45 protein-coding genes (1 of these 45 running past the window's edge) are annotated in these 57671 nt (G+C 72.8%); 17 read left to right on the plus strand and 28 right to left on the minus strand.

Going from position 1 to position 57671, the window contains the following annotated elements; all coding sequences use genetic code 11:
• Positions 1–734: DNA alkylation repair protein (locus tag ACE3QY_RS06825; RefSeq protein WP_374455254.1), on the minus strand; the 734-nt coding region annotated here is incomplete at its 3' end.
• Between the two features lie 43 nt (positions 735–777).
• The gene (locus tag ACE3QY_RS06830) at positions 778–1878 is read right to left on the minus strand and encodes a class I SAM-dependent methyltransferase (RefSeq protein ID WP_374455255.1); all 1101 of its coding nucleotides are present in this window, start codon (positions 1876–1878) and stop codon (positions 778–780) included.
• Positions 1879–1992: 114 nt separating this feature from the next.
• Here ACE3QY_RS06830 and ACE3QY_RS06835 point away from each other — a divergent pair, with 114 nt between their 5' ends.
• Positions 1993–4104 (plus strand): alpha/beta fold hydrolase, encoded by a 2112-nt coding sequence (locus ACE3QY_RS06835; protein WP_374455256.1) that lies wholly within the window; start codon positions 1993–1995, stop codon positions 4102–4104.
• Here the strand turns inward: ACE3QY_RS06835 and ACE3QY_RS06840 are convergent.
• The 20 genes from ACE3QY_RS06840 to ACE3QY_RS06935 form a co-directional block, all read right to left on the minus strand.
• Positions 4041–7241, minus strand: a complete 3201-nt coding sequence (locus ACE3QY_RS06840) for an AAA family ATPase (RefSeq protein ID WP_374455257.1) — start codon at positions 7239–7241, stop codon at positions 4041–4043. The genes ACE3QY_RS06835 and ACE3QY_RS06840 overlap by 64 nt on opposite strands.
• Positions 7242–7288: 47 nt before the next feature.
• Complete coding sequence (locus ACE3QY_RS06845) at positions 7289–7672, minus strand: DUF3037 domain-containing protein (RefSeq protein ID WP_374455258.1); 384 nt, start codon at positions 7670–7672, stop codon at positions 7289–7291.
• Entirely contained in the window at positions 7669–8457 is a 789-nt protein-coding gene (locus ACE3QY_RS06850) for a HipA family kinase (RefSeq protein WP_374455259.1), read from the minus strand. Before ACE3QY_RS06850 ends, ACE3QY_RS06845 begins: the two co-directional genes overlap by 4 nt.
• Entirely contained in the window at positions 8457–9317 is an 861-nt protein-coding gene (locus ACE3QY_RS06855) for a polyphosphate kinase 2 family protein (protein WP_374455260.1), read from the minus strand. The genes ACE3QY_RS06850 and ACE3QY_RS06855 overlap by 1 nt, the downstream gene beginning before the upstream one ends.
• Positions 9318–9324: 7 nt before the next feature.
• Positions 9325–10074 (minus strand): GNAT family N-acetyltransferase, encoded by a 750-nt coding sequence (locus ACE3QY_RS06860; protein ID WP_374455261.1) that lies wholly within the window; start codon positions 10072–10074, stop codon positions 9325–9327.
• A 5-nt stretch (positions 10075–10079) separates the two neighbouring features.
• Entirely contained in the window at positions 10080–10571 is a 492-nt protein-coding gene (locus ACE3QY_RS06865) for a phosphoribosyltransferase (RefSeq protein ID WP_374455262.1), read from the minus strand.
• A gap of 134 nt (positions 10572–10705) precedes the next feature.
• Entirely contained in the window at positions 10706–11449 is a 744-nt protein-coding gene (locus tag ACE3QY_RS06870) for a regulatory protein RecX (protein ID WP_374455263.1), read from the minus strand.
• Positions 11439–12491, minus strand: a complete 1053-nt coding sequence (recA, locus tag ACE3QY_RS06875) for a recombinase RecA (RefSeq protein ID WP_310254059.1) — start codon at positions 12489–12491, stop codon at positions 11439–11441. Before recA ends, ACE3QY_RS06870 begins: the two co-directional genes overlap by 11 nt.
• A 204-nt stretch (positions 12492–12695) precedes the next feature.
• Positions 12696–13961, minus strand: coding sequence for an MFS transporter (locus ACE3QY_RS06880; protein ID WP_374455264.1), 1266 nt, complete (start codon positions 13959–13961; stop codon positions 12696–12698).
• The gene (locus tag ACE3QY_RS06885) at positions 13958–14152 is read right to left on the minus strand and encodes a DUF3046 domain-containing protein (protein WP_374455265.1); all 195 of its coding nucleotides are present in this window, start codon (positions 14150–14152) and stop codon (positions 13958–13960) included. Before ACE3QY_RS06885 ends, ACE3QY_RS06880 begins: the two co-directional genes overlap by 4 nt.
• Complete coding sequence (locus ACE3QY_RS06890; RefSeq protein WP_374455266.1) at positions 14149–14766, minus strand: class I SAM-dependent methyltransferase; 618 nt, start codon at positions 14764–14766, stop codon at positions 14149–14151. The genes ACE3QY_RS06885 and ACE3QY_RS06890 overlap by 4 nt, the downstream gene beginning before the upstream one ends.
• A complete protein-coding gene (locus tag ACE3QY_RS06895) occupies positions 14763–15305 on the minus strand; it encodes a DinB family protein (RefSeq protein WP_374455267.1) in 543 nt (180 codons plus the stop codon). The genes ACE3QY_RS06890 and ACE3QY_RS06895 overlap by 4 nt, the downstream gene beginning before the upstream one ends.
• A gap of 91 nt (positions 15306–15396) precedes the next feature.
• Positions 15397–17013 (minus strand): AMP-binding protein, encoded by a 1617-nt coding sequence (locus ACE3QY_RS06900; protein ID WP_374455268.1) that lies wholly within the window; start codon positions 17011–17013, stop codon positions 15397–15399.
• Between the two features lie 402 nt (positions 17014–17415).
• Complete coding sequence (locus tag ACE3QY_RS06905; RefSeq protein WP_374455269.1) at positions 17416–18222, minus strand: ABC transporter permease; 807 nt, start codon at positions 18220–18222, stop codon at positions 17416–17418.
• 1 nt (position 18223) lies between these two features.
• Entirely contained in the window at positions 18224–19030 is an 807-nt protein-coding gene (locus ACE3QY_RS06910; RefSeq protein WP_374455270.1) for an ABC transporter permease, read from the minus strand.
• Complete coding sequence (locus tag ACE3QY_RS06915) at positions 19030–19944, minus strand: ABC transporter ATP-binding protein (protein ID WP_374455551.1); 915 nt, start codon at positions 19942–19944, stop codon at positions 19030–19032. Before ACE3QY_RS06915 ends, ACE3QY_RS06910 begins: the two co-directional genes overlap by 1 nt.
• 42 nt (positions 19945–19986) lie before the next feature.
• Complete coding sequence (locus tag ACE3QY_RS06920) at positions 19987–20814, minus strand: hypothetical protein (protein WP_374455271.1); 828 nt, start codon at positions 20812–20814, stop codon at positions 19987–19989.
• Positions 20815–20839: 25 nt separating this feature from the next.
• The gene (locus tag ACE3QY_RS06925; RefSeq protein ID WP_374455272.1) at positions 20840–22261 is read right to left on the minus strand and encodes a hypothetical protein; all 1422 of its coding nucleotides are present in this window, start codon (positions 22259–22261) and stop codon (positions 20840–20842) included.
• Positions 22258–23223: a hypothetical protein gene (locus tag ACE3QY_RS06930; protein WP_374455273.1), complete on the minus strand. Its 966-nt coding sequence runs from the start codon at positions 23221–23223 to the stop codon at positions 22258–22260. Before ACE3QY_RS06930 ends, ACE3QY_RS06925 begins: the two co-directional genes overlap by 4 nt.
• Positions 23220–23675: a WXG100 family type VII secretion target gene (locus ACE3QY_RS06935; RefSeq protein WP_374455274.1), complete on the minus strand. Its 456-nt coding sequence runs from the start codon at positions 23673–23675 to the stop codon at positions 23220–23222. Before ACE3QY_RS06935 ends, ACE3QY_RS06930 begins: the two co-directional genes overlap by 4 nt.
• 217 nt (positions 23676–23892) lie before the next feature.
• On the opposite strand from ACE3QY_RS06935, the gene ACE3QY_RS06940 reads away from it, so the two are divergent.
• The 7 genes from ACE3QY_RS06940 to ACE3QY_RS06970 all read left to right on the plus strand — a co-directional run bounded on the left by ACE3QY_RS06940 (position 23893) and on the right by ACE3QY_RS06970 (position 31318).
• Complete coding sequence (locus ACE3QY_RS06940; protein WP_374455275.1) at positions 23893–24567, plus strand: hypothetical protein; 675 nt, start codon at positions 23893–23895, stop codon at positions 24565–24567.
• 115 nt (positions 24568–24682) lie between these two features.
• Positions 24683–25045: a YciI family protein gene (locus ACE3QY_RS06945; protein ID WP_374455276.1), complete on the plus strand. Its 363-nt coding sequence runs from the start codon at positions 24683–24685 to the stop codon at positions 25043–25045.
• Positions 25046–25068: 23 nt separating this feature from the next.
• Positions 25069–26358 carry an RNA polymerase sigma factor gene (locus ACE3QY_RS06950; RefSeq protein ID WP_374455277.1) on the plus strand — a complete coding sequence of 430 codons (1290 nt, stop codon included), beginning with the start codon at positions 25069–25071 and terminating at the stop codon, positions 26356–26358.
• Positions 26355–29399, plus strand: coding sequence for an FtsX-like permease family protein (locus tag ACE3QY_RS06955; RefSeq protein WP_374455278.1), 3045 nt, complete (start codon positions 26355–26357; stop codon positions 29397–29399). The genes ACE3QY_RS06950 and ACE3QY_RS06955 overlap by 4 nt, the downstream gene beginning before the upstream one ends.
• A complete protein-coding gene (locus ACE3QY_RS06960) occupies positions 29399–30226 on the plus strand; it encodes an ABC transporter ATP-binding protein (RefSeq protein ID WP_374455279.1) in 828 nt (275 codons plus the stop codon). The genes ACE3QY_RS06955 and ACE3QY_RS06960 overlap by 1 nt, the downstream gene beginning before the upstream one ends.
• Positions 30223–30894 (plus strand): ABC transporter ATP-binding protein, encoded by a 672-nt coding sequence (locus ACE3QY_RS06965; RefSeq protein ID WP_374455280.1) that lies wholly within the window; start codon positions 30223–30225, stop codon positions 30892–30894. Before ACE3QY_RS06960 ends, ACE3QY_RS06965 begins: the two co-directional genes overlap by 4 nt.
• Before the next feature lie 220 nt (positions 30895–31114).
• A complete protein-coding gene (locus ACE3QY_RS06970) occupies positions 31115–31318 on the plus strand; it encodes a cold-shock protein (protein ID WP_374455281.1) in 204 nt (67 codons plus the stop codon).
• Between the two features lie 144 nt (positions 31319–31462).
• On the opposite strand, the gene ACE3QY_RS06975 is transcribed toward ACE3QY_RS06970, so the two are convergent.
• Positions 31463–32017, minus strand: coding sequence for a CGNR zinc finger domain-containing protein (locus ACE3QY_RS06975; RefSeq protein WP_374455282.1), 555 nt, complete (start codon positions 32015–32017; stop codon positions 31463–31465).
• 79 nt (positions 32018–32096) lie between these two features.
• Here ACE3QY_RS06975 and ACE3QY_RS06980 point away from each other — a divergent pair, with 79 nt between their 5' ends.
• Positions 32097–33122 (plus strand): BTAD domain-containing putative transcriptional regulator, encoded by a 1026-nt coding sequence (locus ACE3QY_RS06980; RefSeq protein WP_374455283.1) that lies wholly within the window; start codon positions 32097–32099, stop codon positions 33120–33122.
• Between the two features lie 58 nt (positions 33123–33180).
• Positions 33181–34953 carry an ABC transporter substrate-binding protein gene (locus ACE3QY_RS06985; RefSeq protein WP_374455284.1) on the plus strand — a complete coding sequence of 591 codons (1773 nt, stop codon included), beginning with the start codon at positions 33181–33183 and terminating at the stop codon, positions 34951–34953.
• A 54-nt stretch (positions 34954–35007) separates the two neighbouring features.
• Here ACE3QY_RS06985 and ACE3QY_RS06990 read toward each other — a convergent pair whose 3' ends face one another.
• Positions 35008–35769 (minus strand): aspartate/glutamate racemase family protein, encoded by a 762-nt coding sequence (locus ACE3QY_RS06990; protein ID WP_374455285.1) that lies wholly within the window; start codon positions 35767–35769, stop codon positions 35008–35010.
• Between the two features lie 91 nt (positions 35770–35860).
• Between ACE3QY_RS06990 and ACE3QY_RS06995 the strand changes: the two genes are divergently transcribed.
• From ACE3QY_RS06995 to ACE3QY_RS07005, 3 genes are all read left to right on the plus strand, one after another.
• The gene (locus ACE3QY_RS06995) at positions 35861–36997 is read left to right on the plus strand and encodes a CDP-glycerol glycerophosphotransferase family protein (protein ID WP_374455286.1); all 1137 of its coding nucleotides are present in this window, start codon (positions 35861–35863) and stop codon (positions 36995–36997) included.
• Between the two features lie 228 nt (positions 36998–37225).
• Entirely contained in the window at positions 37226–44455 is a 7230-nt protein-coding gene (locus ACE3QY_RS07000) for an IPT/TIG domain-containing protein (protein WP_374455287.1), read from the plus strand.
• Complete coding sequence (locus ACE3QY_RS07005) at positions 44452–44748, plus strand: hypothetical protein (protein WP_374455288.1); 297 nt, start codon at positions 44452–44454, stop codon at positions 44746–44748. Before ACE3QY_RS07000 ends, ACE3QY_RS07005 begins: the two co-directional genes overlap by 4 nt.
• Before the next feature lie 44 nt (positions 44749–44792).
• On the opposite strand, the gene ACE3QY_RS07010 is transcribed toward ACE3QY_RS07005, so the two are convergent.
• A complete protein-coding gene (locus ACE3QY_RS07010) occupies positions 44793–45926 on the minus strand; it encodes a glycosyltransferase (RefSeq protein WP_374455289.1) in 1134 nt (377 codons plus the stop codon).
• 89 nt (positions 45927–46015) lie between these two features.
• Between ACE3QY_RS07010 and ACE3QY_RS07015 the strand changes: the two genes are divergently transcribed.
• From ACE3QY_RS07015 to ACE3QY_RS07025, 3 genes are all read left to right on the plus strand, one after another.
• On the plus strand, positions 46016–47275 hold the full coding sequence (locus ACE3QY_RS07015) for a sulfatase (RefSeq protein ID WP_374455290.1): 1260 nt from the start codon (positions 46016–46018) through the stop codon (positions 47273–47275).
• 86 nt (positions 47276–47361) lie between these two features.
• Entirely contained in the window at positions 47362–51879 is a 4518-nt protein-coding gene (locus tag ACE3QY_RS07020) for an ATP-dependent helicase (RefSeq protein WP_374455291.1), read from the plus strand.
• On the plus strand, positions 51872–52666 hold the full coding sequence (locus ACE3QY_RS07025) for a DNA-formamidopyrimidine glycosylase family protein (RefSeq protein ID WP_374455292.1): 795 nt from the start codon (positions 51872–51874) through the stop codon (positions 52664–52666). Before ACE3QY_RS07020 ends, ACE3QY_RS07025 begins: the two co-directional genes overlap by 8 nt.
• A gap of 190 nt (positions 52667–52856) precedes the next feature.
• Here the strand turns inward: ACE3QY_RS07025 and ACE3QY_RS07030 are convergent, their stop codons facing one another.
• Together ACE3QY_RS07030 and ACE3QY_RS07035 are read right to left on the minus strand one after the other, a co-directional pair.
• Positions 52857–53168, minus strand: coding sequence for a helix-turn-helix domain-containing protein (locus ACE3QY_RS07030; RefSeq protein ID WP_374455293.1), 312 nt, complete (start codon positions 53166–53168; stop codon positions 52857–52859).
• Positions 53169–53213: 45 nt separating this feature from the next.
• The gene (locus ACE3QY_RS07035; RefSeq protein WP_374455294.1) at positions 53214–53750 is read right to left on the minus strand and encodes a CinA family protein; all 537 of its coding nucleotides are present in this window, start codon (positions 53748–53750) and stop codon (positions 53214–53216) included.
• Positions 53751–53768: 18 nt separating this feature from the next.
• Here ACE3QY_RS07035 and ACE3QY_RS07040 point away from each other — a divergent pair, with 18 nt between their 5' ends.
• Complete coding sequence (locus ACE3QY_RS07040; RefSeq protein WP_374455295.1) at positions 53769–55544, plus strand: glycoside hydrolase family 15 protein; 1776 nt, start codon at positions 53769–53771, stop codon at positions 55542–55544.
• Positions 55545–55625: 81 nt separating this feature from the next.
• On the opposite strand, the gene ACE3QY_RS07045 is transcribed toward ACE3QY_RS07040, so the two are convergent.
• Positions 55626–57671, minus strand: partial view of a bifunctional UDP-sugar hydrolase/5'-nucleotidase gene (locus tag ACE3QY_RS07045; RefSeq protein ID WP_374455296.1) — the 3' portion only. Its footprint extends 309 nt past the window's final position; 2046 of the gene's 2355 nt are visible here — the last part of the coding sequence; its start codon lies beyond the right edge, outside the window; it ends in the stop codon at positions 55626–55628.

A 57671-nucleotide genomic window follows, 5' to 3' on the forward strand; every position in this document is an offset into this window, starting at 1 on the left:
CCCCCCCCCCCCCCACGGCCTCGCGCTGATTCTCGTCGGCGGGGGCCGCCCGGCCCGCCCCCCCGGGCCCCCCGCGGGGCGGGGGGCGGCCCGCCCCCCCCCCCCCCCCCCCCCCCCCACGCCGCGTCGGTGCGGGCGTGCTGGCGCAGGGCCCACCCCAGCGCCTTGCGGACGAAGAAGTCGCGGCCGAACGCGGTGTCGTCGAGGTTGGCCACCAGCACCCGCTCGAGCAGGTCGGTGTCGGTCCGCTCCTGGTGGTGGAGCTGGGCGATCATTGCCGTACGCCGGATCCAGAGGCTGTCGCCGTCGACCGACCAGGCGTCCATCGTCGGGGTGACGTCGTCGCGGTGACCGAGCAGGACGTCCCCGACCAGGTGGGTCGCGACCTCGTCGACCACGTCCCACCAGGCGCCGGTGCGCACGAGGTGCTCGAGCAGCGGGAGCAGCTCGGGGTCGAGCCACTCGCGGTAGGAGCGGTGCCGCAGCAGTGCGACGGCGGCGTACCACTCCTCGCGGTGGGTGGCGTCGTCCCAGAGCTCGAGGACGGCGTGCTCCCACTGCGCCCGGTCGACGAAGCGCTCCTCCGCGAGCAGCGGCCGCAGCAGTGCCCTGAGCTGCGGGGCAGCCAGGCCGACATAGGGCAGCGCGGACTTCATGTAGGCCTGCTGCTGGGCGGCCCTGGCCGGGTCCCCCACCTCGGCCAGGGCCGCCCGCACCGCCCCCACGTAGGTCATGGCGGCATCCTGACAGCCGCCGGTGACAGCTGCGCCGACCGCGTCAGGGGCGTGCCTCGTAGACGTGGTTGAACGGCGTCTCCGCGACCCGGCGGAACCGGGTGAACCCGGCGTCGGTCACCACCTGGCGGATCGCCGCCTGGCCCGCCTGCGCGCCGAGGGCGTAGCCGCCGGGCTGCGAGACCGCGTTGGGCACGCAGAGGAAGGTCGAGAAGCCGTAGAACACCCGGCCCACCGGGTTGAGGTTCTCCGCCACCGTGTCGCCGGCCGCCGGCTCCACGATCATCCAGGTGCCGTCGGGGGCGAGCGAGCGCCGGATGTGCTGCGCCGCACCCAGCGGGTCGCCCATGTCGTGCAGGCAGTCGAAGGTGGTGACCAGGTCGAGGTCGCGCTCGTCCAGCGCCTGGGCGCCCGCGACGTCGAAGCGCACCCGGTCGCCGAGCCCCGCGACGGCTGCGCGCTCGCGCGCCGCGTCGATCGAGCCCTGGTGGTAGTCCGAGCCGACGAACGTGCTGGCCGGGAACGCCTCGGCCATCAGCACCGTCGAGGCGCCGTGGCCACAGCCCAGGTCCGCCACCCGGGCGCCCCGCTCGAGCTTGGCCGGGACGCCGTCGAGCGCCGGGATCCACTCCGTGAGCAGGTGCATGAGGTAGCCCGGCCGGAAGAACCGCTCACAGCCGCTGAACACGTCCTCGTCGTGCTGGTGCCAGCCGTAGCCGGCACCGGTGCGGAACGCCTGCTCGATCTCGGTCGCCGCCTTGAGCGCGCCGAGCGCCAGCTCGAACGCGCCGGGGAGGAACACCGGCCCCGAGGGGTCGGTCAGCGCGAAGGCCTGCTCGGGCGTCATCGAGTACGTCGCGCTGCCGGCGTCGTACTGCACGTAGCCGCCGGCGGCCTGGCCGCGCAGCCACTCGTCGACGTAGCGCGGGTCGGTGCCGGTCCGGGTGGCCAGCTCGCGCGCGTCGGCCGGGCCGGTGGCGAGCGCGCGGTAGAGGCCGAGCCGCTCGCCGAGCAGCACGTTGCCGGCGCCGACCGTGGCGCCGAGGTCACCGACGAAGCTGCCGACGAACTGCATGAGCGCGTCCATGTCGATGGCGGGCGGCTGGTCGGTGGTCTGGTCGGTCGTCTCGTCGATGGTCGTCATCTGGGTCTCCCTCGTGAAGGGCATCCGGGTGGATGCTGGTCTCCAGACGGTGCTCCCGGGCGCTTGCGGTGCGATTGCAACGGCTCTGCAACCGGGGTGGCGGAGGGTGAGGACATGCGGGCACGGGAGCCGGACAGCGCGGGGCACGTCGACGTCGGTGGCGTCCGGCTGGCGTGGGAGTCCTTCAACGACGAGGCCGCGTCGACGGTGCTGTTCGTGCCGATCGACACCTGCGTCAACAGCCGTGCCTGGAAGGGCCAGGTGGCCTACCTCGCGCAGCACCACCGCGTCGTCACCGTCGACCCGCCGGGCAACGGCCTCTCGGGGCGCTCGCTCGATCCCGAGGCCTACGGCGACCTCGCGCTCGTGGCGGACACGCTGGCGGTGATGGACCACCTCGGCCTCGAGCGCGCCGTCCTCGTGGGGATCTGCGTCAGCGCCTGGCAGGCGCTGCTGACCGCTGCGCTGCATCCCGACCGCGTCCAGGGGGTGGTGGCGGTCGGGCCGTGGGTGCGCGACCGGACGCCGCCCTTCGCCGTACGTCTCGAGGCGGCGCAGCACTTCGACGAGGAGCGCGACGACTACTCCGGGTGGAACGGCAACAACCGTCACTACCTGCCCGACCACTGGCCCGAGTACGCCGAGTTCTTCTTCGACCAGATGCTCCCCGAGCCCCACTCCACCAAGCAGCTCGAGGACGTCGTCGGCTTCACGCGGCAGACGACCGGGGCGGTGATCCTCGCCGAGAACGAGGGCCCACGGTTCCCCGACACCGCTGACGAGGCCGAGCGGCTGCTGCGGGGGATCACCGCGCCGGTGCTGGTGGTGCAGGGGACGGCCGACCTGTGCCAGCCACCGGGGCGTGGTCGCAGCGTCGTGGAGTGGACCGGTGCCGAGCACCTGGTGCTGGAGGGGTCGGGCCACCTGCCGATGGCGCGGCACCCGGTGGTGGTGAACCGGGCGATCAAGGCCCTGGTGGACCGGGCCACGGGCTCGCCGGGGCCGGTGGCGCCACGACGCTCCCGGCGCCGCCCGCGGATCCTCTACCTCTCCTCCCCCATCGGTCTCGGCCACGTGCGACGCGACCTCGCCGTCGTCGACGCGATGCGCGAGCTGCGGCCGGAGCTCGAGGTCGAGTGGCTCACCCAGTCGCCCGTCGCGGAGTTCCTGGAGAAGCGCGGCGAGTCGGTCCACCCGGCGTCCCGGCACCTCGCGAGCGAGTCCGGCCACTTCGAGGCCGAGTCGGGCGAGCACGACCTGCACGCCTTCGACGCCGTACGCCGGATGGACGAGGTGCTGGTCAACAACTTCATGGTCTTCGACGACCTCGTCGAGCGCGAGTCGTTCGACCTGTGGGTGGGCGACGAGGCGTGGGACCTCGACCACTTCCTCCACGAGCACCCGTCCCTCAAGCGTGCGCCGTTCGTCTGGATGACCGACTTCGTGGGCTGGCTGCCGATGCCGGACGGGGGTGAGCGGGAGGCGTTCCTGACCGCGGACTACAACGCCGAGATGGTCGAGCACGTCGCCCGCTCCCCCGGCCTGCGCGACCGCTCGGTGTTCGTCGGCGACCCCGAGGACGTGGTCGACCTCCCGCTCGGGCCCGACCTGCCGACCGCCCGCGCGTGGACGGAGCAGCACTTCGACTTCGCCGGCTACGTGATGGGCGAGCGGCCCGACCCCGCCCGCCGTGACGAGCTGCGCGAGCGGCTCGGCTACGGCCCGGACGACGTGGTGTGCCTGGTCTCCGTCGGTGGCTCGGGCGTCGGGCACCACCTGCTGCGGCGGGTCGCGGCGGCGTACGGCCCGGCGTCGGCGCGCATCCCCGGTCTGCGGATGGTCGTGGTGACCGGGCCCCGCATCGACCGCGAGGCCCTCGCCCTGCCGGACGGCGTGGAGGTGCACGGCTTCCTCCCCGACCTCGACCTGCACCACGCGGCCTGCGACGTGGCGGTCGTCCAGGGCGGGCTCAGCACCACGATGGAGCTGACCGCGGCGCGGCGGCCGTTCCTCTACGTCCCGCTCGAGCACCACTTCGAGCAGCAGGTCCACGTGCGGCACCGGCTGGCCCGGCACCGCGCCGGACGGGCACTTGCGTACGCCGACACCGACCCCGACCGGGTGGCCGAGGAGCTCGTCGCCGCCCTGGCGCGGCCGGTCGACTACCTGCCGGTGCCCTCGGACGGTGCCGCCCGCGCGGCCCGGCTGGCGCTCGAGGCACTCTGACCGGCGACCCCGCCGATCGCCGCCACACGTCGGCGCAGCGTGGGCCACGACTCCGAGGTCGCCGCACGCAGCGGCGCCAGCAGCCGGGCGGCCTCGGCGAGGTCACCGCGCTCCCGCGCCGCTGACGCCAGCAGGAGGTAGGCGTCGGCACCCACCACCCACGCGCGACCGGGCGGGCAGGCCACCTCCGCGAGCGCGTCCGTCGCACTGCGCGTCAGCTCGCCGGTGACCGCGGCGAGGGCCGAGGCGCACAGGAGCCGGCCCGGGCGCGCACCGCCCGTGGACGCCGCCAGCCCCGCGCGGGCGACCGACTCGGCCTCGGCCACCTCCCCGGTCTCCACGAGGGTGGCGGCCAGCAGGCCGGCGGCCCAGGCGTGCCACCACGGGTGGTCCACGGCAGACGTGGCCTCGACCGACAGACGGCCGAGCCGGGACGCCTCGTCGAGGTCGCCGGCGAACCGAGCCAGCCAGCCGTCGTACGCCTGGAGGTAGCCGGCGTAGGCCGGGAAGCCGCTGCGCCGGTTGAGGTCGAGCGCCTCGCGCAGCACCCGCCGGGCCTCGTCCCAGTCGTCGTGGGCGGCGGGCACGAACGCCGACTCGAACACCACCCACTGCAGCAGCCACGCGTCGTGGCGCTCGCGCAGCAGCGGCTCGAGCTCGCGCACGACCACGGCCAGGGCAGGCGCGTCGCCGAGGTGCCAGGCGACGGTCTTGAGGCCGTCGAGCGCCAGGACGACTCCGTCCACGGATCCCGACGCGCGGGCCCGGGCGAGCGCCCGCGCCGCACGCTCGCTGGCGTCGGCCAGCCGGAGCCGGCTGGCCTCCAGGACCGTGAGCCGGCTGGCGAAGTCCGCCTCGGCCCGCCGGTCCCCGAGCTCGGCCGCCAGCCGGACGCCGTCCTCGAGCGGCCCCAGCAGCTCGTCGGCCGAGAGCTGGGCGCCGACCGCAGCGTCACCGCCGCGGGCCCGCAGGGCGGCCAGCTCGAGCCGTCGCTCGCCGATGCTGCGTGCCCACGCCAGCGCCGCGTCGATGTCCTGGATCGCGGCCGACCAGCTCATCGCCGCCTCGTGCACCCGGCCCCGCACCAGGAGCGCCCGGACCCGTGTCTCCCCCGCCAGCCCCGGGACGGCGAGGCTGCGCTCGACCAGGGTCCGGGCGTCCTCGACCGCGGCCCTGCGCAGCGCCTCCTCCCCGGCGAGCAACCAGCCCTGCGCGGCCCGCGCGTCGTCACCGACCGCGTGCGCGTGCGCGGCCATCACCTCGGGCCGGTCGCTGGTCAGGTCGGCGGCCCTCCGGTGGTATGCGGCCGCGACCGCCTCAGGCAGCCCGGCGTACACGCACTCCTGGAAGAGGTCGTTGGCGAACTCGTAGACGGCACCGCTGCGGACGAAGAGCCCGGCCCGGGTGAGCTCCTCGCCGTGGCGGGTGGCGCTGACCTCGGACGTCTCGACCAGGCCTGCGAGGAGCCGGGGGTCGAGGCGCCGCCGCAGCACCGCTCCGGCCTCGACGACCGACCGGGTCTCGGGGCCGAGCCGCTCGACCCGGGCGAGCACGCCCTGCGAGAGGGAGGCCGGGACGCCGGTGTCACCGGTGCCGAGGGCGCGCAAGCACTCCACCACGCTGAGGGTGTGTCCCGCGGTCCGCGCCATGACCTGGTCGCCGTGCGACTCGAGCCCGACCGAGGCGGCGAGGGCGTCCACCGCCTCGGGCCCGAGGGGACCGAGCTGGATGCTCGTGGCGCGGTCACCGAGCCGCTCCGCGACGGACGGGTCCTCGCTGCGCACCGCGCCGACCAGCAGGACGCGCGCGGTCGCGAGCTGCCCGGCGAGGTAGCCGAGCAGGTCGACGGTCGCGGCGCCCGCATCCTGCAGGTCGTCGAGGACCAGCACGACCGGGCGGGCGGCCGACAGGCGGCGCAGCGCCACCGCGACGGCGTCGTACGTCGCCCGCCGCTGGAGGTCGCGGTCAGCTGGCGGCGCCGGTGCGGTCGGCAGCACCGCGGCGAGGTCGGGCACGAGCGAGAACCACGCGGCCTCGTGGTCCCGCACGGTCGCCGCCAGCTGGTCGCGGCGCAGACCGGCCAGCGCGGGACGCAGCGCGTCGACGAACGGCTGGAGGAACAGCGAGCGCTCCGCGGGGTGGCACCGCCCGCGCAGCACCTGGCCACCGGTGCCCGCGCCGAGGTCGGCCACCGCGTCGAGCAGCCCGGTCTTGCCGATGCCGCCCTCGCCGACGACGAGCACCATGCCGTCCGCGTCCCCTGCCGCGGCCGTCACCCACGCCGCGCGGACGAGCGCCAACTCGCCCTCCCGGCCCACGAGCGTCGCCTCCGGGCCCTCTCGACGCGGCCGCGGCAGGGACGGCGCGGCCTCGGCGGGACCGTCCGTCTCGCGGAGCAGCGCGAGGTGGAGATCGGCGGTGGCGCGGTCCGGGTCGGTGCCGAGGTCCTCCCGCAGCGTGCGGACGAGCCGGTCGTACGCCGCGAGGGCCGCGGTGACCTGGCCGTCGGTCGCGAGCGCGCGCATCAGGTCGCGCACCGCCCGCTCGTCGTAGGCGTCGGCGGCCGTGCCCTCGGCCGCCACCCGTACCGCCGCGGCGGCGTCGAGCTCGAGCAGGGCCGACACCCGGTGGTGCCGGGCCGCGCGGCGCAGCCCGTCGACCTCGCCCCGCACCTGCAGCACCCACGCGTCGTCGGCCTCGTCGAGCAACGCCGTGTCCCCGCCCAGCAGGTCCTGGGCCGCAGCCGCCGCCGCGTCGGCGAGGGCGTGCTCGCCCGCGGCGAGACGACTCGCGGCCTCGGTGACCAGGTGCTCGGCCTCGAGCACGTCGAGGGACCAGCTGCCACCCAGCGCGTAGGCACCCGGCCTGCCCTCCACGAGGCCGGCGCCCAGCGTGCGGCGCACCCGGCTGACCAGGGTCGCGACGTTGGCCGCCGGGTCCGCGGGTGGCGCGTCGCCCCACAGCGCGTCGACGATGCGGTCGGTGGCGACCGGCCGTCCGCGCGCCGAGGCCAGCACGGCGAGGAGCGTGCGCGCCTTGCGGCTGCCGAGCTCACGACCCGAGCGCACACCGTCGCCCGCGTCCACGGCGAGCGTGGACGAGAGTCGGATCCGGACGACGCCGCCGGGCGGGTTCACCCGACGAGTATCCGCCCAGCGGCGCTGCCGCGGGAACGGCCTGCAGGTCAGCCGACGAGGCGATCGCGCAGGTGCTCGAGCTGGCGGCCCGGGTCCTCGGTGACCCCGCCGTGCACCGGACCGGGCTGCAACACCGTGCTGCGAGGCGCCTTGAGGAAGCCGAAGCGCTGGCCCAGTGACTGACGCGCCGCCTCACCGGCCCGCTCGTCGCCGCGGCACACCCGGTCGACGAAGGTCAGCGAGTCGCAGACCTGGTCGACGTCGATCGCCGCGTCGAGGGCACGGAGCCGGTCGGCGTCGACGTTCCACACCACGTCCAGGAAGTCGGCGCTCTGGCAGTGCAGCACGACGCCGACGTTGAGGAACTCCTCGCGGTCGGGTCGCGGCACGCAGCGCAGCACGACGTACTGGTAGGCCATCCTCGTGCTCATCGCGGCACCTCCGGCAGCCACTGCCGCGTGCCGAGGCGGGCGTCCAGGAAGTCGACGTACGCCGCCCGCAGCGCGTCGGGCCCCAGCGGACCCGCACCGTCCACGCCCGGCACCGGCTCGAGCCACACGTCCGGCACCGCGGCCAGGACCTCGGTGAAGACGTCGCGACCGAGCGCCGCGGAGATCTCGCCGTCGAGCTCGCGGGCGCGACCGGCGCAGGTCTCGAAGACGTGCCCGCTGACGTCCCACGGCTGGGCGGCGAACCTCGCCGGGTCGGTCGTCCCGGAGCGCCAGCCGTGGTGGAAGTAGAGCGAGGCGCCGTGGTCGATGACCCAGAGGTCGCCGTGCCACACGAGCAGGTTGGGGTTGCGCCACGAGCGGTCGACGTTGGCGGTGAACGCGTCGAGCCAGAGGACGCGGGCACCCTCGTCGTCGGCGGCGCTCACCTGCCCGTCCACGCCGAAGGCTCCGGGGAGGAAGTCGATGCCGAGGTTGCGGCCGGCGCTGGCGTTGAGCAGGTCCTGCACCTCCTCGTCGGCCTCGTAGCGGGCGAGCTCCGGGTCGAGGTCGAGCACCACGAGCCGCGGGGTGCGGAGGCCGAGCCGGGTGGCCAGCTCGCTCACGATGACCTCGGCGACCAGCACCTTGGCGCCCTGGCCGGCGCCGCGGAACTTGCAGACGTAGGTGCCGAGGTCGTCACCCTCGACGACGCCGGGCAGGCTGCCGCCCTCGCGCAGCGGAGTGACATAGCGGGTGACGGTGACCAGCGGCAGAGTCGTCGACATCACTGGACGGGCTCCCCGTCGAGCCGGGCCTGCTGCTCGGCCACGTCGAAGTCGGCGGCCGGCCACTGCAGGTCGAGGCCGCGCAGCGTGTCGAGCAGCAGCTGGCCGACGGCGAGGTTGCGGAACCACTTCTTGTCGGACGGGACCACGTGCCACGGCGCCACGTCGGTGCTCGTGCGCTCCAGCGCGATCTCGTACGCCTCGCGGTAGGCGGGCCAGAGCGCCCGCTCGTCGAGGTCGCCGGGGTTGAACTTCCAGTGCTTCTCCGGGTTGGCCAGCCGCTCGGCCAGGCGCTCCTTCTGCTCCTCGGCACTGATGTGGAGCATGCACTTGATGATCGAGAAGCCCTGGTCGGCGAGGCGCGCCTCGAAGTCGTTGATGGCGCCGTAGCGCCGCTCGATCTCGTCGGGCCCGGCGAAGCCGCGCACGCGCGCGATCAGCACGTCCTCGTAGTGCGAGCGGTCGAAGACCCCGATGTAGCCGGCCGCCGGGAGGCCCTTCTCGATGCGCCAGAGGAAGTCGTGCGCACGCTCCTCCTCGGTCGGCGCCTTGAAGCTGGTGATGCGGACGCCCTGCGGGTCGACGAGGCCGATCGTGTGCCGCAGCACCCCGCCCTTGCCGCTGGTGTCCATGCCCTGGAGCACCACCAGCACCCGCCGCTCGGAGCCGGCCGTGCGCTCGGCCCACAGGCGCTCCTGCAGGTCGGCGAGCTCGTCCCCCATGGCGAGCAGGGCCGCCTCGCCGTCGGCCTTCTTGCCGTCGAAGCCGGGTGCGGCGTCGGTCTCGATCGCGGTCAGGTCGACCGGCCCGGCGGGCAAGCGCACGTGGTCGGCGATCGGCGAGATCGCAGGCGTCGTCATGGGCACATCATGGCGCACGGTCCGGCGCGGGCGGGCCGAGGACGCGGCGCACGTCGAGGGTGCAGCCGACGACCGTCGCCGTCGTGCCGTCACGCTGCGGCTCGTCGAACCAGGTGCCGCGCGTGAAGCCGGCCTTGTCGAGGATCCGTAGCGACGCCGCGTTGGCGTGGTGCGGCGCGGCGAAGTACGCCGTCGCGTCGGGGAAGCGTCGGTGTGCGCCCAGCAGCCACGCCCACAGCACCCGAGTCCCCAGACCCCGTCCGGCCCACTCCGGCTCGCCGATGGCGTAGTCGAGCCCGACGGCGTCGGGGTCGGGCGTCAGCAGCGCGAAGCCGGGGTAGTCCCGGATCCGGTAGTCCTGGACGAAGCCGACCGATCGACCGTTGACCTCCACCACCCACATGCGGGTCGGCGTCTGGCCGTCGACGCGCGGGCCGTACGTCGCCGTGACGCGCTCCGGGGTCGGCTCGCCGTCGGACTGCCACCAGCGCCGGACGTGCGGTGCCTGGAGCCAGCGGGTCAGCGCGGTGAGGTCGCCGTGCGTCATCGCGCGGAGGTCCACGCGCTGGTCGGGGTCGACGACGAACCGCTTGGTCGCTCCCGAGAGGTCCTCGGCGGCGGGCTCACCGCCGGCTGTGGCTCCGATCCGGACGGCCGCCTCGGCCCACGACTCGCCGGGCAGCACGGCGCCGGCCAGCTCCCGGTCCCCGTGGCGTACGAGGACCGGGACGGACTCCGTGCCGTCGGTGTCGGGCACGTGCGTCAGTGGGCCAGGGCGTCCGGGTCGACGACCGGTGGGAGGACCGACCAGGGGAAGTCGATCCACCTCTCGGTGAGCCGCCAGGCGTAGTCGGGCTTGATGACCGACTGGGGCTTCTCGTAGATCACCACCGTGCGGGCCTCGGCGACGCTGCCCTCGCAGAACTCGTGCACCAGCTCGAGAGTGCGACCGGTGTCGGCGACGTCGTCGGCGATCAGCACCTTGAGGCCGGACAGGTCGACGGCCGCCGGCGTGGGCGGCAGCATGATCGGCACCTCGAGGCGCTGGTCGACGCCGGTGTAGAACTCCACGTTGATCACCGACAGGTTCTTCACCGCCAGGGCGTAGCCCAGGCCCATGCCCAGACCGAGTCCGCCGCGGGCGATCGAGAGGATCATGTCGGGGCGGAACCCGGAGTCGGCGACCGCCTGCGCGAGCTCGCGCGTGGCCGTGCCGAACAGCTCGTAGGTGAGGACCTCGCGCTCGTTGCTCACCGGGACATCCCACCAGAGACCGGACGTCCGGCGGAAGGCTGGCGGTCCGTCATGCGAACCCGACCCCATCCGTTCGCCTTCGGATGACGGATCCGGGCGGCGACCCAGCAGGCGGCCGACCCATCAGACGGCGGTCAGAAGTCGGGGTGGTCGCCGAGGTCGCCGTCCTCGCCGGCGTCGGCGAGGGCCTCGCGCACGACGGAGAACGCCAGGCCGGCGGCGTAGCCCTTGCGGGCCAGCATGCCGGCGAGGCGCCGGGTGGCGACCTGTGGGTCGAGGCCGCGCATCGACCGGAGCTTCTTGTCGACCAGTGCCCGCGCGGCCACGCGCTGGTCGGCCTCGTCGAGCTGCTCGAGGGCCTCGGATGCGTCGTCGTCGTCGATGCCCTTGCGGCGCAGCTCCTGCTTGAGCGCGCGGGGGGCCAGGCCCCTGCTGCGGTGCCGGCTCTCGACCCACTGGCGGGCGAAGGCGGCGTCGTCGATCAGCCCGACCTCGGTGAACCGGTCGAGCAGCTGCGCGGCGAGCTCGTCGGGGACGCCGCGCTGGGCGAGCTTGCCGGCGAGCTCCTGGCGGGAGCGCGCCTGCCCGGTCAGGGTGTCGAGCAGGATCTTGCGGGCCACCGACTCCGGATCAGCCTCGACCTCGGCAGCCGCCGCCTCCTCGCGGGCGATGCGGGCGGCCTCGCGCTCCTCCCACGTCCGGGCGCGCCCCCGGCCACCCTTCCGGGTCTTCCGGCCGGTCCGCTCCTCGGCGGTGCGGGCGTCCGCGGGGCGCGGCCCGGCCGGCGTGGGTGGGGTCTCCCCCACCCACGCCTGCACGCCGAGGCCGACGTCACCGACCCAGTCGGGCGCGGGACGGCTCTCGCCCTCAGAAGTCATTGACCCCGATGGGCTCGTCGCTCAGGTCGTCGGCCGGCTTGTCGACGGCGGGAGTCACGCCCAGCTTCTCCAGGATCAGCTTCTCGATCTCGTTGGCGAGGTCGGGGTTGTCGCGCAGGAAGTTGCGGGAGTTCTCCTTGCCCTGGCCGAGCTGGTCGCCCTCGTAGGTGTACCAGGCGCCGGCCTTGCGGATGATGCCCGCCTCGACGCCGACGTCGATCAGGCCGCCCTCGCGACTGATGCCCTTGCCGTACATGATGTCGAACTCGGCCTGCTTGAACGGCGGGGCCACCTTGTTCTTGACGACCTTGACGCGGGTGCGGTTGCCGACCATGTCGGTGCCGTCCTTGAGCGTCTCGATGCGGCGCACGTCGAGGCGCACCGAGGAGTAGAACTTCAGCGCGCGACCACCGGTCGTGGTCTCGGGCGAGCCGAACATCACGCCGATCTTCTCGCGCAGCTGGTTGATGAAGATCGCCGTGGTGCCGGAGTTGTTGAGGGCACCGGTCATCTTGCGCAGCGCCTGGCTCATCAGGCGGGCCTGGAGACCGACGTGGCTGTCGCCCATCTCGCCCTCGATCTCGGCCCGGGGCACGAGCGCGGCGACGGAGTCGATGACGATCAGCGACAGCGCGCCGGAGCGGATCAGCATGTCAGCGATCTCGAGCGCCTGCTCACCGGAGTCGGGCTGCGAGACGAGCAGTGCGTCGGTGTCGACGCCGAGGGCCTTGGCGTAGTCGGGGTCGAGCGCGTGCTCGGCGTCGATGAAGGCGACGATGCCGCCGGCGGCCTGGGCGCTGGCCACCGCGTGGAGGGCGACCGTCGTCTTTCCGGAGGACTCCGGACCATAGATCTCGACCACACGACCGCGCGGGAGACCACCCAGGCCGAGGGCCACGTCGAGGGCGATCGACCCCGTGGGGATCACCTCGAGCGGGGCACGCGTCTCGTCGCCCAGTCGCATGACCGAGCCCTTGCCGAACTGCTTCTCCACCTGTGCGAGCGCGGCGTCGAGGGCCTTCTCGCGGTCTGCACCAGCCATTGCTGTGTCCCGTCCTGTCGTCGTTGTCTGAGGTACTTCTCCGACGCTAGGGCGAGCCACCGACAGTCCCTGATCAGGACCGTCACCTGCTGTGGACTACCTCGCCCCTCGTCGTACCTGTGGACGCACAGTAGCCCGAACAGGTGTTCGACGGGAGGTTGGGGCACGGCGTGTCGCGAGCGAGTCCGCGGCGCCTCGCGCGGGTCAGCCCCGGGCGCGGGCCTGCACCCCGGCGACGACGACGGCGAACGCCATCAGCTCGGCGAACAGCGCCAGCGCGGAGTAGCCCAGCGCTCCGACGATGACCCCGGCGAGCGCTCCCCCGCCGGCAGCGGTGAGGGACATCGCCATGTCGGAGGTGCCCTGCACGTCGGTGCGCGCGAGGATCGGGGTCCGGTCGGCGATCACGGTCGAGGCGGCGACCGTGGCGCACGACCAACCCAGTCCCAGCAGGAACAGGCCGGCGAAGATCTCCCACGAGCTGCCCTGGGGCGACACCGCGCACAGCGTGAGGGAGACGAGCAGCAGCACCCCTCCCGCGACCAGCACGGGGCTCCGCCCGAACCGGTCGGCGGCCCACCCGACCACGGGCGAGAAGGCGAACATGCCGAGCACGTGGACCGAGATCACGAAGCCGATCACCTCGAGGTGCGCGCCGCCGTGCTCCATGTGCAGCGGCGTCATGATCATCACCGTCACCATCGCCGCGTGGGCGCACGCCATCGCGACGACGGCCGCTCCGACCGCAGGCACGTCGCGGACCACCTCGACGAACCGTCCCCACGAGCGCCCGCGCGACTCGACCACCGCGCCCGGGGACACCCCGGCCGCCTGCTGGGCGACCAGGAGCGGGTCGGGTCGCAGCCGGAGCCAGACCCAGGCAGCCGCGGCGACGAGCACCACCGAGCCGATCGCGAACCCGCCCGTGAGTTCCGGGATGCCGGCGCGGACGGCCACGGCGCCGCCGACGCCGACGAGGTTGGGCCCGGCCACGGCACCGATCGTGGTCGCCCACACGACGACCGACAGTGCCCGCGCCCGGTGCTCCTCTGTCGCCAGGTCGGTCGCGGCGTAGCGCGACGCGCTGTTGACCGCCGTGGTGGCGCCGAGCAGGACGGCACCGAGGAGCAGCACCAGCATCGAGTCGACGACCCCGGCCACGACGGCGAGCACCGCGCCCGTGGCGCCGAGCAGGTAGCCGGTGACCAGCCCGACGCGACGCCCGCGCCGGCGCATCACCCGCGCGAGGGCGTACGCCGCTGCGGCGGTGCCCAGCACCTGGAAGGTCTGCGCCAGGCCGGCCATCGTCTCGCTGCCGGAGATGTCGCGGGCCAGGAGCGACGCCGTCGCGACGCCGATCGTGACGCCGACTGCGCCGACGGCCTGCGAGACGACGAGCGTGCGGACCGTGCGCTGCTGGACGGCCGGGACGTCGTGAGCCGCCGGCCCGGCCTCGACCGGGGCGCTCACCGCTCGCTGTCCGGCAGCTCGAGCTGGCGCCAGACCGCGGCCCAGACCTGCTTGGGCGGCACCCCGGCGGCGAGCGCCTCCTGGGTCGTCCGTCCGTCGAGGTCACGCACGACCGTCAGCTCGGCCCACGTCCGGGAGTAGTCGCGCCCGAGCGCGTGGTCGAGCCGCGCCCAGAACTCGGTGTGCCTCATCGGTGCATCGAACCACGGACCGCCGACACCTCGAGCCAGGTCTCCCCGCGCGAGCCCGGCACGCCCGAGCGGATCGCGACGTCGGACCAGCCGGCATCCGTGACCACGGCCTCCAGGTCGGACGCACGCCAGTAGGTGAAGTGGCGCGGGTGGCTGATCGAGCCGTGGGTCGACCACTGCTCGCCGTCGCCCTCCTTGAGCGAGGCCCGGAGCAGACCACCCTCACGGGTCACCTCGGCGAGCCGGCCCAGCACCGTGGAGAGGTCCGCCCGGGCGACGTGCAGCAGGGACGCGTTGGCCCACACCGCGTCGTACGGCCCGTCAGGCACGGACAGGTCGTCGACGAGCGGGTCGAGGAGGTCGGCGGCGTGGCCCTGCTCCCGGAGCAGCGCGACGAAGGCGGGCGTGACGTCCGTCCGACGCACGTCCAGGCCGAGCTCCTCCATCACCCGCGCGTCGCGCCCGCCGCCCGAGCCGATCTCGAGCACCCGCGCGCCCGGGCCGAGGCGGTACGCCAGCGCCTCGAGGTCGGCGCGCACCGACCCGGGCATGGCCGGCGACGCCTCGACGTAGGCCACGGCGTCGAGGTCGTAGGCCCTCACCGTGTCGTTCACGGGCGAGCGACCCCCACGTCGTGGAGGTGGTGGACGACGTCGTGGAGGTGGTAGCTGCCCAGCGACTCGACCGTGAACTCGTCACCGTTGGACCGGGTGCCGCGCCGCGAGCGGGTCTCGTCGGTGACGGACGCGTAGATCCCTGCGACGGTGCCGGCGCCCTCGATCAGGGCCACCGCGACCTCGGCCGGGTCCTGTGACGGGTAGTCGCGCTCGAGGGCGGTGGCGTCCTGGTCCCAGTTGGCGAACGTGGGCGCGTCCTCCTCGAGCATCAGACGGAGCCGCTGGGCGAACAGCTCGTGGACGTCGCGCACGTGGCAGGCGTACTCCAGCGGCGACCACACGTCCGGCGCCGGTCGCTCCCGGACGTCGGCCCGCGCGCACACCTCCGACCAGGTCATCGCCGTGTCGTGGAAGAGGCGCGGGAGGTCGGCCAGGCCCTGCGCACCGGGGTCGAATCCGCAGTCGGCGCACGGGCGCTCCAGGACCCAGGTCCAGTCCTTGGTGTCGGGCGTGATGCCGTCGGGGGCCATGCTCATGGCGGCCATCCAACCAGCCCTGCGCCGCGCGGCAACGCGGGGAACGGACAGTCATCGCTGACATCCGGCCGACCTGCCCGCAGCGCGTGCCTCAGGACAGGCCGAGGCGCTCCGCGGACACCTCGCGCATCTCGACCTTGCGCACCTTGCCGGTCACCGTCATGGGGAACTCCTCGACCACCATGACGTAGCGCGGGATCTTGTAGTGCGCGAGCCGGCCGGTCGCGAACGCCCGCACTGAGTCGGCGTCGAGGGGCTCGGCGCCCGGACGCATCCGCACCCACGCGCACAGCTCCTCGCCGTACTTCTCGTCGGGGACGCCGATCACCTGCACGTCCTCGATGTCGGGGTGCGTGTAGAGGAACTCCTCGATCTCGCGCGGGTAGATGTTCTCCCCGCCGCGGATCACCATGTCCTTGATGCGGCCGGTGATGCGGACGTAGCCGTCGTCGTCCATCACGCCCAAGTCGCCGGTGTGCATCCATCCGTCGGCGTCGATCGCCTCCCTGGTCTTCTCCTCCTCGTCCCAGTAGCCGAGCATCACCGAGTAGCCACGGGTGCAGAACTCCCCCGCCTCGCCGCGCGGGACGGTGTCGCCGGTGACCGGGTCGACGATCCTGATCTCCAGGTGCGGGCAGACCCGGCCGACCGTGCCGACCTTGCGCTCGAGCGAGTCGTCGGTGCGCGTCTGCGTGGACACCGGCGAGGTCTCGGTCATGCCGTAGCAGATCGTCATCTCGTCGACTCCGGCCGCGATGAGCTTCTTCATCATCTCCTCGGGGCACGGCGAGCCGGCCATGATGCCCGTCCGCACCGAGGACAGGTCGTACGTGTCGAGGTCGGGCAGCGCCCACTCGGCGATGAACATCGTCGGCACGCCGTAGAGCGAGGTGCAGCGCTCCTCCGAGACCGCCTTCAGCGTCAGCGCCGGGTCGAAGCCGGGTGCGGGGATCACCATGGCGGCACCGTGGGTGGTGCACGCGAGGTTGCCCATGACCATGCCGAAGCAGTGGTAGAAGGGCACCGGGATGCAGACCCGGTCGGCCTCGGTGTAGCCGCAGATCTCACCGACGAGGTAGCCGTTGTTGAGGATGTTGCGGTGGCTCAGGGTCGCGCCCTTGGGGAAGCCGGTCGTCCCGGACGTGTACTGGATGTTGATCGGGTCGCCCGGCTCCAGCGACGCGGCGCGGTCGGCGAGGTCCGCCTCGCTGACACCGTCGCCGCCGACGAGCAGTCCCGACCAGCTCGCCTCGTCGTCGAGGTAGACCACGCGCTCCAGGGCGTGGTTGCCCGATGCGGTCTCCTCGACCATCCCCCGGTAGTCGCTGGTCTTGAACGACGTCGCGCAGACCAGCAGGCGCATGCCCGACTGGTTGGCGACGTAGGCGAACTCGTGGGTGCGGTAGGCCGGGTTGACGTTGACCAGGATCGCCCCGATGCGGGCAGTGGCGAGCTGGACGAGCGTCCACTCCGCGCTGTTCGGCCCCCAGATGCCGACCCGGTCGCCCTTCTGCACGCCGGCGCCCATCAGCCCGCGCGCGACGCGGTCGACGTCGGCGTCCAGCTCGGCCCACGTCCAGCGGCGCCCGCTCGCGCACTCGACCAGCGCCTCGCGGTCGGCGTACGCCGCCACCGTCCGCGCCAGGTTCGCCCCGATCGTCTCCTCCAGCAGCGCCGGAGTCGACTCGCCCTTCGCGTATGAGTCCATGCCCGGCAACCTAGGACGGCCCTCGCGGCGTTGGCCAGTGGTTGGTCCGGGGCGTCCGGCGGCCAGCCCTCGACGAGACGCGATGCACAGCTCTGGCCGAGTGCCCGGATCGGCGGACGGACGAGCGGCGATCGGCATACCCTTCGCGGCGTGATCCGAGTACAGCGCGACGACCGACCAGCACCACCATCGCCGGGCGCCGCACTCGTTCCTGGCGTCCTGCTCACGTTCCTCGGCGCGTGGACGCTTTCTGAGGGAGAGCTGCCCCAAGCGCTGGGGTGGGCGTGTGTTGTCCTGGGCGCGGCGCTTCTGCTCACCGGCGCCATCGCCAAGGGGGTCTCCTGGGGGCTCGACCTCCGAGCGCGCTGAACGTCCACGCATGCCGCCTCGGGCGCACCCCCGTCAGGTCAGCAGCAGCTTGTCGAGGCGGCGGCGTACGACGAGCAGGCCGGCGATACCCATCGCGACGAGGTAGACGACCGAGACCGCCGACTCCCAGGTGACGACGCCGGTGGTCAGCTCGCGGCAGAGCACGACGCCGCGGTAGAGCGGGGTGGCCTCCACGACCCAGCGCAGCACGCCGTCGCCGAACGCCTCGACGGGGAAGAACGTCGCCGAGAAGAGGAACAGCGGCATCTGCGCGAGGGTGATCTTGTCGAAGTCCTGCCAGGACTTCATCCACGTCGTCAGCGCCATGCAGACCGCCGAGAACGCGAACGCGATGAGGACCGCCGCCGGCAGCGCGAGCACCGCCCACCACGAGTCGACGAGGCCCATCACGAGCATCACGACGAGGAAGGCGGCGGAGTAGACCGACCCGCGGATCAGGCCCCACGCGATCTCGCCGCGCGCGATGTCGCCGGTGGTGAGCGGGGTGGCCAGCATCTGGTCGTAGAGCTTCTCGTACTTGAGCTTGAAGAACACGTTGAAGGTGCTGTCGAGCAGCGCGCCGTTGAAGGCCGAGGTGGCGAGCATCGCAGGCGCGACGAAGGCGGCGTAGGGGACCTGCTCGCCGTGGAACTCGAACGTGTCGATCAGCTGGCCGACGCCGATGCCGATCGAGAACAGGTAGAGCACGGGCTCGAGGAAGCCCGTGAGGAAGAGCTTCCAGGCTGCCTTGTAGACGATGAAGTTGCGCAGCACCAGCAGCCGGGCGGCGCCCGTCGGCGTCAGCGGCGCCGGGATCGCGGTCGTGGAGAGGGTCGCCACGTCACACCTCCAGCCGCTTGTCGAGACCGGTCACGGCCCACCGCCAGCCGAGGACCGACAGCACGACGAGGACGCCGAGGTTGACCGCGGCCAGCGACCAGTCGACGGTGTCGAGGCAGAACATCCGCGACAGCGAGACGCCGTGCCACAGCGGCGTCAGCCGGGCGACCCACTCCAGCACCGGGCCGAGGTTGGTGATCGGGAAGAAGGCGCCAGAGAACAGGGTCAGCGGCAGCACGCCGAGGCGGAACAGCACGCCGAAGCCCTCCTCGGACTTCAGCCGGGCGGAGTAGCCGAAGGTCAGGAACGCGAACGCGGTGCCGACCAGCACCTGCGCGAGCCACGCGAGGACCGGCCCCCACCAGCTCTCGAAGACGCCGAAGGGCGCGAGGACGAGCATGAACACCGCGCACGCCGAGGCGACCCGGAACACCACGAACGCGACGAACGCGTTGACCAGGTCGCGCACCGCCAAGGGCGTGGCGAGCTGGGCGAAGAAGGTCTTGTGCCACTTGATCGCGCCCATGACGGGGTACGTCGACTCGCTCACCGCGATGGTCATCGCGTGGGCGGCGACGAGCCCGGGCACGATGAATGCGAGGTAGGACGTCGCCCCCTCGAGCTGGTCGGGGTCGCCGTCGATGAAGCCGCCGAGCAGCACGCCCATCGCGACGACGTAGAAGAGCGGGGTCGCGAACGAGCTGACCACTCCCCCGCGCCAGGTGCGCTTGTAGACCGTCAGCCAGTAGTCGTACTGGCGGGCCATGCCCTCGACCGGGCGCAACGAGCCCTGCAGCTGGGTGGCCATCAGTCCGCCAGGCTGCGGCCGGTGAGGCGCAGGAAGACGTCCTCGAGCGTGGAACGGCGCACGAGCGTCGCGATCGGGTGCAGGCCGCGCTCGAGCACCGCGGTGATGACGTCCTCGCCCCGGTCGCTGTAGACAAGGAGACGATCGGGCAGCACCTCGACGCGGTCGCCGAGGTCCTCGATCTTCTCGGCCAGAGCCTCGTGCTCGCCGACGCCGAAGCGCAGCTCGGCGACCTCGCGGGTGGAGTGCGCGTCGATCAGCTCGCGCGGCGAGCCCTCGGCGGCGATCAGCCCCTTGTCCATCACCACCAGCCGGTCGCAGAGCTGCTCGGCCTCGTCCATGTAGTGGGTGGTGATGACCAGCGTGACGCCGGCCTGCTTGAGCCGGAAGAGCTGGTCCCACAGCACGTGGCGCGCCTGCGGGTCGAGGCCGGTCGTGGGCTCGTCGAGGAGCAGCACGTCGGGGTTGTTGATCAGGCTGCGCGCGATCGTCAGCCGCCGCTTCATGCCGCCGGACAGGTCCTCGACCTTGGACTTCGCCTTCTCGGTGATCTGCGCGAACTCCAGCAGCTCCTGGGCCCGCTCCCGGCAGGTGGCGCGGTCGATGCCGAAGTAGCGGCCGTAGATGTAGAGGTTGTCGAAGACGTTGAGCTCGTTGTCGAGCGTGTCCTCCTGCGGGCAGACGCCGAGCCGACCCCGGATCGCCGGGCCGTCGGTCGCCGGGTCCATGCCCAGGATCCGCAGCTCGCCGGCGGTCACCGGGCTCACCGACGCGATCATCCGCATGGTGCTCGACTTGCCGGCGCCGTTGGGGCCGAGGAAGCCGAACGCCTCGCCCTTGCGGACCTCGACGTCGATGCCCTTCACTGCCTCGAAGTCGCCGAAGGACTTGCGCAGCCCCCGCGCCGAGATCATGGATTGCGTCACGTGGCCCGACCCTAGTTCAGCGGACACCGGCTACCCGGTAGGCCGCGGTCCCCACATCTGCTCGAGCCGCTCGTGGTCGCGGCCGTGGTCGGGGTCGATCTGGAAGGTGACGGTGTCGGGGAACCCGCCCTCCGGCGTCTCGACCGTCACGCTGATGAGGTCGAGCGGATCGGCCTCCGAGCGCCAGACCAGCTCGGCGACCTGCTCGACCAGGCCGTCGTCCACCTCGTCGGCCCTCAGCTCGACGTGGGCGGACGACGCGTTGGTCGGGGTGTCCGAGCCGTAGGCGGACCGCAGCACGGCGGTCACCCCCGGCAGCGCGGAGGCGTCGCGCGCGATGTCTCGGAACAGCTCGGTGCACCCGTCGACCTCGCAACCCTCGAGGTCGTCGTCCTCCTGCACCGGTGACCACTCCGCGCCGGACGGACGCTCGCCCCACCGCTGCTCGTAGGTCGTGCGGTCGGCGCCGAAGGCGTAGGAGTCGGACTCCTCGTAACCGTTGCGCAGCGTGACACCGAGGCTGAGCACGTCGAGCGGCGAGACGTCGGACCGCCAGGCCGCCTCGGCCACCGCGTCGGTCACAGCGGAGATGTCGGCCGAGACGACGTCCTTGCCGGTGAGGTCGACGCCCACGGTCAGGTAGGCGACCGGCACGCCCCGCGTCGTACGCCGGGTGCTGCGCACTGCCTCGACACCGTCGATCGCCTGCACCTCGTCGACGAGCGCGGCGATCTCGTCCTCGCACTCACCGCACCCGGTCGGGATCCGCGCGGACGACGGCTCCTTGTCGAGGGGGTTGGTGCAGCCCGTGAGCACCACGAGCAGGCAGACGACGGCGGCCGAGACGTTCCACCTCATGACGGCAGCCTGCCAGAGCACCGGGTCAACGGGTGACCTGGTAGGACACGACCGGGCCAGAGGTGCCGCTGCCGAGGTAGCCGTCGTCGTGCATCCGGGTGATCTGGTCCTGGATCGAGCCGTTGGTCGACGCGTCGGCCGCAGCGGCACCGTTGGTGTAGTGGTCGAGCCCGTGGTTGTCGCCGATGTCGCTGCTGCCCTCGTCGAACTTCACGGTCGTCCGGTTGGGCTGGTCGGGGTTGTCCTCGCCGTCGAGCAACGGCACCGCGTCACCACGGTTCTCGAAGTGGATGGCGTGGATGCTGTCGGGCAGGTGGGTCACCTGCGCGGTCGGCGACCGCGCCGTCACCACGTGCTCGACGTTGAAGTGCCGGGTGAAGTCCGGGTCGGCGGCCAGCGACGTCGACACCATGCCGCCCTGCGAGTGGCCCACCAGCATCACGTCCTTGCCCTCGAGGCCGGCGTCGAGCATCGCCTGCTGGATGCCGCGGCCGTAGGCGCTGTCCATGCCGCCGATGAGCTGGTAGTTGGTCTCCATGTCGCGGGCGTGGTCACCGTCCTGCGGGATCGGGCTCATGTCGTCGGTGCCGGGGATGTAGACGATGTACTTGTCCCCGACCTTCTGGATCTGGATCGCGCCGTTGTTCTCCGGGTTGCTCGCGTCGAGCTCGTTGGTCGCGTTGAGCTGCGACATCAGGTCGCTCAGGCTGCCCGGCACGTGATCCGTGGCACCACCGGTGACGTCGAGCGGGTTGACCTGGTAGTCGGTGTCGTTGCCGAGCAGGAGCGCCAGCAACCGGGCGGCGTCGTTGGTGGTCGCCTGGTTGATCGGGCCGTCGCCCGGGTTGAGCAGGCCGAGACCGGGGACGAGGTTCTGGAGCAGCCCGCCGCCGCCGTTGATCAGGTGCTGGGCGAGCTCGGGGTGGTCGTGGAGCAGCTGGCCGAGGTCCTCGGCGAGCTGGGCCTTCAACGCCTCCTGCTCCTCCGGCGACAGCGTGGAGTAGTAGGCGTAGCTGATGCCTCCCGCGGCGAGGAGCGTCGGCAACGCGACCACCGTGCCGGCCAGCAGGAGCTGGCCGAGGGCGTTGTCGAGCATCTCCATCGCGTGGCGGGAGAGCGAGTCGCTGGCCTGGAACGCCGCGATCACGGCTCGTACGCCGAGCGCGTCGGCCTCGATCCCGATCGCACGGACCGTCAGGCCGTTGGCGCCGGTGGTCGCGTCGAGCACCTGGACCTCGGCGTCGCCGAAGGAGATCGGCGAGAGGATCGCCGACTCGAGCAGGTCGCCGTTGGCCATGACACGGGCCCCGAGGCCGGCCATCTCGACGAAGTCACCGGCCTGGCGCTCGTAGCGCTCGGCCAGCGCGAGCATCTGCTCGTAGCCGGCCTCGACGCCGTGGGAGCCGCCCGAGACCGACTCGATGGGGGGCAGGGTGCCGCTGGTCACGAGGTCACCTCCGCCGCGAGGACCGCGAGGGCGCGGGGCAGGTCGGTCGGCTCCTGCCGCTCGATCCGGACCATGTTCCAGCCGTCGCGCCGGAACGGCGTGAGCGACCGCCAGCCGTCGTGGAAGAGCACCCACTCGACGATCCCGGCACCGGGCCTCCCGCGCTCGCTGCGCGCCATCACAGCCGCGTGCAGGCGACCCCGCGAGGCGCTCTCGAGCTGCTCGTGCCAGCGGCGTACGTCACCGTCGTCGGCGGTCTCGAGCGAGTCGAGGTCGGGGCCGGCCAGCGTCATCCCGGTGTAGTCGGAGACCATCTGGTCGAGCAGCTCGAAGCGGCGGCGCTGCACGGCCTCCCCGGTCGCGAGCAGCAGGTCCCACGACGTCTCGACGACCTCGGGGAGCGGCTCGGCCCCGCTGGCGGAGGCCAACGTGCGGGTGTCGACCCAGGCCGCGCGGCCGAGCTCGAGCCACCAGTCGTCGGCGGAGAGCCAGCTCAGCTCGAAGGTGGTGCCGTCGGCGGTGGACAGGCACACGACCCAGTCGTCGAGGTTGCGGTGCCAGCTGCGCACCCGGACCCTCCCGCGGGCCAGGGAGACCAGCATCTCCAGCTCCACCGCGAGCGCCGGCGAGTGCCAGACGGTGAGCACCGCCCCGCCCTCCGCGGTCGGCGCACCGTCGTCGAGGAGCCCGGCTGCGGTCAGCAGCGCGTCGAGGTCCTCCACCGGTGCGGCCGGCTCGTCGCCCGGCGGCTCGGCCGGCGCGGGCTCCTGCCCGAGCGCGCCCAACCGGTCGCCGAGGCCGTCGAGCGAGCCCGACGAGACGATCATCTGCTCGGCCGGGGACGGCACCCCGCCCAGCCCGGCGAGGCGGTCGAGGGCCGCGCGGGGCAGTCGCACGCGCCGCGGGGTGACCCGGCGCGGCTCGACCTCATTGCCCTCGGCGTCGAGCAGCACCGCGCTCATCGGCCGGCCCCCGGGATCTGGTCGGGCACGTCGAGCCAGTCCTTGTGTCCCTCGGGTGGCGGCTGGAAGGAGGCGAGCATCTCGTCGATCGGGTCGGGGGTGACCTTCTTGATCAGGTCGAGGGCCTTGTCGGCGAGGTCGGCCAGCCGCGACCTCGCACCCTCGATGAGGCCCTTGACGCGGTTGGCGATCTCGCGGATGAGGTCCTTGAGCCGGTCGACCTCGTCGGCGTGGTGGCGCAGCGCCTGGGCGGCGTCGTCGTGCTCGTCGGCCGTCGTGCGCAGGGCGACGGCGCGCTCGGCCATCCGCTCCCGCATCGCCTGGGCGGCCCGGCCTTCCCACACCACGAGCTGCGAGGCGTTGACCAGCTGGTCGGCGTCGCGACGGATCTCGGCGCCCTGCTCGCTCATCTGCTGCGCCAGCCTGCGGATGACTGCGGTGTCTCCGTACATCTGCGTCTCCTTCAGGAGGGGCGAGGAGCGGGGGCCCGGTGGCCGTTGCCTGCGTGACCCGTCCATGCCCCGCGCCGGGCACGCGTAAACCGGGTGCCGGACGCATGTGGACGACGGCGTCGGGGCGGCGACGTACCCGATGCGGGGCTGGCGCGTCCCCGTCCCACGACCCCACACTCGGCACAGGACCGCCTCAGGACGGCAGCAGGAGGGTGCCATGGGTCTGACGCTCGCGCGGCTGTGGACGGCCGCGATGCTGCTCGCCTCCGGCGCCCTGCTGTACGCCGCGTCGTGGCAGCGGTGGGCGGGCGCGTGCCGCTGGGGCCAGGACCACGACACGTTCGCCTGCAACGTGCGCCAGGACCACCTCTTCGACTTCCTCCCGCCCGCCGAGCCGTGGCAGCCGGTCGGCCACGCGGCCGAGCTGGCCGGCGCGTCGCTGCTGGTCCTCGCCCTCGCGCTCCCGCTGCTCCGGACGGCCCTGACCGGACGTCGGCCCGGTGCGGTCGCGGTGACGGCGCTGCTGGCCGCGACGCTCGCGGTCATCGACGTCGGCGTCGCGACGCTGCGCTCCGGCCTGGCCGGGGAGGTCGTGGATCCGGTGTCCGACGACCTGGCGTTCTGGCTGTGGCTCTTCGTGCCGCTCGGCCTCTTCGTCGAGCTGTCCGTCCGCTGCCGCGGCTGGGCACGTGTCGCGGCGCTCTTCCTGGTCCTCGGCGCGCCCCTCGTCGGCGCCTTCTCCTACGCGCTCGGGTCGTTCGACACCGCGCCCTGGTGGGAGGCGATCTCCGGGATCCTGACCGGCGCCGGCGGCCTCTGCCTCCTGGCCGTGGCCGCGCGCCGTCCCGAGCGCCGCCGGGAGCGGGCGCCGCGGTCGCTGGTCGCGGGCTAGGGCGCGGACCGAATATTCATCGCGGTGCGATGTCGAGAAGCCGCGCGCCCGTTCGACGTACGTCCGAGAAGCACGACCACACCAACCAGCAGGAGCGATCACAATGCCGCGTTTCATGGGTTTCGTCAGGATGGAAGAGAACATCGGCACGCCGCCGCAGTCGCTGTTCGACGCGATGGACGTGCACATCGGCGAGCGCGCCGCCAAGGGGATCTTCCTCGACGGCGGCGGGCTCTACGGCACGGAGGACGCGGTGAACTTCGTCGTCCGCGACGGCGAGGTGACCCGGGTGGACGGGCCCTACGCCGAGGGCAAGGAGGTCGTCGGGGGCTGGGCGATCATGGAGTACGCCGACCTCGACGAGGCGGTGGCCGACCAGCGGGAGTTCGCCGAGCTGCACGCCAAGCACTGGCCCGAGGTCACCGTCATCTCGACCCTGCGCCAGATCTCGGATGGCCCGGAAGCCCCCGGCGACTGACCGGAGTTCCCTACGCTGGCCCCGTGCCGGCACGCAGCAGGACGGATGACGACCCGACGGAGGCCGTCCACGCCGCGTGGCGGGCCGACTCGGCCCGCCTCGTCGGTGCCCTCACCCGGATGACCCGCGACGTGGAGCTCGCGGCCGACCTGGCGCAGGACGCGCTGGTCGCCGCCCTCGAGCAGTGGCCCACCACGGGTGTACCGGAGAACCCGACGGCGTGGCTGATGACCACGGCCAAGCGCCGCGGCATCGACCACTTCAGGCGTGCCGACACGCTGCGCCACAAGCTCACCGAGCTGGAGCGCGCGCAGGGCCGGGAGGAGGCGGACGTGCCCGACCTCGAGAGCCAGGTCGACCACATCGACGACGACGTCCTGCGCCTGGTCTTCCTGACGTGCCACCCCAGCCTGACCGCGGAGTCCCGCGCCGCGCTCACGCTGCGCCTGGTGGGCGGCCTGACCACGGCGGAGATCGCGCGCGGGTTCCTCACCTCCGAGTCGACCATGGGCCAGCGGATCTCGCGGGCGAAGCGGACGCTCGCCGAGACCGGCGCCGAGCTCGAGCTGCCGACCGGCGACGAGCGGACCCGGCGCCTCGACGACGTCATGGCCGTCGTCTACCTGATCTTCAACGAGGGCTACACCGCGACCGCAGGCCCGGACTGGATGCGGCCCGACCTCGTGGCCGAGGCGACCAGGCTGGCGCGGATGCTCGCCACCCTGGCCCCGGACGAGCCCGAGGTGCTCGGCCTCCAGGCGCTCCTGGAACTGCAGGGCTCGCGGACCGCGGCCCGGAGCGACGAGCACGGCGCGCCCGTGCTGCTGGAGCAGCAGGACCGCTCCCGGTGGGACCAACTGATGATCCATCGCGGCACGGCCGCGCTCCGCCGGGCCGAGGCCGTCGCCGCGCGCGGCGTGCCGGTCGGGACGTACTTCCTCCAGGCCTCGATCGCCGAGCAGCACGCGATCGCCACCCGCGCCGAGGACACCGACTGGCCCCGGATCGCCACCCTGTACGACGTCCTGGCCGGCGCTGCACCCGGTCCGGTTGTCGAGGTGAACCGCGCCGTCGCCCACGGGCGGGCGTTCGGCGCCGACGCCGGCGTGGCCGTGCTGGACGTGGTCGACCCGGCGGCCCTCGGCGCCTCGCCGCTCGTCCCCAGCGTCCGCGGGGACCTGCTCGAGCGCGCCGGACGGCACGCCCAGGCGGCCGACGCCTTCGCCGAGGCGGCGACGCGCACCCGCAACGAGGGCGAGCGCGCCGTGCTGCTGCGTCGCGCCGAGGACAACCGCGGTCGGGGGGCGCGGTGACGAGGTGGTCGCCCGGGCGCTTCGCGTGGCGCTCGGCGGTCGGTCACCGTCGCGGGCAGACCGTCGTGCTGCTGGCGGTCTCGGCCCTCATCACCGCGTGCACCACGTTCGCGCCGGTCTACGACCGGGCCATGCAGCAGGCGCTCGTCGACACGCTCCTGGCCGGGGTCGGCACGGAGGGGAGGACCGTCACGGTCGAGTCCGCCGCGCTGTCGTTCGCCCGCGGTGCCACGGAGGCGCGTGACCCGCGGGAGCTGCAGGACATGGTGCCGGCGGAGCTGTCCGCCACGCTCGACCCGTTCGTGCTCGGCCGCACCGCGGTCGTCACCCCGGTGACGGGTGCGGTGCCGCCGAGCGGCCGGCTCGTCTGGCGCGACGGGGCGTGCGAGCACGTACGCGTCCTGGCCGGCACCTGCCCCGACGCACCGGGCGAGATCATGGTGAGCGAGGCCGATGCCGACACCTTCGACCTCTCCCCCGGCGCGACCACGACCGTGGCGTCGGAGAGCGACGGCCCCGAGGTGCCGCTCGAGGTCGTCGGGACCTATGCGCCGGCCGACGACTCGTGGTGGCAGGGCCTCGACCTGGTCGGCCACTCGCTGGTGTCCCGCGCCGCTGATCCCTCTGCCGCGCACGACGCGTGGCTGACGGCCGAGGAGACGTTCGTCCGCAGCCCGGTGCTCCCGGCGGAGACGGCCCAGGCCGCCGCCGTGGTGCCGACCCCGGAGACCGGCGTCGAGGAGGTCCTCCGCCTGGGCGACGGGGTGCGGCAGCTCAACCGCGACCTCCGCGGCGAGGGCCAGGACCTCCACGTCCGCACGGACCTCGGCGACCTCGCGGACGACGTGCGGGGCCAGGCGAGCCAGGCCCACCGGACGGTCCCCCTGCTGATGGCGCCGATGGCTGTGCTGACCCTCTTCGTCCTCTGGCTCGTGCTCAGCGCCGCGACCCGCCAGCGCCGCGGAGAGGTCGCGGTCGCCCGGCTCCGTGGCCGCGGACCCGTCGGCGCGTCCGCCCTGCTGCTGGTCGAGCTCCTCCCGGTCCTGCTGGCCGGTGTGGTGCCCGGTGTCGCGCTGGCGCTCGCGGGGGGCGGGCTGGCGCGGTCCCTCCTGCCCGGCGAGGCGCCCTTCGAGGCGGGTCCGGGGTTCGCCACCGCGGTGGTGCTCTCGGTCCTCGCCATCGTGCTGACGGCGCTGGCAGCGACCGCGCGGGTGGCGCGCGAGCCGCTCGACGACCTGGTGCGGAGCGGGCCGACGCCGTCGCGCCGGTGGACGCTCGGTGCGCCCGACGCCGTCCTCGTCGCCGTCGCCGGGACGGGCGCCGTGGCCTTCGTCGCCGGTGGCCTCAGCGGCTCGTTCGCGCTGGCCGGCCCCGCCCTGCTCGCGCTCTTCGTCGGCCTGGTCGCCGGACACGTCGCGGCGCCGGTCGCGAGCACCGTCGGGCGCCGGCTGCTGGATCGAGGCCGCCTGGTCGCGGGCCTCGGCCTGCTCGAGACCGGCCGGCGTCGGGACACCCGGGCGGTCATCACGGTGATCACCGTGGCGTGCGCCCTCGCCGTCTTCTCGCTCGACGCGCTGGCCGTCGGTGCGCGCAACCGGGCCAACGCCGCCGAGCACGACGCCGGGGCGCCGGTGGTCCTGCAGCTGGGCGGCGGCGACCTCGACGGCGTACGCGCCGCGCTGGCCGACGCCGACCCCGGCGGCCGCCGCGCGACGCCCGTCGTGGTCGCCGGCGGGACGACCCTGGCGGTGGAGCCCGACGGGTTCCGCCGGATCGCCTTCTTCCCGCGGGGCGCGCCGTCCGCGGCCGAGTGGCGCGCGATCGCCCCGCCGGCAGCCGCGCCCGTGCGGCTGGCCGGGTCGCGGATCTCGATCGACGTCGCGTCCGGGCCCGAGCTCACCTCCCAGGACGTCCTCGGCAGCGCCTCCGAGCTGCGCCTCAACCTCGTCGTGACCACCGCCACCGGCGTCCGGCGCACGATCCAGCTCGGCGAGGTCCCGGAGGCCGGCAGGCGTGCCACGCTCGCCGGGCGGGAGCCGGCGTGCGCCGACGGCTGCCTGCTGGCCGCGCTCGAGCTGTCCGCCGCCCAAGGGGTCCAGGTGGTCGGCGACCTCGACCTGTCGGGGCTGCGGGTCGACGGCACCCCGGTTGCGCTCGGCACGTCCGCCGAGGACTGGAACCCCACCGACGACGACCACACCGCCATCAGCCCCGCCGTCACCGCGTCGGGTGCGCTGCGGCTCGTGATGAGCATCCGCGGCTTCTACCCGGCGCACGTCACGCCCGCCTGGGTGCCGCTCTCCGTCGCGGCGGTGCTACCCGCCGGTCGCGATCCGCTCGGGCTGGTGGTGACGGCACTCGACGGCGGCGACCGCGCCGCCCACGCAGCCGGTGACGTCGTCCTGGTCCCGTCCCTGCCCCGCCGGTCGGCGCTGGTCGACCTCGACGCGATCTCCCGCGGGGCGGAGGTCACCGTCGACTCCTCGTCCGAGGTCTGGATGGTCGACGACCCGGCACTGCTCTCGACGGTCGAGGCAGCCCTGCGCGACCGCGGCATCGGCATCACCGGGGTGCGCCGCTCCAGCGAGGCCCGGCAGGCCTACGCCGACAGCGTCGCCACCTGGAGCCTGGCCCTCGGCGCCGTCGTCGGGCCGGCGGTCCTCCTCGTCTCGCTGCTCGTGCTGCTCGTGCTCGCGGCCACCGGATGGCGCGCGATCGCCCGCAACCTGGCGATCCTGCGGCTCAACGGCGCGCGGCGACGTACGACGACCCGGCTGGGCGTGCTGGCCCAGCTCCCCTCCCTGCTGCTCGCCGTCGCCGCCGGGGTCGCCGCGGGCACCGCCGGCGCCGCCGTGGCGATGCCCGACGTGTCGTTCCTGCCCGAGCCACCGAGCACCCCCGTCCTCGACACCGCGACCGCCTGGCCCGCCGTCCTCTGGGCAGCCGCGGCGTGCGCGGTGGTGCTGCCCACGGTGGCCGCGGTCGCCAGCTGGGTGGTGGCCCGCCGCGCCCACCTCGAGCGCGTGAAGGAGGTCGTCTGATGGCCGGTCTGCCGATCCGCACCCGCGGTCTCGTGCACATCTACCACGCCGAGGGCCACGACGTCGCCGCGCTCTCCGGGGTCGACCTGGACGTCACCGCGGGCGAGCTGGTCGGCCTGCTGGGCCCCTCGGGGTCGGGCAAGTCGACGTTGATGAGCCTGCTCGCCGGCGTCCTGCGCCCCAGCGCCGGCAAGGTCCACGTCGGGGACACCGAGGTGTCCGCCGCCGGCCCGCGCGACCTGGACCGGCTGCGTGCGACCGAGGTCAGCCTGATGCTGCAGGGCGCCGCGCGCAACCTGCTGCCCCACACCACGGCTGCCGACAACGTCCGGTTCGCCCAGCACCCGGCGCGGCGCGCCGGACGGGTGCTTCCCGATCCCACCGAGGTGCTCGGCGACGTCGGTCTCGCCGACGAGGCCGACCGCCCGCTGGCCGACCTCACCCCCGGCGCGCTGCAGCTGGCCGCGGTCGCCGTGGCGATCTCGACCCGCCCCGGCCTGCTCCTGTGCGACGAGCCGACCAGCCAGCTCGACCACGGCGCTCGCGACCGCGTGCTCGCCGCGCTCGCCCACGTCAACGGCACCCACGGCACCACCGTCGTGCTCGTCACCCACGACCCCGAGGTGGCCCGGGTGCTGCCACGCACCGTGACGATCCGCGACGGCCGGATCGGCGGTGAGGGACGTAGCGGCGAGGAGTACGCCGTCGTCACCGCGGACGGCTTCCTGCCGCTGCCGGGTCACGCGCTCGACCGGCTGCCGCCCGGCACGCTGGTCCGGCTCCACGAGGTCGACGACCACTTCGAGCTGCGGGCGGAGGAGCGATGACCGACCTCGACGCAGCAGGCCTGGGCGTGACCTACAGCGACCTCGTCGCCGTGCACCCCCTGGACGTGCGCGTGCCCGCTGGGCGGATGCTCGCCGTGACCGGGCCGTCGGGTGCCGGCAAGTCGTCGCTGCTGTGGGCGCTGGCCCGGGCGATCCGTCCGGCCGTGGCCGCCCTGGCCGGGACGGTCACGGTCGACGGGCTCGAGGTGCGCGACCGGGAGTCCGCCGCCCGCGCGGGCGTCGTGCTGGTGCCGCAGGGCAACGGCCTGGATCCTGCCCTCTCCGCCGAGGAGAGCATCCTCGTCCCGCTGCTCGCGCTCGGCGTACGACCGCGCGAGGCGGCCGGCCGCGTGTCGGACGCACTGCTCCGCGTCGGCCTGGCCGACTTCGGTCGGCACCTCGTCGACCAGCTGTCCGGCGGCCAGCAGCAGCGGGTCGCCCTGGCCCGGGCCTTCGCCCTGGAGCCCCGCGTCCTCCTCGCCGACGAGTCGACGAGCGACCTCGACGCCGCCAACCGCGGCCTGATGCTCGCCGCCCTGCGCGAGGAGGCCGCCCGCGGGGCCGCCGTGGTCCTCGCCACCCACGACCCCGACGCCGCCGCGGAGACCGACGGCACCCTCGCGCTCGACGAGGGCGTCGCCTCGTGGGTGCGCCGGCTCCCCGACTGACCCCGGCGCTCCCGCGCGGGTCGCCGAAGCGGGTCGCCGGACCTCCGTGGCGTACGCTGGTGTCGTTGAAGGGTCGGGCTCGCCCGTCCTGGCCGCACACGGAGTGCGGCTCGTGTCTCGTAACTCCTGGTCTTCGGTTCGCTGGACATCAGCTCAGTCGGATGTCTTCAGCGCCGCTGGGCGGCACGTCGTCCCCAGCACCGAACAAAGGAAACAGATCATGGCTCAGGGCACCGTCAAGTGGTTCAACGCTGACAAGGGCTTCGGCTTCATCGCGCAGGACGGCGGCGGCGAGGACGTGTTCGTCCACTTCTCCGCCATCCAGACCAACGGCTACAAGTCCCTCGACGAGAACCAGAAGGTCGAGTTCGACGTCACGCAGGGCCCCAAGGGCCCGCAGGCCGAGAACGTCCGCTCCATCTGACGTCCGACGAACGGCCCCGATCGCACTGCGGTCGGGGCCGTTCGCGCGTCTCAGGGCCCGAACGGGCCGGATCTTCTCGGGGCGCCGAGCCTGGCCGCGCTGCGGACGAAAGGCTCGACGTGATCGAGGACCAGCGCGACCGCGTCACGCCGAGGCGTTCCCGGCGGCCCGGCGCGCCCGGTAGGCCCGGACCTTCATCACGTTGCCGCACGGGTCGGTGCTGCACCACTTCATCACCTGGGTGGGCGAGGGGTCGTAGTAGATCCAGAGGCAGTCACCGCGCCCGCACTCGCGCAGTCGTCCCCACTCGCCGGTGACCATGGCGTCGTGCACGGTGGCGACGGCCTCCCCGACGATCCGCTCGACGGCGGAGCGTCCGGCGGACGCCACCCGCTTCAGGCGGGTCACGTCCTCCCCCACCTCCACGGTCATGGGGTGGCGATCGGCGATCCGGTTGAAGGCGCGCCGGTTGGCGGTCGAGGGGTGGAGCAGGAGGTCGCGGGTGACGTCGCGGAACGCCCGGTAGCCCTCGAGGTCCGACGAGGCCGGCAGCGCGGCGTACGACGACCGGGCCAGGACGAGGAAGCGGTTGAGCGCCCGGACGTCCTCGGCGTGGTCGACGCCGTGGAAGCGGTCGTCGGAGTTGAGCACGATCCGCACCTCCTCCAACGGGCCGGGTGCGGGGCGGTCGGTGTCCATCGGACCTCGTCTCGGGTCGCATCGACGATTCTTCGGTTACGATCATACCGCCATTGGTCGTAACACGGGAGGGGGCCCGATGACGTCCGTCCAGATCGACCTCGACGTGCTCGGCCCGAGCGCTGCTCGCGTGCACGACGACCCGGTGCCGCTGGGTGCCCACAAGCTCCGCAGCCTCCTCGGCCTGCTCGTGCTGTGGCGCGACCAGCCGGTGGCCGCGGACCGGCTCATCGACGTCCTGTGGCGCGGCGCTCCTCCCCCCGGTGCGGGCAACACCCTGCAGGGCTACGTCGCCGGCCTGCGGCGCAGGCTCGAGCCCGGGCGTCGTGCGCGCAGCGCCTCCTCGGTGCTGCTGCACGAGGGCGGCGGCTACCGGCTGGCCTCCGGAGCGGCGGACGTGGACGCGGACCGGTTCGAGGCCGCGGTGCGCGCGGGCCGCGACCACGTGGAGCGCCTGCGCGACCGGATGCGCCCCCCGCTCCTGACCGATCGCGCCGACGTGGCTCGCGCCGAGGTCCTGCGGGACGACCTCGCCGCTGCGCTGCGGCTCTGGCGCGGGGACGCCTACGCGGACCTCACCGACCTGCCGGTCGCGATCGCGGAGCGCCGACGGCTCGAGGAGCTGCGGGTCGACGCCCGGGTCGCCGAGGTGGTGCTCGACCTGTCGCTCGGCCGATCCGCCGGCGCGGTGGATGCCCTCGAGGACCTGGTCGCCCACCACCCCCTGCGCGAGGAGCTGTGGGGCCTGTGGGCGGTCGCGCTCGTCCGCACGGGGCGGCAGGCCCACGCGCTCGAGGTGGTGGAGCGGCTGCGGCGCACCCTGGCCGACGACCTGGGCATCGACCCCGGCCCGGCCATCGCCGAGCTGCAGACCGCTGTCCTGCGCCAGGACCCGACCGTCCTCGGCCTGGACGACCGCGCGCGGACCGGAGCGTGCGTCCACGGGTGCGACTGCCACGTCGCGCCCGTCGTGGTCGTCATGGTGCCGGGCGACCGTGCGCTGGGCGTCCCGATCGCACTCCGTGACCTCCTCGTGACCAACCCGGGCGAAGGGTCACCGCTTCGTGATCTTCGCGACCACCTGGGACGGTCGTCGGCTTCATAACGTCCGTGGGACGCGCCCGGGGACGTCCCGGGCGACGACGCGGACGAAAGGCACAGACATGGCGCGCAACAAGCCGCTTGCCCTGGTCGCCGGCGCCGCCCTCCTGACGATGGCCGCCTGTGGCGGCGGGTCGTCGGACGAGGGCGGTGGCGGCTCGGGCACCGATCGTGAGTTCGGCGGGCAGGAGGGAGGCACCAAGGACGCTGGGCGTCAGGGCCCCGCTGCCGACGTCGAGGGAGCCACCACGGGCGGGACCATCACGGTGTACCTCCCCGGCGACCCCGGACCGGACTCGCTCGACCCGACCGGCGGCTGGTCCGTCACGGGCAACTCCATCCAGCAGGCCCTCACGAGCCGCTCGCTGACCCAGTACGTCCGCGACGACGCGGGTCAGCCGGTGCTGGTCCCCGACCTCGCGACCGACCTGGGCACCCCCAACGACGACTTCACGGAGTGGACGTTCACCATCCGTGACGACGCGACGTGGGAGGACGGCAAGCCGGTGACTGCGGAGGAGGTCGCCTTCGGCATCTGCCGCTCGCTGGACTCCGAGGCGTTCCCCTCGGGCCCCGGCACGGAGTACTCGAAGTCGTACTTCGCGGGGGCTGCCGACTACGACGGCCCGTACACCGGGAAGGACCCGAAGTGCCAGGCCTGGGACGGGATCTCGGTCGAGGGACAGGACATCACGATCACCATGTCCAAGCCGTTCCCCGACATGGACTACTGGGGCGCCTTCATGGCGATGGGCCCCGCTCCCCTGGGCAACGCCTCCAAGCCGCCGAACTACGGCAACAAGCCCCTGTCCAACGGCCCCTACAAGGTCGAGAGCTACAAGCCCAACGAGGAGCTCGTCCTGGTCAAGAACGACCAGTGGTCGGCCGAGTCCGACCCCGGGCGCCACCAGTACGCCGACGAGTTCGTCTTCAAGTTCAACCAGGACCAGGCCAAGGTCGACGAGATCATGCTCTCGGACAACTCCGACAGCCAGACCGCCGTCTCCACCGCCCTGGGCTCGGACAAGTACAACGACGCCAACGGCCAGCTCGGCGAACGGCTGGTGCAGCAGACCTCGCAGTGCGTGTCGATGCTGACGCCCGACTACGAGAAGATCCCCGAGATCGAGGTCCGCAAGGCCCTGGCGTACGCCTACCCCTACGAGGACGTCTGGATCGCCGGTGGCGAGGTGCCCGGCGTGACCCGCGTGCCGGCCAACTCCCTCATGCCTCCGGGCATGGCGGGGAAGAAGGAGTTCCAGGTCGACGGTGAGCAGATCACCTACGACCCGGAGAAGTCCAAGGAGCTCCTTGCGGAGGCCGGCTACGGTGACGAGCCGTACCCGATCACCATGGTGTTCTACGAGGTCGACCCGCTGGCCAAGGCCGCTCAGGACCAGATCACCAAGGGCTTCGAGGCCGGCGGCTTCTCCGTCAAGGCCATCCCGGTCCAGGAGTCGCTCTACAACATCTGGCTCGACCCCGACAACAAGGTCAACAAGAAGCTCAACTTCCGCGGTGTGAACTGGTGCTCGGACTGGCCCGCCGGTTCGACGATCCTGCCCTCGCTCGCGCGCACCGGCGCGGTCTACAACACCGCCTACTTCTCGGAGCCGGCGATCGACGAGGAGATGGACGGCATCAGCACCCTCCCGATCGAGGAGCAGGCCGACGCGTGGGGTGCGGTGGACGAGAAGATCATGACGGAGTACTTCCCGATCATCCCGACCGCGTTCCGCAACGACCTCTACGTCTTCGGCAGCAAGATCGGCAACCCGACGGGCGACGGCTCGATCGGTGCCCCGAACTACAAGGACCTGTACGTCATGCAGTGATCCGAGGGAGAACGCAGCGGGGGTTCCCGGTCCCGGGAGCCCCCGCCGTGCGTCTCAGCCCACCGAGCGCGCCCAGGGGTCGGCGACGGTCCCCTCGTCCGGGCCGCCGCGCCAGCCCGGCAGCGGCGCAGCGCCGACCGCGACGGCGACCGCCGCGTCCGCCAGCAGCTGCGTCGCATCGAGCAGCGGCAGCGGAGAGCTCGCCGGGGTCACCAGCGCGCCCAGCTCGGGGCAGCCGACGACGACCGCCTCGCAGCCCTTCTGCCGCAGGCCCTCGACCAGGGACAGCACGAGGTCGCGCGAGCCCAGCGACGACCTGCCGCGCAGCAGCTCGTCGAAGATGATGGAGTGCAGCGTGGTCTGGTCCCACAGAGCCAGGGGCACGGCCGTGAGGCCCATCGGCTCGAGCTCGTCGGCGTAGCGCCGCCAGCCGAGCGTCCACCTGGTGCCGAGCACGCCGATCCGGGCGAAGCCCTGGCGTTGGGCGGCCGCGCCGACGACCGCGGCGACGTGCAGGCCGGGCAGGGCCAGGTCGACGCCGGGCTCGTCGAGCAGGGCGTACGCCGTGTCGTCGGGGCAGACGAAGAAGTGGGCACCCGACTGGCGCAGCCGGACGCAGCCAAGCGCGAGCTGGGTGCGGACGGTGTCGGGGTCGTTACGCTGCCAGGCGTCCCAGCCTCCGTCCAGCGGCTGCCACACCAGGCTGACCTCCGGCTGCTGGGCTCCGCGCCCGAGGGCGCCACCGGCCTCGTCGACCCGGCGCAGCAGCTCGGCCGCACCAGGCAGCCGCGGCGCGAGGACTCCGATGTGGAACACGCGACCATGGTGGCGTGACGCGCTGCGGTCCGACTGGAGCCGGCAGCTCGAGACCGCCGCGACCGTTCGCGGGCCCGACTAGAATTCCTTCGTGAACGACGTGCGCGTGATCGCCTACTTCGCCGGCGACCCGACCCGGACCTACCAGCTGGCCCAGTGGCTGGAGGTCCTCGAGATCCTGCACGACGTCCAGCCCGTCGCCCTGGTCCTGCGCGACCCGGCGTCGGCAGCCGTGATCGACCCGCGGACGCACCTGCCCGTCCTCACCGCCGCGACCTTCCCCGAGCTCACCGAGCTGTACGCCGCGCTGGACGCGAAGGTCGTGCTCTACTGCAACAACTCGGTGCTCAACTTCGAGTCGCTCCTCGACACCCGCCGGCTGCACGTCCACGTCAACCACGGCGAGAGCGACAAGCAGTCGATGGCGAGCAACAACGCCAAGGCCTACGACCGGGTCTTCGTCGCCGGGGACGCTGCGGTCGAGCGCTACCTGACCGGCCTGCTGGACTTCGACGCCCGCCGGCTCGTCCGCATCGGGCGCCCCCAGCTCGACCTCCCCCGGACCCCCCTCCTCGCGCCGAGCCCGCGACGTACGGTCATGTACGCGCCGACGTGGGAGGGCGACGCGGAGTACAACGACTACACCTCGGTCGACACGCTCGGACCCGCCATCGTGCGGTCGGTCCTCGACGTCCCGGACGTCCGCCTGGTCTACAAGCCGCACCCGAAGGTGACGACCAGCCTCACCCCCGCGATCGCCGGGGCGCACCACGAGATCCTGCGGATCGTCGACGAGGCCGCTCGGCTCGACCCGGCCGCCGGGCACACGCAGGTCCTCGCCGGCGACATCCTCGCCGTGATGCCGGGCTGCGACGCCCTCGTCACCGACGTCTCCTCGGTGGGCCTGGACTGGCTCTACCTCCACACCGACAAGCCGATCTTCCTGACCGACCGGCACTGCGACACCGAGGCCCTGCTCCAGGAGGTGCCGATCAGCCGGTGCGCGGACGTCGTCGACGAGGCGAGCGCCGGTGCCCTGACCTCGCTCCTCGCCGATCGTCTCGACCACGACGAGCACCACCTCGCCCGCGTCGCGATGCGCCACCACTACTTCGACGACCTCCACGTGGGCGACAGCACGGCCCGCTTCCTGGACGCCGTGACGGAGCTCGTCGCCCTCCGCGACCAGCTGGTCGCCGGCGGGGTCTCGGACACCGAGATCGCCTGACTCCTCCCGGGCGGAGGCTGCGTCCCGACGCACATCGGCGTCGGCTTGTCCCATGGCACGCGTCAGGCGTCAACTGAATCGCCGGACAGGTCTGGACCACTTCGCAGAAGTCCCGGAATCGCTGCGTGATCCACCTCACAGCACCATGCTGTGCCCACACATAGGCGATCTCGGGGGATCAACATGCGTCAGCTCTGTGTTCTCATTTCGGGCCTCTCACTCGTGTGCGTGGCGACGGTCGCGCCGGGGAGCCCTGCGTGGGCCGACCCTGCACCCACCGTCTCCATCACCTCGGTGGCCCCCGCGGTCGCCGCGGTGGGCACCACCATCGACGTCGCGGGCACCGGATTCGGCTCGACGCCCACGGACAACACCGTCACCATCAACGGTCGGCCGGCCAGCGTCACGTCGTCGAGCCCCGACCGCCTCACCGTGGCCGTCCCCACGGGTGCCACCAGCGGTCCCGTCGTGGTCACCACCTCCTCCGGGTCCGGCACCTCCCCCGCAGACGTCTACGTGCCGCCCTCGCCGATCGTGCCGGCGGACGTGGAGTTCACCGGGCGCACCGGGGAGACGCCCGTGACCGCCACCGTGTCGACGTCCGGCAAGGTCGCCCTGCTGACCTTCGCCGCCGACAAGGACGATCGGGTCGCCCTGCAGCTGTCGTCAGGCACCTTCGGCTCGTCGACCAGCACGGCGCGTGTGAGCGTGCTCCGCCCGAACGGGGCGGCGCTCGTCACCGCGACGGGATTCGGCAACGCCGGGCTCTGGCTGGACACGCGGACGGTGCCCGAGACGGGGACGTACACCGTCCTGGTCGACCCCCAGGGCGCCGCCACGGGCCAGGTCACGCTCCGCACCTTCGACGTCCCGACGGACACCCAGGTCGCGGCAGCGCCGGGAGGCCCCGCCGTCGTGGCCGCGACCACGGTTCCGGGCCAGAACGCGGCGGTGACGGTCTCGGGCGCGGCGAACCAGCGAGTGAGCGTCGCACTCAGTGCGAGCACGTTCGGAGCCTCGACCGGCAACGCGCGCGTCTCGGTGCTGAAGCCGGATGGTTCCACGTTGGTGTCCGCGCGTGGGTTCGCCACTGCCGGCACGTTCCTCGACGCCTTCAAGCTGCCAGTCGCCGGCACCTACGTGGTGCTCGTGGACCCGCAGCTCGCCGTCACGGGACAGGTGACGGTCAAGGTGCACGATGTCGGCCCGGACGCCGTCTTCGAGGCCGCCACCGATGGAGCCGCCGTCACACCGGCCACGACCACGCCCGGCCAGAACGCGAACGTGCGCTTCACCGGCACGGCCGGCCAGCTCGTGAGTGCGCAGCTCGCCGCCAGCACGTACGGATCGTCGACGAGCAGCGCGAGCGTGTCGATCCTCAAGCCCGACGGCACGGCCCTCGTGACCGCGCGGGGCTTCGGCGCCACCGGCACCTTCCTCGACAGCGTCAAGCTTCCGACGGCGGGGACGTACTCGATGGTGGTCGACCCGGCCGACACCGCCGTCGGTCAGGTCGAGGTCCGCCTGTTCGACGCCAGCACTGTCGAGGCTTCCCTCGCCGCCGGCGGCGACGGGGTGACGACCACGACGACCGTGCCGGGACAGAACGCGTCGCTGGCGTTCACCGGTTCCTCGGGGAGCCGCGTGAGCCTGATGCTGTCGAGCAGCACCTACGGGTCCTCCACGAGCAGTGCCCAGGTGTCGGTCCGCAGACCGGACGGCACCGTGCTGGTCAGCCCCCGGGGGTTCGGCACCGCGGGCACGTTCGTCGACACCTTCGCGTTGCCGACCGCCGGGACCTACACCGTGCTCGTCGACCCGCAGGGGGCACTCACCGGATCGGTGACCTCGCGCCTGTACGCCGTGCCGGCCGACGCCACGGTCGCCGTCGCGACCGACGGCGCCAGCAACGAGGTCGCCACCTCGATCCCCGGCCAGAACGGCGCGGCCACCTTCAACGGGGTCGCCGGGCAGCGCACGAGCTACCTCGTCAAGGGCAGCACCTACGGCGCGTCCACCAGCAGCGCCTCGATCAGCGTCGTGAGGCCGGACGGAACCGTGCTGGTGACCCCCCGGGGCCTGGGCTCCTCGGACCTCTTCGTCGACACGGTCGCGCTCACCGCGACCGGCACGCACAAGGTGGCGCTCGACCCGGCTTCAGCCGCCGTCGGCAGTGCGCGGATCCAGGTCTTCCTGGTCCCCGACAGCGCGCGCGGGTCGATCACCCCCGCAGACGGCCCGCGCGTGGTCAGCACCACGGTTCCGGGCGAGGACCTGGAGCTCACGCTACCTGCGGACGCGGGCCAGCGGATCAGCCTCAACCTCTCGGAGTCCTCGATCACCGGCGCCAACCTCACGGTCCTGTCGCCGTCCGGAGCCGTCGTCGTCCCGGCAAAGACCTTCGGGACCTCAGGCACCCTCGTCGACTTCCTCGCCTCGGAGGCCGGCGTCCACCGGGTGCTGATCAACCCCTCCGGGACCAACGTCGGATCTGTCACCCTCCGCGCCTACGACGCCGCGGAGAACGAGGCCGTTGCCGTGCCCGGTGGCGACGAGGTCACGGTGATCACCTCGAACCCGGGGCAGAACGCCGCGGTGACCTTCGACGGCGCGGCCGGCCAGCGCGTCAGCATCCAGCTGACGGACAGCACGTTCGGGTCGTCGTCCGGGAGCGCGACGGTCGCGGTCCGGTCACCCGACGGATCGACCCTCAGGAGTTCCACCGGTTTCGGCACCAGCGGCGTGTTCCTCGACACCCTGACGCTCCCCGTGGCCGGCACCTACCGGATCGTCATCGACCCCCAGGGCACCAACACCGGCCAGGTCGACGCCACCGTCAACGACGTCCCAGCAGACCCCGTCGCCACCACCACCCCCGGCGGCGACACCGCCCGGATCACCACCACCGTGCCCGGACAGAACGGCACCGTCACCTTCGACGCCACCACCGGCCAACGCGTCAGCATCGAGCTCACCGGCGCCACCTTCGGCACCTCCTCCAGCTCCGCACGCGTCAGCCTGCTCCGACCCGACGGCACCGCTCTGGTCACCGCCACCAACTTCTCCAACTCCGGCACCTTCATCGACACCAAGACCCTGCCCACCACCGGCACCTACACCCTCCTCATCGACCCCCAGGGCACCAACACCGGCCAGGTCGACGCCACCGTCAACGACGTCCCAGCAGACCCCGTCGCCACCACCACCCCCGGCGGCGACACCGCCCGGATCACCACCACCGTGCCCGGACAGAACGGCACCGTCACCTTCGACGCCACCACCGGCCAACGCGTCAGCATCGAGCTCACCGGCGCCACCTTCGGCACCTCCTCCAGCTCCGCACGCGTCAGCCTGCTCCGACCCGACGGCACCGCTCTGGTCACCGCCACCAACTTCTCCAACTCCGGCACCTTCATCGACACCAAGACCCTGCCCACCACCGGCACCTACACCCTCCTCATCGACCCCCAGGGCACCAACACCGGCCAGGTCGACGTCACCGTCAACGACGTCCCGACCGACCCCACGCACGCGATCGAGGTGGGTGGGGAGCTCGTCGGCGTAGAGACCGCCGCCGCGGGTCAGAACGTCACCCTCGCGGCCACGCTCACGGCTGGTGTCGCCTACCGGCTCCGCGTGGACCAGTCGTCGGGCAACGCCATGATCCGGGTCACCGGGCCGGCCGGACAGGTGGTCGACTCCGGGGAGCGTGCCAGTGCCCCCGACGACGTGGTCACGTTCACCCCCGCCTCGACCGGCGCCCACGTCATCGTCGTGGACCCCGAGGGAAGCGTCCGGGGCAGCTGGAGGCTGGAGCTGTACACCCGCGTGGGGTCTCCGCGGTTCTCGGTGCCGAGCGGGTCGAGTGAGTGGGTCACCGACCCTGTCGCGTCGCTCTCGTGGACCACCGACGTGTCGGGAACAGTGGCGGGTCACGCCGTCCGTCTGGACTCGAGCCCCACCACAGACCCCGGGACGACGTCGACGCAGGCGGACTGGAGCATCTCGCAGTCCCTGCCCGACGGGGAGAGCTGGGCGCACGTCCGAACCGTCCTCACCACCGGAGAGGCAGGACGTCCGTCCCACCACAGGTTCCGGATCGACACGACCGCACCGGTCGTGTCCGACCTGACGTCGCCCACCCACGCCCTGCCCGACCGGCTCGGTCCCGCCCAGGCGACCCTGAGCTGGAGCGGCAGCGACGCGACGTCGGGTGTCTCCGGCTACAGCTACACGATGTCGCGGGACCGCGCCACCGCGCCGGACGAGGTCATCGACTCCACCGACGCCACCTGGAACGACACCCTGGACTCGGACGGCGACTGGGTCTTCACCGTCAAGGCGCGCGACCGCGCCGGCCACTGGAGCTCCAGCCGGTCGATGACGATCACCGTGGACGACGAAGGCCCCGGCACGCCGGTCCTCAGCTCGACCACGCACCCCGACGAGGCGAGCGCCTACGCGAGCCGGACCTTCGTCGGACGCTGGACGGCCTCCGACCCCACCGACCTCGTGGACTCCTGGGCCGTCTCGATCACGCAGGACGCGGACAGCACGCCGACGGAGCCGGGCTGGGAGACGACCCGACGAGCCACCCTCGATCCCGGCATCTGGTACCTGCACGTGCGCGCGCAGGACACCCAGGGCCGCTGGTCCGAGACTGCGCACCGCCGCATCGAGGTCCTCGCGACGAGTGCCCTGATCGCACCTGTCGAGGGCCAGCTCCTGTGGGGCGACGCCCGCATCACGTTCTCGTGCACGTCCGGCAGCAGCGCCACGGTGGTCGCCACCCACGCCCAGACCACGACCGATCTAGGCCCTGTCACGGACGTCGGCGACGGCACCTGCCGGGTCGACTGGCCCACCGGAGAGACGAACGGCGCCGATCGACGATTCCCCGTCGGGGAGTACACGCTCGAGGTCCGCCCTGAGGACCCGGACGCCGGCGGCGCCTCTGCCCGGGTCGTGGTGGCGGACTCACCCTCGCTCACCGAGGCGCTCGCCAACCACCGGGCAGTCGGCCTGCTCACGGCCGAGGACGTCACGGCGTACGCGTACGCCGCCGCTCTCGCACCCTCGTCGCTCCCGGAGCCCTACGCGCAGCTCGTCGCCGACGGCGAGGGCGGCGACGAGTCGCTCCTGCGCCTGCTCACGGACGTCTCCGCCGACCTGTCCCCCGCGCAGCAGGCTCTGTTCGACCAGCTCGCGAACCCCGTGGTCGACTCCGGCGGCGCAAGCTCCGGAGCAAGGACCTCGGGCGGCGGGTCCAGGACGACCGCCCTGGCTGCGGGCTGCACCGGAGGCGGGATCACGATCGACCTGCCACGCATCCCGGAGATCACGCTCGCGTGCATCCATCGCACCGATCACTTCGTGCTCTTCTACAACGAGTCGGCGGTCGGCGGGCCGGGACCCGGTGGCAGCACCCCGACGATGATCGTCGAGCACGGCGACTCCCTGGAGCGCGCGTACGACGAGTACGGGCGACTCGGCTTCCGACGGCCGGACCATGACATCCCGGTCTACTACTCCCCCTTCATGGGCAGCTCGGGCTTCACCCCTGGTGAGTTCATCCTCATGGGCCCGCAGGGAGGGGCCACCGACAAGTACCTCCCGATGCACGAGTTCTTCCACGTCATCCAGTGGCAGTACATCAACCTCGGCGACTATCGCCTGGTCAGCAGGCCCATGGACGGCGGCCGCAACGCCGACAACCTGTGGTGGTGGAACGAGGCCACGGCGAACTGGGCGGCGATGCACGCGCAGCCGTCGTTCAACTTCACGCAGGAGCTGGACAAGTACCTCGCCAGGACCGACCGCGAGTTCGACCAGCCCACCGAGCAGATGCCCGGACTGCCCATCAACTCCCCCGGGGGTCTCGGTGCCGAGTACGGAGGCTTCCCGTTCCCCTTGTTCCTCGAGCAGGAGCACGGGGTCGACGCGGTCGAGTCGATCTTCGCCACCGTCGGCGACGGCGTCATCCCGACTCCGCCGACCTCGGCGATCGAGGACCTCTTCGCCGACGAGGGGACGTCGTACGAGACACAGATCGAGCGCTTCCGCTGGTCGACCTACGTGCTGGAGGAGCAGCTGGGGCTCGGATTCCCGCCGGCTCAGGTCGACTCGTACTGGCGCCCCCGGCTCCGCGGTGAGCTCCCCGAGTCCCGGGTCCCGTTCGAGCCGCACGACATCGAGCACGGCGACTCGATCGACGGCGAGGTGTCCCTCGAGGCCAGTGGCTCGAAGTTCATCGAGGTGACGAAGCCGTACGGAGAGACGGGAGAGCTCACCTTCACCGTGTCGACCGACGACCAGATCAAGGCCAGCGCACTGACCACCTCGATCGAGAGCGTCGGCAACGGTGACAAGCGCTCGACGATCTGCGACGTCCCGCGTCGCGTGGACATCGAGGGAGACAGTGGAGGGGTGACCCTCCAGCTCACCGACTCGTGCCCGACCGCGGTGCTGCACCTGATCTCGGTCGAGCGCACGAAGAGCAACTTGTTCGACGACGACGCCTCGTGGTCTGCCAGCTTCTTCTCCTCGGGCAGCACGCTCCGCTCCGGCAACGTCGAGCTCGGTCTCAACGCCTACGGCGGACTGATCAACGGAGGAGTGGGCCTGCGCCGCACCGACATCGGACAGGGCGAGGTCCTGGCCCACGGGTGTGCGTGCGAGGGATGGGGCATCGGCAACACTGCCGCATCCGCCGGCAGTGTCGTGGGCGGCACGTCGACCAACCTCCTCTCGACCGGTTTCGACTTCGACGGCACGTCCGCCACCAGCGACACCGAGCTCGTCGGTGGCCCGATGGGTCTCCGGATCCGGCACCGCTTCACCCCGAGCAGCCACCCCGACCTCTACCGAGTGGAGGTGGACGTGGTCAACACGGGCTTCTCCACCTGGCAGGACGTGCACTACCGGCGGGCGTTCGACTGGGACGTCGACCCCACCCCGTTCCACGAGTACGTCACGTTCGGCCGACGCCCCGGGGCCGCTGACTCCTACGTCCACTACACGAGCAACGACGGCTTCGCCGACCCCAACCCGGCGAACGCCCTCACGCACCTGGGCAGCGAGGGCTACTTCGAGGACGCCGGGCCGGCAGACCACGGCGGCCTCATCGACATCGCGCTCGGCGACATCGTGCCGGACGGAGGACGACGCAGCTTCGTGTTCTACTACGGCGTGTCCCTGAGCGAGAGCGCGGCACTCGCGGCGATCGACTCCGTCGGCGCGCAGGTCTACAGCCTGGGCCAGCCCGACGGCGCTGCCAGCAGCGGCTCTCCGATCACCGCCGTGTTCGCGGTCGACGGCACCGACTACTCCATGCCTCCCGTCGAGGCACTGACGGGTGACGACGTGGCGCCGCGCAACCGGAAGCCCCGGTCGCGGCCGACCCCCAGCAAGCCGGTCAGGGGCGTCCTCGGTGACGCACCGGTCCAGGGGGCGCGGTGAGGCCGGTCGCAACAGTGCTCCTGCTCGCCGCGGTCGCCGGGTCGACCGCGGCGTGCGAGAACCTCGCGGGAGGGCTCGACATCGTCAACGAGACCGACCAGGTGCTCTACAACGTCGAACGCATCCCGCCCGACGGCGGCCGGTGGCGGTTCACGACCAACGACTGCTCCGACACGGACCTCGAGGTGACCACCGAGGACGGCACGGTGTTCGCCGAGCTCACCGAGAGGTGGTGCCCCGGCCAGGTGTGGACTATCCGCGGGAAGGACGACAGCGTGCTTGAGGACGGCTGACCCGGCTCGCCAGCACGCCTTGCCTGCTCACCACGCACACGTCCTCAGGAGCCGGACGAGACCTCGGCCCAGGCGGCGTCTGCGTCGGGCATGGCCGCGATCTCTTCGCGCACGCGCTCGGCGGCCGCCCGGTACGCCGGTTCGCCCACGATCTGCGCGACCGCGGCCGCGATCGAGTCGACGGCGTAGTCCTCCGGGGCGACGACCACGCCGGCGCCGGCTCGGGCCATCAGGGCGGCGTTCTCCGGCTGGTCGGTCCCGCGGGGCAGGGCGACCTGCGGCACGCCGTGGGCGAGGCCACCGAGCATCGTCCCCGACCCGCTGTGGGAGACGAGCAGGTCGGCGCGTGCGAGCACGGCGCTCTGGGGCGCGAACTCGACGACGACTGCGTTGTCCGGCACGGGTCCCAGCTCGGACGGGTCGATCGGTCGACCAGTGGTCGCCACGACCACCCCGTCGTACGCGGCGAGGGCGTCGAGTCCGGCCCGGAAGTCCGTGGCGTCGGCGTTCTTGACGGTGCCGAGGGTGAAGTAGGCGAGGTCGCCGTCCGACGTCAGCGCCTCGGCCACGGCGGGCGGGACCGGGCCGGGCTCACCCGCGTCGGGGCGCACCGCCGTCGTCGCGTCCCACGGTGCCGGACCCCCCGGCTGCAACGAGGGCGGACAGAGGTCCACGGCCCGCTCCGTGGAGAGCCGCTCCCAGAGCCCGGGCCGCCCGATGGCCGCTCCCGCTGCTTCGATCAGGAAGGCGTACGACGGGAACATCGGTCCGATGCCGTGCACGACGCCCGGCACGCCGAGCCGGTCGGCCAGCATCGAGCCGGCCGGCTCCAGCACCTCGTGGACGACCACGTCCGGCCGCCACTCCGAGGCCAGCTCCACCAGGTCCTCGAGCCGGGCGAGGGCGGGCGTGCCGAAGAGCGCGACGACGCCGTCCAGCATCTTCTGCTCCTCCGGGACGTCGGGGTCCGCCCACACGGCGTCGTGCGCGGACCACGCGGACTCCCAGCTCGGCCCCACCGCCCGGACCTCCAGCCCGCGCGCCGCCAACCGGTCGGCCAGGTCGGGACCGGTGGCGATCCGTACGTCGTCGCCCGCCCGCGCCGCGGCCCGGACCAGCGGCAGCATCGGGAGCGCGTGCCCGTACGCCGGGCACGTGGTGAACAGCACCCGAGCCATGCCCTCAATGTGACACCGGCCCGGCCTGCCTGCAACGGGCCGCGCGAGAGTGAGGCCGGCAAACGGGGGTCATGCGTAGGGTGTGGCCCGTGGCCGACAACGTCCTGTGGATCATCACGGACGACCAGATGCGCTCGACGCTGAGGTCGATGGACCGCACGTGGAGGCGGTTGGTGCGCAAGGGGGTGCACTTCCGGCGGGGCTACAGCGCGATGCCGCTGTGCGGGCCGGCCCGCGCCTCGATGCTCACGAGCCGCTACCCGCACAACCACCGGTGCGACACCAACATGACGCACCAGCCCTTCGTGGCCCAGGGGCACGACCGGGACACCGCGTCGACCCGGTTGAGCGAGGCGGGCTACAGCACCGGCTACTTCGGGAAGTACATGAACGGCCTCGCCCAGGACCCGACGTACGTCGCCCCCGGGTGGGACCGCTGGGTCACGCTGCTCGACGGCATGATCGACGACCCCCGGATCAACGTCGACGGCGCGATCCGCAAGGTGGCCTCGCAGCGGGCGTTCGACCGCTTGGCGGCCAAGCGGCTGCGGCGCTTCATCCGCCGGCACCAGGACACGGGTCCGTGGTTCGCGGTGTACTCGCCGACGGCGCCGCACGGCCCGTACACGCCGAGCCCCCAGCACGCCGACGACTTCGACGATGTGCGTTGGGACCCGCCGGCGCTCAACGAGGCCGACATGAGCGACAAGCCGACGTGGCTGCGTGACCTCCCGCCGCAGGACCGCCGCCGGATGCAGAAGATCTTCGAGGGCAAGCTCGAGGAGCTGCAGGACGTCGACGACCAGATCGGCAAGGTCCTCGACGTCCTGCGCCGCACCGGGCAGCTCAGGAGGACGTGGATCTTCTTCGTCTCCGACAACGGCTACCTGCTGGGCGAGCACCGGCTGCTCCACAAGTCGCAGCCCTACGAGGAGGCGGCGGGCATCCCGTTCGCCGTACGCGGCCCGGGCGTCGAGCCACGGAACGTCGACGCGCTGGTCTCGCAGGTCGACCTGCTCCCCACGACGCTCGACATCGCCGGCCTCGACCCGGACACCGGTCGCGAGCTCGACGGCCGGTCCATGCTCAGGCCGCTCAGGTCCGGCGACTGGTCGTCGTGGCGACGCCGCCTCATCATCGAGAACACCCACCTCGACTGGGCGCTGCTTCGCGAGGGCTCCCATGCGTACGTCGAGCACACCGGCACCGGCGAGTGGGAGCTGTACGACCTCGAACGCGACCCGCACCAGCTCCGGAGCCTGCGCGACGCCGACGTCTCCGGATGGTCGCGGAGGACCGCCGAGCTCACGGGGACCCAGGGCCGCGACCTGCGCCGGCTCGAGCAGTAGCTGAGCCGCGTCCAACGTGCGCTGAGAGCCGCCACCCAGCCGCAAGGGCGGGGCGGGTGTCGTACCCCTTTGACAGACTGCAGGGCATGACCGCCCTCGACCGCTTCAGCGCGCCCACGCGTGCGTGGTTTGAGGCATCCTTCGCGAGCCCGACGCCCGCACAGGAAGGCGCGTGGGAGGCCATCGCCGCCGGCAAGCACGCACTGGTCGTCGCTCCGACCGGCAGCGGCAAGACGCTCAGCGCCTTCCTCCACGCGATCGACCGCCTGCTCAGCAGCGAGCGCCCGGAGGAGAAGTCGAGGCGCACCCGCGTCCTCTACATCTCGCCGCTCAAGGCGCTCGGCGTCGACGTCGAGCGCAACCTGCGTGCCCCGCTGACCGGCATCCGCAACACCGCCGAGCGGCTCGAGACCACCGTCCCCGACGTCACCGTCGGGCTGCGGTCCGGCGACACCAGCCCGGCAGAGCGGCGCAAGCTCGGCACCACGCCACCCGACATCCTGATCACCACGCCCGAGTCGCTCTTCCTGATGCTGACCAGCCAGGCACGCGAGACCCTGCGTGGCGTCGACACCGTGATCATCGACGAGGTGCACGCGGTCGCCGGCACCAAGCGCGGCGCCCACCTCGGCCTCAGCCTCGAGCGGCTCGACACGCTGCTGGAGAGCCCGGCCCAGCGCATCGGCCTGAGCGCGACGGTCCGCCCGCTCGACGAGGTCGCCCGCTTCCTCGGCGGCACGCAGCCCGTCGAGATCGTCGCCCCGCCCAGCACCAAGGAGTGGGACCTGCGGGTCGTGGTGCCGGTCGAGGACATGACGATGCCCGAGGAGTACGACGAGGAGTCGGGCGACCCCGGCCGGTCGACGAGCATCTGGCCGCACGTCGAGGAGCACGTGGTCGACCTCGTCGAGCAGCACCGCTCGACGATCGTCTTCGCCAACTCCCGGCGGCTGGCCGAGCGGCTCACCGCACGGCTCAACGAGATCGCCACCGAGCGTGCCGGCGGCGAGCCCGAGGCCCCCGGCAAGCCGCCCGCCCAGGTGATGGCGCAGTCAGGCCAGAGCAGCGGCGCCGGGACGGTCATCGCCAAGGCGCACCACGGCTCCGTCTCCAAGGAGCAGCGCGCCATCATCGAGGACGACCTCAAGCGCGGTCGTCTGCCCTGCGTCGTGGCCACCAGCAGCCTCGAGCTCGGCATCGACATGGGCTCGGTCGACCTGGTCGTCCAGATCGAGTCGCCGCCCAGCGTCGCAAGCGCCCTCCAGCGCGTCGGCCGTGCCGGCCACCAGGTCGGCGAGACCAGCCGTGGTGTGCTCTTCCCCAAGCACCGCGGCGACCTCGCCCAGACCGCCGTCGCGGTCGAGCGGATGCGCAGCGGCGCGATCGAGAAGATGTCCGTCCCGGCCAACCCGCTCGACGTGCTCGCGCAGCAGGTCGTCGCCGCGCTCGCGATGGAGGAGTGGCAGGTCGACGAGCTCTTCGCCCTCGTGCAGCGCGCTGCGTCGTACTCCGGGCTTCCTCGCGCGGCCTACGACGCGACCCTCGACCTGCTCAGCGGCCGCTACCCCAGCGACGAGTTCGCCGAGCTCCGCCCGCGCATCGTCTGGGACCGCGTCACCGGCACCCTGAGCGGTCGACCGGGCGCCCAGCGCCTCGCGGTCACCAGCGGCGGCACCATCCCCGACCGCGGGCTCTTCGGTGTCTTCCTGGTCGGCGAGAAGGCCAGCCGGGTGGGCGAGCTCGACGAGGAGATGGTCTACGAGTCCCGCGTCGGCGACGTCTTCGCCCTGGGCGCCACCAGCTGGCGGATCGAGGACATCACCCACGACCGGGTGCTCGTCACCCCGGCGCCGGGCATCCCGGGACGCCTCCCGTTCTGGAAGGGCGACGCCCTCGGCCGCCCGGCCGAGCTGGGTGCCGCGGTCGGCGCCTTCACCCGCGAGCTGGCGAGCGCGCCGCCGCAACAGGCGGTCGCCCAGGTCAAGGAGCGCGGCCTCGACGACTACGCCGCCACCAACCTCGTCACCTACCTCGGCGAGCAGCGCGAGGCCACCCAGGTCGTGCCCAGCGACACGCAGGTCGTGGTCGAGCGCTTCCGCGACGAGCTCGGCGACTGGCGCCTGGTCGTCCACTCCCCCTACGGCACCCCGGTCCACGCGCCCTGGGCGCTGGCGATCAACGCCCGGTTGCGCGAGCGCTTCGACGTCGACGGCCAGGCCGTGGCCTCCGACGACGGCATCGTGATCCGGATCCCCGACACCGACGCCGAGCCGCCGACCGGCGAGGTGATCGTCTTCGAGCCGGAGGAGATCGAGCAGCTCGTCACCCAGGAGGTGGGCGGGTCGGCGCTCTTCGCGAGCCGCTTCCGCGAGTGCGCGGCCCGTGCCCTCCTGCTCCCCCGCCGCGACCCCGGCCGCCGCAGCCCGCTGTGGCAGCAGCGCCAGCGCAGCGCCCAGCTGCTCGAGGTCGCCTCGCAGTACCCGTCCTTCCCCATCGTCCTCGAGGCCGTGCGCGAGTGCCTCCAGGACGTCTACGACCTGCCCGCCCTCGTCACCCTCCTCGGCCGCGTCCAGCGGCGCGAGGTCGCGGTCGTCGACGTGGCCACCACGTCGCCGAGCCCGTTCGCGCGCAGCCTGCTCTTCGGCTACGTCGCCCAGTTCGTCTACGAGGGCGACTCCCCCATCGCCGAGCGCCGCGCCGCCGCGCTCTCGCTCGACCAGGGCCTGCTCGCCGAGCTGCTCGGCCGCGCCGAGCTGCGCGAGCTGCTCGACCCCGAGGTGCTCGCCGAGGTCGAGACCGAGCTCCAGTGGCTCGCCCCCGACCGCCGGGCGCGCGACGCCGAGGCCGTCGCCGACCTGCTGCGGCTGGTCGGTCCGCTCTCCGCCGAGGAGATCCGCGCCCGTGCCGTGGAGGGTGCCGACGTCGAGGGCTGGCTTGCCTCGCTCGCCGACGTGCGCCGCGTCGTCGAGGTCCGGATGGCCGGTGAGGACCGCTGGACCGCCATCGAGGACATCGGCCGACTGCGCGACGGGCTCGGCGTGCCGGTCCCCGTGGGCACGCCCGACGCCTTCCTCGAGCTCCCGGAGGACCCGCTCGGCGATCTCGTCTCGCGCTACGCCCGCAGCCACGGACCCTTCACCACCGCCGAGGTCGCCACCCGGCTCGGGCTCGGCGAGGCGGTCGCCCGCCAGACCCTGCAGCGCCTGGCCCACCGCGGCCGGGTGCTCGACGGCGAGTTCCGGCCGTCGGGGTCCGGCAGCGAGTGGTGCGACGCCGAGGTGCTGCGCAAGCTGCGCCGCCGCTCGCTCGCCCGGCTGCGCCAGGAGATCGAGCCGGTCGACCAGGCCGCCGTCGCCCGGTTCCTGCCCGCCTGGCAGCGCGTCGGCGGCAACCTGCGCGGCCTCGACGGCGTGGTGGCCGCCATCGACCAGCTCGCCGGCTGCCCGGTGCCCGCCAGCGCCCTCGAGCCGCTGGTGCTCGCGGCTCGCGTCCGCGACTACGAGCCGTCGATGCTCGACGAGCTCACCGCCTCGGGCGAGGTCATCTGGACCGGCCACGCCCCGCTACCCGGCAGCGACGGCTGGGTCAGCCTGCACCTCACTGACCAGGCCCACCTCACCCTCCCCGAGGTCGAGGGCGACGAGCCGACCGGCGTCCAGCGTGCGGTCCTCGACCTCCTCGACGGCGGGGGCGCGTGGTTCTTCCGCCAGCTCGCCGACCGGGTGGGCTCCACCAGCGACGCCGAGCTGTCCACCGCCTTGTGGGAGCTGGTCTGGAAGGGCCTGGTCACCAACGACACGCTCGCCCCGCTCCGCGCGCTCGTCCGCAGCGGCACGCCCTCCCACCGCACGCGGCGTACGCCACCACGGCTGGGCCGCACGACCGGCGGGCGGATGCCGGTGCGCACCGGACCGCCCGAGACGGCCGGCCGGTGGGCGATCCTGCCCGAGCGCGACGGCGACCCGACCCGGCGCGCCCACGCCCGCGCCGAGCACCTGCTCGAGCGACACGGCGTGGTGACTCGCGGCGCCGTGGTCAGCGAGCGCGTCGCGGGTGGGTTCGCAGGCGTCTACAAGGTGCTCAGCGCCTTCGAGGACACCGGACGCTGCCGCCGCGGCTACTTCATCGAGGGTCTCGGCGCGGCGCAGTTCGGCAGCGCCGGCGCGATCGACCGGCTGCGCACCTTCTCCGAGCCCGACAGCACCAAGGCCGGCGCGAAGCCGGCCGTGGTGGCGCTGGCCGCCACCGACCCGGCCAACCCCTTCGGCGCTGCGCTCCCCTGGCCCGAGGCGCTCGGCGAGGCGGCAGGCCACCGACCGGGCCGCAAGGCCGGCGCCCTGGTGGTGCTCGTCGACGGCGCGCTCTCGGTCTACGTCGAGCGCGGCGGCCGCACCCTGCTGACGTGGAGCGAGGACGCCGACGTCCTCACTCCGGCGATGGAGGCCCTGGCCGAGGCCGCCCGGCGCGGCGCCCTGGGCCGGCTCACGGTCGAGAAGGCCGACGGGCAGGCCCTCATCGGCGGTGGCGGTGACACCCCGATCCGGCAGGCCCTGTCCGCCGCCGGTTTCGTCGCCACGCCCAAGGGGCTGAGGCTGCGTGCCTGAGGGCGACACCGTCTACCGCGCCGCGGCCAAGCTCGACCGCGCCCTGAGCGGCCGACAGCTGCTGGTGAGCGACTTCCGGGTCCCGGCCTACGCCACCCTCGACCTGACCGGCGCCACGGTGCGGCACAGCTTCTCCCGCGGCAAGCACCTGATCACGCGGATCGACCACGAGCGTGACTGGTCCCTGCACACGCACCTCAAGATGGAGGGTTCCTGGCACGTCTACCCGACGGGCGAGAAGTGGCGGCGCCCCGCCGAGCAGGCGCGGGTGGTGCTCGGGGTCGAGGGCCGCTCCGCGGTCGGCTTCTCCCTCGGCATCGTCGAGGTGGTGCCGCGGCACGAGGAGCACGCCCTGACCGCCCACCTCGGCCCCGACCTGCTCGGCCCCGACTGGGACGAGGACGAGGCGCTCGCCCGGCTGCGCAGCCAGCCCGAGCGCCCGGTCGGGGAGGCGCTGCTCGACCAGCGCAACCTGGCTGGCGTCGGCAACATGTACATGGCCGAGCTCTGCTTCACCAGCGGCATCCACCCCACGACGTCGGTCGCCGCGGTGGACGGGCAGCTGCCCCGCCTGGTCCGGCGGGCGCACCAGATGCTGGCGGTCAACAAGGAGCGGGCCATCCAGTCCACCACCGGCAACCTGCGCGAGCGTGAGCGGATGTGGGTCTACCGCCGCGACAAGTCCCCGTGCCGCAGGTGCCGCACCCCGATCGCCGTCGCGATGGTCGGCGAGCCCGGGCGGGAGCGGGCGGCGTACTGGTGCCCGAGCTGCCAGCCCGAGCGCTGACACGATCAGGCCGACCGGGCACTTCCTCCCCGTCACGCACGCCGAGCGGGCACTTCCTCCCCGTCACGCACGCCGAGCGGGCACTTCGTCCCCCGGAAGCGGTCATGACACCGGGACGAATCGCCCGGTCAACGACCCGGACGGGGACGAACCGCCCCGTCAACGACCCGGACGGGGACGAAGCGCCCGGTCAAGCGGCGGAGGCGACCACGTCGCCCGACGGGCGCGCGGGTGCGATCGAGGCGTCGGCGACGACGCCGGCGGCGATCTCCTCGAGGGCCACCGCGTCGGCCACCTCGCGGAGCACGTCGGACAGCGGCAGGTCCATGGCCTGGCACAGCGACGCGAGCAGCTCGGAGGAGGCTTCCTTCTGGCCGCGCTCGATCTCGGAGATGTAGCCGAGGCTGACGCGGGCGTCGGCCGAGAGCTCCCGCAGGGTCATCCCGCGCTGCATCCGGGCGCCTCGCAGCACCTCACCGAGCAGTCGTCGGAAGAGCACCATGCGCGAAGTCCTTGCTCTGGGTCGAGTGGAGTCGTAGGGCCAACGCTACCCGAGGTCAGGTTCTTCCCGGGCGGGGATGGCCGGTTCGGCCGACGGATCTCCTGCCAGCACGCCGGCCAGCAGCGCCAGGACCTCGCGGCAGGTGTCCTCGCGGATGGTGCTCCGGTCACCGGTCAGCGCCAGCCGCCGGACCACCGCACCGTCCGGACCGGCGACCGCCACCCACACGGTGCCGACCGCCTTGCCCTCCTGCGAGTCGGGCCCGGCCACGCCCGTCGTGGCCATCCCCCACGTCGCGTCCAGCCGCGCGCGCACGCCGGACGCCATCGACTCCGCGCACTCCCCGGAGACCACGCCGTGCCGTGCGACGACCTCGGCGGGGACGCCGAGGAACGACTCCTTGACGCGGGTGGCGTAGGACACGACGGCGCCCACGAAGCTGCGCGAGGCACCCGGCACGTCGGTCAGCCGGGCGGACAGCAGACCGCCGGTCAGCGACTCGGCGGTGGCGAGCGACTCGCCACGCTCCGCGAGGACCTCGAGCACGTGCCGCGCCAGCGCCTCACCCGACTCGTTGGTCACGTCCGCGAGACTAGCCGCATGGCTCTCCCCATCGAGGACTACGCCCTCATCGGTGACCGCGGCACCGCAGCGCTCGTCGGTCGGGACGGATCCATCGACTGGCTCTGCCTGCCGCGCTTCGACTCACCGGCGTGCTTCGCCGCGCTGCTCGGCACCGAGGAGCACGGTCGGTGGCTGCTCGCCCCGACGGAGGGAGTGCGCAGCACGAGTCGCCGCTACGTCGACGGCACCGCGCTGCTGGAGACCACGTTCGCCACCGACGACGGCGAGGTGGTGCTGCTCGACCTGATGCCCACCGGCGACGGCCGCGCCGACGTCGTACGCCGACTCACCTGCACCCGCGGCACCGTGCGGATCCGGCACGACTGGGTGGTGCGGACTGACTACGGGCACGTCCGGCCGTGGGTGAGCCGCGAGCAGGCACACGGCCAGGAGGTCGTCGTGGCGGTGGCCGGTCCCGACAAGCTCGTCCTGCGCGGCCCGCGGCTGCCCCACGGCGGGCACGGCCACCACAGCGACGAGTTCGAGATGTCCGAGGGCGACGAGCTGACCTTCTCCACCACCTGGGTCCGCTCGTGGCGCGACGTCCCCGAGCCGCTCGGCTTCGACGATCGGATCGCCGCCACGACCGACGCCCAACGGGCGTGGACCGAGCGCGCGCCCGACGGCCTGCCACACGCAGGCATGGTCCGTCGCAGCCTGCTCACCCTCCTGCTGATGACGCACGAGGAGACGGGCGGGATCGTCGCCGCGCCCACCACCTCCCTGCCCGAGGACTTCGGAGGCGAGCGCAACTGGGACTACCGCTACTGCTGGCTCCGCGACGCCGCGCTCACCCTGGAGTCGTTGCTCGGCGCGGGCTACGAGGAGGAAGCGCTCGACTGGCGCCGCTGGCTCCTCCGGGCCGTCGCCGGCGACCCCGCGGACCTCCAGATCATGTACACCGTCGACGGCGGACGCCAGCTGCCCGAGCGCGAGGTGCCGCACCTGCCCGGCTACGCCGACAGCCGGCCGGTGCGGATCGGCAACGGCGCGGTCTCCCAGCGCCAGAACGACGTGCTCGGCGAGGTGATGATCGCGCTCGAGCTCGGCCGGCAGGCCGGGCTCCACGAGACGCACAACTCGTGGGCGCTGCAGCGGGCGCTCGTCGACGAGCTCGCCGAGCACTGGGACGAGCCGGACAACGGGCTGTGGGAGATCCGCGGGCCGCAGCGCCACTTCACCCACTCACGCGTCATGGTGTGGGTCGCGTTCGACCGGGCGGTTCGGGCGGTCGAGGAGCACGGGCTGGACGGACCGGTCGACCACTGGCGCGACCTGCGCGACCGGGTCCGCGAGGAGATCCTGGAGAAGGGGTACGACACCGAGCGCGGCACCTTCACCCAGCACTACGACACCACCGAGGTCGACGCCTCGCTGCTGAACATCCCCCTCGTCGGCTTCCTGCCCGCCGACGACCCGCGCGTGCTCGGCACCATCCGCGCGATCACCGAGGACCTGATGTCCAACGGCCTGCTGCTGCGCTACCGCACCGACACCGGTGTCGACGGGGTGCCCGGCGACGAGCACCCGTTCCTCGCCTGCTCGTTCTGGTTGGTGTCCGCGCTCGCGGCAGCCGGCCGGCGCGCGGAGGCGGAGGAGCTCATGGACCGGCTCTGCGGCCTGGCCAACGACGTCGGCCTGCTGTCGGAGGAGTACGACACCGTGCACGACCGGATGGCCGGCAACTTCCCCCAGGCCTTCAGCCACCTGGCCCTGGTGCAGGCGGCCCTCGCGCTGCGGCGTACGGACTGAGCGTGCCCCGGACGCGCCGGAGGCCCGGCCGTCGCGGACGACGACCGGGCCTCCGGTGCGGTGCTGCGTGGGTGCGGAAGGTCAGCGCTTGATCTTCAGCTTGACGACGAGCCGCTCCCGCTTGACGTCGTCGTTGCCGAGGTAGCGCAGGACGACCTTCTTGGTGCCGGCGCGGGCGAAGGCGGGGAGCTTGACCGTGGCCTTGCCGTCCTTGACCTTGAAGCGGAGCACCTTGTCGGAGCCCTGCACCCGGACCTTGAGCCAACCCGTGGCGGTCGCGTCGCCGGCCTTGACCTTCACCGTGAAGCGGACCTTCTCACCGACAGTCCCGGTGGCGGCGACCGCCTTGATGACGGGGTCCACCTTCTCCGGAGCCGGGGTGGGCGTCGGGGTCGGGGTCGGGGTCGGGGTCGGGGTCGGCGTCGTGGTCGGGACAGCGGCGACCGTCACCGGGACGGTGACGACCGTGCCGGTGTCGTCCCCGGTGATGGTCAGCTCCTTGACGCCCGCGGTCGTGCCCGCGGGGACGACCACGTCGACGGCTGCCTTGCCGTACTCGTCGTTCTGGTCGACCGTGCCGATGGTGTTGTCGACGGGGAACGTGCCGAGCGTGGTGCCGCCGAGCGACACCGTGACGTCGTCGTCCTTGAGGTCCTCGGCCGCCGAGAAGGCGAGCGAGGTCAGGTTGAGCTTCACGTGGTCGCCCGGCAGGTAGGACGCCGGGGCGCCGGCCGGGAACGACACGCCCACGGCGTGCTGGGTGGTGTCGTGCTCGACCGGGCTGTTGGCCGCCATGTAGTCGACCATGGCCTCCAGGTCGACCTTGCCGGTGTCGCGACGCTCGGTGCCGTCACGCAGGGCGCGGAAGTTGTCACCACCGCTGGCGAGGAACGAGTTGACCGTGACGGAGTACGACGCGGCCGGCGAGATCGCGACGTCGTCCAGCCACATCCCGGTGATCCGGTCGCCCTCGGGGCGGGCCGGGTCGTAGGTGAACCGGAAGCCGGCCGACGTGCCGAGGCGGAGGAACGCGCGGGTGGGCACGTTGCCGCTCGAGTCGCGCTGCCACTGCTGCTCCAGGACCGCCTTGAGCTGCGTGCCGGTGAGCTTCATGTTGACCAGCGTGTTGGCGAACGGCTGGACGACGGCGGCCTGCTTGTAGGTCAGGTCGGCCGGGAACGTGCTCCCGGTGCCCACCATGTTCTGCCGCAGACCGCCCGGGTTCATCAGCGCGATCTCCGCGGCACCCGACTCGGGGGCGCTGGTCGCCCAGCGCTGCACCTCGGCCACGAGGTTGGAGAGCGTGGACTCGGCGCCGCGGTTCTCGGTGGTGCCGTTGGCGAGGAACGCCCGCTTGAACGGCGCGCCGAGCTGGCCGAGCACCTGCGAGCCCGGGCCGACGGCCGCGTCGAAGGCGTCGGTCACGATCTGCGTGGTCGCCGGGTCGGCCGGGAAGTTGGGCTGCGGGGCGGTCGGGCCGGTGCCGTCGGGGTCGGTGGTGAGGTCGACGACCTCCTGGGTCACCGCCGACACCTGACCGGTGGCGTCGTTGACCGTGAAGAGGAGCTTGTTGAGCTTCTGGCCGTACTGGCCCGCCGACACGACCGGACGGCTGGTGACGGCACGTCCCTCCCAGGCCGGGACCGGCACGGAGTGGTTGTAGGCGAGGTGGGTGTGGCCCGACACGATCGCGTCGATGTTGGAGTTGACCCCGTTGACGATGCGACCGAAGGCGTTGGTGTTGCTCGTCGCCGACGCGTACGTCGTGTCGGGCGCGCCCTCGTGGACCAGCAGGACGATGACGTCGGCGCCCTCGTCCTCGAGCTTGTTGGCGCTCCGGTTGACCTCGTTGACGATGCCGGTCACCTCGACCGAGGCGATGCCGCTGGGGCTGACCAGGGCCGGCAGGTCCTCGGTCACCGCACCCACGAAGCCGACCTGCACCGAGCCGAAGTCCTCGATCCAGCGGTCCGGGATGGTGTGCTCGTGGTCGTCCTTGTTGCGGACGTTGGAGGCGATGTACTGCCACTCGGCGCCACCGAGCGGGTTGCTCGCCGACTCCGGCGCCATCACCCGGTCGACCAGGTCGTCGACGCCCTGGTCGAACTCGTGGTTGCCGGCGGCCGA

The sequence above is a fragment of the Nocardioides sp. genome (genome assembly GCF_041913365.1).
Lineage (GTDB): Bacteria > Actinomycetota > Actinomycetes > Propionibacteriales > Nocardioidaceae > Nocardioides.

Coding starts and splice junctions, on each gene's coding strand:
- ACE3QY_RS06855 (WP_374455260.1), bottom strand. CDS start 9,317: ATGACGACGCCTGCGATCTCGCCGATCGCCGACCACGTGCGCTTGCCC.
- ACE3QY_RS06945 (WP_374455276.1), top strand. CDS start 24,683: ATGGGTTTCGTCAGGATGGAAGAGAACATCGGCACGCCGCCGCAGTCG.
- ACE3QY_RS06915 (WP_374455551.1), bottom strand. CDS start 19,944: ATGATCTCGGCGCGGGGGCTGCGCAAGTCCTTCGGCGACTTCGAGGCA.
- ACE3QY_RS06975 (WP_374455282.1), bottom strand. CDS start 32,017: ATGGACACCGACCGCCCCGCACCCGGCCCGTTGGAGGAGGTGCGGATC.
- ACE3QY_RS06900 (WP_374455268.1), bottom strand. CDS start 17,013: ATGGACTCATACGCGAAGGGCGAGTCGACTCCGGCGCTGCTGGAGGAG.
- ACE3QY_RS06985 (WP_374455284.1), top strand. CDS start 33,181: ATGGCGCGCAACAAGCCGCTTGCCCTGGTCGCCGGCGCCGCCCTCCTG.
- ACE3QY_RS06980 (WP_374455283.1), top strand. CDS start 32,097: ATGACGTCCGTCCAGATCGACCTCGACGTGCTCGGCCCGAGCGCTGCT.
- ACE3QY_RS07040 (WP_374455295.1), top strand. CDS start 53,769: ATGGCTCTCCCCATCGAGGACTACGCCCTCATCGGTGACCGCGGCACC.
- ACE3QY_RS06960 (WP_374455279.1), top strand. CDS start 29,399: ATGGCCGGTCTGCCGATCCGCACCCGCGGTCTCGTGCACATCTACCAC.
- ACE3QY_RS07030 (WP_374455293.1), bottom strand. CDS start 53,168: ATGGTGCTCTTCCGACGACTGCTCGGTGAGGTGCTGCGAGGCGCCCGG.
- ACE3QY_RS06910 (WP_374455270.1), bottom strand. CDS start 19,030: ATGGCCACCCAGCTGCAGGGCTCGTTGCGCCCGGTCGAGGGCATGGCC.
- ACE3QY_RS06965 (WP_374455280.1), top strand. CDS start 30,223: ATGACCGACCTCGACGCAGCAGGCCTGGGCGTGACCTACAGCGACCTC.
- ACE3QY_RS06935 (WP_374455274.1), bottom strand. CDS start 23,675: ATGTACGGAGACACCGCAGTCATCCGCAGGCTGGCGCAGCAGATGAGC.
- ACE3QY_RS06895 (WP_374455267.1), bottom strand. CDS start 15,305: ATGAGCATGGCCCCCGACGGCATCACGCCCGACACCAAGGACTGGACC.
- ACE3QY_RS06920 (WP_374455271.1), bottom strand. CDS start 20,814: ATGAGGTGGAACGTCTCGGCCGCCGTCGTCTGCCTGCTCGTGGTGCTC.
- ACE3QY_RS06940 (WP_374455275.1), top strand. CDS start 23,893: ATGGGTCTGACGCTCGCGCGGCTGTGGACGGCCGCGATGCTGCTCGCC.
- ACE3QY_RS06930 (WP_374455273.1), bottom strand. CDS start 23,223: ATGAGCGCGGTGCTGCTCGACGCCGAGGGCAATGAGGTCGAGCCGCGC.
- ACE3QY_RS06870 (WP_374455263.1), bottom strand. CDS start 11,449: ATGACTTCTGAGGGCGAGAGCCGTCCCGCGCCCGACTGGGTCGGTGAC.
- ACE3QY_RS06850 (WP_374455259.1), bottom strand. CDS start 8,457: ATGTCGACGACTCTGCCGCTGGTCACCGTCACCCGCTATGTCACTCCG.
- ACE3QY_RS06970 (WP_374455281.1), top strand. CDS start 31,115: ATGGCTCAGGGCACCGTCAAGTGGTTCAACGCTGACAAGGGCTTCGGC.
- recA (WP_310254059.1), bottom strand. CDS start 12,491: ATGGCTGGTGCAGACCGCGAGAAGGCCCTCGACGCCGCGCTCGCACAG.
- ACE3QY_RS07020 (WP_374455291.1), top strand. CDS start 47,362: ATGACCGCCCTCGACCGCTTCAGCGCGCCCACGCGTGCGTGGTTTGAG.
- ACE3QY_RS06845 (WP_374455258.1), bottom strand. CDS start 7,672: ATGAGCACGAGGATGGCCTACCAGTACGTCGTGCTGCGCTGCGTGCCG.
- ACE3QY_RS06830 (WP_374455255.1), bottom strand. CDS start 1,878: ATGACGACCATCGACGAGACGACCGACCAGACCACCGACCAGCCGCCC.
- ACE3QY_RS07010 (WP_374455289.1), bottom strand. CDS start 45,926: ATGGCTCGGGTGCTGTTCACCACGTGCCCGGCGTACGGGCACGCGCTC.
- ACE3QY_RS06835 (WP_374455256.1), top strand. CDS start 1,993: ATGCGGGCACGGGAGCCGGACAGCGCGGGGCACGTCGACGTCGGTGGC.
- ACE3QY_RS06885 (WP_374455265.1), bottom strand. CDS start 14,152: ATGAGGCACACCGAGTTCTGGGCGCGGCTCGACCACGCGCTCGGGCGC.